The sequence below is a fragment of the Pseudomonas gessardii genome, assembly GCF_001983165.1.
Classification (GTDB): Bacteria; Pseudomonadota; Gammaproteobacteria; order Pseudomonadales; family Pseudomonadaceae; genus Aquipseudomonas; species Aquipseudomonas gessardii.
The window spans coordinates 1-54,524 of record NZ_MNPU01000027.1; the positions used below are offsets into that span (position 1 = coordinate 1).

The following is a 54,524-nucleotide window of genomic DNA, read 5'->3' on the forward strand; positions in this document are numbered from 1 at the left end:
CTCGGGCTGGTCTCGATACTGGATACGATAAACCGACTTAACCGTATAACCTGAACCGCCGTATACGGAACCGTACGTACGGTGGTGTGAGAGGACGGCGGATGTGAATCCGCCTCCTACTCGATCGGTGTAAAAGACCGCTTCAGCAGCCTTTAAGGCATGCGATCAGCTTAGCAGTGCCAATCGTTCCACTGTATCCGGAAATTTTGATACCAGCCGAATCAGTGTGGCAGCCTGGGCATTGGGTCGTGCTCGGCCTTGCTCCCAGTTTTCCAGGGTGCGTGTATTGGTGCGTAGATACATGGCAAATACAGCACGGGAAAGATTGAGCTGTTGTCGTACTGCAATGACGTCTTCAGCGGTGAGAAGGGCCAGTTTGTTTTGCTGCACGGTATGAGTCCGGAGTGTGACCTTGCCTTGGCGCTCGTTGGCCAATGCATCGAAGCCTTCGACCAGTTCGGAAAAAATGTCACGTTTCATGTGAATCCTCTCGCTTTGATTTCCCTGTCCAGCATGTGCTTGAGGGCGTGTTTGTGTTGTGGGCTCAAGTCGCTCTGCTCGTGCTTGCCGTACAGCGTGAACAGCCAAAATTGAGTGCCGCCCGACCACCAGTAATAGATGACTCGTAATCCACCCCGCTTGCCTTTGTTTCGTCGTTCATCGACGAAGCGCAGCTTGCGTAACCCACCGGTCCCTTCCATCACGGCCCCCGCTTCGGGGTTCTTCATGAGTTCTTGCTGAAAGCCGTGAAACAGTTCGTCAGTCAGGTAGTCCTTGCGGTACCGCTCAAAGGGCGGCAGTTCAATAAATAGAGCATCCATGTTCTGTACGTAGCCTGCGTATAGTTTGGTGGCCCCTCTGCCAAGGGTCAAGTGACCATGACGTGGGATTCTTCCTAAAGCGCATACACCATACGAGTGGCTCAGGCAGATAGATGCCAGACACAGAGGCATTTTCGTAAGGAACATTCCTTGAGCCGGGCAGGGAACTTTAACCTTTGCCAGAAACGCAAAACGGCACCCGAAGGTGCCGTTCTGTTTACTGCTGGCTGCTAGGTAATCAACCCGCCATCACCGCATGCTGCACCAGGGTGAGCAACGGTTGTGGGTAGACACCCAGGAAGAACGCCAGCAGGGCAATGGCCAGCAGCATCACGCCACCGGCTTTCTGTTCCCAGTGCAGCTCGGCGTCCACACGGCGCAGGTTTGGCTCGATCAGGTACAAGGTAACCATCACGCGCAGGTAGTAGAACACGCCGATGGCGCTGCCCAGTACCAGGGAGGCCACCAGCCACCATTCGTGGGCTTCGACACCGGTCGCGACGATGTAGAACTTGCCGATAAAACCTGCGGTCAGCGGGATACCAGCCAGGGACAGCATCATCACGGTCAGTACGGCGGTCAGGTACGGACGGCGCCAGAACAGGCCGCGGTATTCGTACAGGGCGTCGGCGTCACGGCCTTTGTAAGGCGAGGACATCAGGGTGATCACGCCGAACGCGCCGAGGCTGGTGATCACGTAGGTGACCAGGTACACGCCAATCGCTTCCACGGCCAGGCCCTTGCTCGCCACCAGGGCGATCAGCAGGTAGCCGAAGTGTGCGATGGACGAGTAACCCAGCAGACGCTTGAGGTTGTTCTGGGTCAGGGCCAGCAGGTTGCCGAACAGGATCGACGCAATGGCGATCACGGTCAGTACGTCGCTCAGCACACCGGTGTTGGCGGCGGGGGAGATCTGGAACAGACGCACCATCACCGCAAACACTGCAACCTTCGACGCAGTAGCCAGGAATGCGGCTACCGGCGCCGGGGCGCCTTCGTACACGTCTGGGGTCCACAGGTGGAAGGGGACCAGCGACAGCTTGAACGCCAGGCCGATCAGCATCATGGCCAGGCCCAGTTGGGCGATTGGCGCAGGCATGCTGGTGGCGGCCAGGGCGTGACCGATACCGCTGAAGCTCAGGCTGCCGGCTTCGGCGTAGAGCAGGGCCATACCGAACAACAGGAACGCGGAACCTGCAGCCGACAGCACCATGTACTTGATGCCGGCTTCCAGGGAGCGCTTGTTGAAGAAGGCGTAGGCCACCAGGCCGTAGGTCGGGATCGACAGCAGTTCCAGGCCGATGAACAAGCCGGCCAGGTGCTGCGCGCTGACCAGCACGATACCGCCGGCCGCCGCCAGTAGGATCAGCAGGTACAGCTCTTCGCGGTTGCCCGGGTAGCCGGTGCCGCCTTCGCCGAGGTAGGCATGGGCGAGGGTGACGCAGGCCAGTGTCGCAACCAGGATCAACGCGGTGTACAGCAGCGCGAAGTCATCGATCATGACCAGCGGGGTCACCGCCAGCGGGGCAACCTTGAGTGCCGGGATAATCGACAGCAGGGCCAGGTTCAGGCCTGCGGTAGACAGCAGGAACGTCTGTGAGTGATTGCGGCGCCAGGCGATTGCCAGCATCACCACCACAATGGTGAGGCTGGTAATCAGCAGCGGCGCAAGCGCGATAAAGTGTTGGATCGTGAATTCCATAGCGCTCTTACCGGGCCGAAGCGAGTTGAGTGAAGGCGGTGCTCAACCACTGCTGCACGCCATGCATCGTGGCGGCAGAGGTGTCGAGGAACGGTTGCGGATACACGCCGATATACACCAGCAATGCCGCAAGGCCGAGCACCATGATCAGTTCGCGAGCATCCATCCCTTTGAGGACGGCGTCCGACTTGGTCGGGCCGAAGTAGGCGCGGTGGATCATGATCAGCGAGTAGACCGAACCGAACACCAGGCCGGAGGTGGCAATCGCGGTGATCCATGGCGCACTGACGAAGCTGCCCATCAGGATCAGGAACTCACCGACGAAGTTGCCGGTACCCGGCAAGCCCAGGGACGCAGCGGCAAAGAACAGGCTGATTGCCGGCAGGTAGGCGATACGCGACCAGATGCCGCCCATTTCACGCATGTCACGGGTGTGCAGGCGCTCGTACAGTTGGCCACTGAGGATAAACAGCGCGGCGGCTGAAACACCGTGAGCCAGCATCTGGATCACCGCGCCTTGCAACGCCAGCTGGCTGCCGGAGTAGATGCCGATCAGTACGAAACCCATGTGGGAAACGGACGAGAAGGCAATCAGACGCTTAATGTCGGTTTGCGCGAAGGCCAGGAACGCACCGTAGAAGATCCCGATCAGGCCCAGGGTCATGGCAATCGGCGCAAACTCGGCCGAAGCATTCGGGAACAGCGGCAGGGCGAAACGCAGCAGGCCGTAGGCCGCCGTCTTCAACAGGATACCGGCCAGGTCCACGGAACCTGCGGTGGGCGCCTGGGCGTGAGCGTCAGGCAACCAGGAGTGGAACGGCACCACCGGCAGTTTCACCGCGAAGGCGATGAAGAAACCGAGCATGAGGATGTACTCGGTGGTCATCGACATCTTGGTTTTCAACAGGTCGGCGTAGTTGAAGGTAATCACGCCGGTGTTGTTGAAGTTGACCAGGACCAGGCCCAGGATCGCCACCAACATGATCAGGCCGGAAGCCTGGGTGAAGATGAAGAACTTGGTCGCCGCGTAGATCCGGGTTTTCTTGCCGTCCGAAGAACTGTGACCCCAGAGCGCGATGAGGAAGTACATCGGCACCAGCATCATTTCCCAGAAGAAGAAGAACATGAACAGGTCGAGGGCGAGGAACACGCCGACCACGCCGCCCAGGATCCACATCAGGTTCAGGTGGAAGAAACCCACGTGACGCTCGATTTCTTTCCAGGAGCAGAGTACCGAGAGGATACCCAGCAGGCCGGTCAGCAGGATCATCAACAGCGACAGGCCATCGAGGGCCAGGTGCACGTTGATGCCGAAGCGTTCGATCCAGACGTGCTTGAATTCAAGCGCGAAGGTTGGATCGACACCCGGTGCCGGAGCAAATGAATAGTCGCCATGGGCCCACAGCCAGAGGCCGAGTGCGAGTTCCAGGGACATGGTCAGCAACGCAATCCAGCGGGGCAGGGTAGCGCCGAAGCGCTCGCCCATCCAGCAGAGCAGGCCGCCGATAAAGGGGATCAGGATTAGCCAGGGCAGAATCATGACGGGCTCGTTTCCTTTCGCAAGTTCGCAAAGTTCATATCAGACCGCTACCACTACGATGGCGCCGATCACCAACACGGCACCGGCCGCCATGGAAGCTGCATACCAACGCAATTGGCCGGTCTCGGTGCGGCTCAGGGCGGTGTGACCGGCCTTGGCGGCACGCGGGATCAAACCGATGGTCTGGTCGAGCGGGTCTTTGCGCAGTACATGGCTGATCGCAAGGTAAGGCTTGACGAACAGTTTGTCGTAGATCCAGTCGAAGCCCCAGGCGGCGAACCACCAGGCCGAAAGGAATCGGCCAATGCCACTGTTGGCCACGGCGGTGACCAAGCGACGCTTGCCGAGGAACAACAGGGCCGCCAGCAGGATCCCGGCGATGGCGATGGCGCCCGAGGCGATTTCCAGGCTGTGCTTGGCGTCGCCGCCGGCATGCCCGACGCTTTGTGGCAGTACGCCGGCCAGTGGCGGAGTGATCATGGCGCCGACGAAGGTCGACAGGATGATCAGCACCGACAGCGGCAGCCAGTGGGAAATGCCGTGGCCTGCGTGGGCTTCGGTCTTGGCTTCACCGTGGAACGTGATGAAGATCAGGCGGAAGGTGTACAGCGAGGTCATGAACGCGCCAACCAGACCGGCGTACAGCAGGCCCTGGTTACCGCTGGCAAAGGCTTCCCAGAGGATTTCGTCTTTGGAGTAGAAACCTGCGGTCACCAGTGGCAGGGCTGCCAGCGCGGCACCACCGACGATGAAGCTGGCGTAGGCCAACGGCAGTTTCTTCCACAGGCCGCCCATCTTGAAGATGTTCTGCTCGTGGTGGCAGGCAACGATCACCGCACCGGACGCCAGGAACAGCAGGGCCTTGAAGAAGGCGTGGGTCATCAGGTGGAAGATTGCGCCGTCCCAGGCACCGACGCCCAGGGCCAGGAACATGTAGCCGATCTGGCTCATGGTCGAGTAGGCGAGGATGCGCTTGATGTCGGTCTGCACCAGCGCGGCAAAGCCGGCCAGCACCAGGGTCACGCCGCCCACCAGGCCCACCAGGTGCAGGATTTCCGGCGCCAGGGTGAACAGGCCGTGGGTACGGGCGATCAGGTAGACACCGGCGGTCACCATGGTGGCGGCGTGGATCAGTGCCGACACCGGGGTAGGACCGGCCATGGCGTCTGCCAGCCAGGTTTGCAGTGGCAGTTGTGCTGATTTACCGACAGCGCCGCCCAGCAGCATCAGGGTCGCCAGGGTGATCCAGAAGTCGCCGACCTGGAACTTCTGCGGTGCCAGCACCAGCAGTTCCTGGATATTCAGCGTGCCCACCTGTTGGAACAGGATGAACAGGCCGATGGCCATGAACACGTCGCCGATCCGGGTCACGACAAAGGCCTTGAGGGCCGCGTTACCGTTGTTGCGGTTGCTGTAGTAGAAACCGATCAACAGGTACGAGCACAGGCCCACGCCTTCCCAGCCGAAGTACAGGAACAACAGGTTATCGCCCAGCACCAGGAACAGCATGCTGGCGATAAACAGGTTGGTGTAGGCAAAGAAGCGCGAGTAACCGGCCTCGCCACGCATGTACCAGGACGCGAACAGGTGGATCAGGAAACCCACGCCCACCACCACGCCGAGCATGGTGATCGACAGGCCGTCGACGTAGAGGGCGAAGTCAGGCTTGAAGCCCTCGACCGCCATCCATTGCCACAGCACCAGGGTGTAGTGACCGGCTTCGGGCGGCGCCACGTTGAACTGCCAGATGACGTAGGCGGCGACAATCGCCGACAGGCCAATGGAACCCACGCCGACCAGGGCCGAGAGGTTTTCCGACCAGCGTCCACGGGAGAACGACAGCAGCAGGAAACCGATCAGGGGAAATACGAAAGTCAGAAAGATCATGTTCATCCGCGCATCTCACTGGCAGCGTCGATATCAAGCGTGTGGAAGCGACGATACAGTTGCAACAGGATCGCCAGGCCAATACTGGCCTCGGCAGCTGCCAGGCTGATCACCAGGATGAACATTACTTGCCCATCCGGCTGGCCCCAACGCGCACCCGCCACGATGAAGGCCAGTGCAGCAGCGTTCATCATGATTTCCAGGCTCATCAACACGAACAGAATGTTACGGCGAACCATCAGGCCGACCAGGCCAAGGCAGAACAGGATGCCGGCGACCGCCAGACCATGCTCCAAAGGGATAGCAGGCATCGTCATTGCTCCTTGGCTTCGTTGCGGCCCAAGTGGAAGGCCGTGATGGCTGCGGCGAGCAGCAGCATCGAAGCCAGTTCGACCACCAGCAGGTACGGGCCGAACAGGCTGATGCCCACGGCCTTGGCGTCTACGGTGGTGTGGCCGATGGCCTGGCCGCTCTGGTGAGCGAACAGCACATACAGCAGTTCACCCAGCAGCAGCGCTGCCAGGATCACTGGGCCAAGCCAGATGCCGGGCTTGAGCCAGACGCGCTCCTGGGCGACCGAAGCCGGCCCCAGGTTGAGCATCATCACCACAAACACGAACAGCACCATGATGGCGCCAGCGTAGGCGATCACTTCCAGTACACCGGCAAACGGTGCGCCGAGGCTGAAAAAGGTCATGGCCACGGCGATCAGCGAAATGATCAGGTAGAGCAGGGCGTGCACAGGGTTGGTGTTGGTGATCACGCGAAGCGTGGACACAACCGCGATACCCGATGCGAAATAGAAAGCGAATTCCATCTTTCTTCCTTAAGGCAGCAAGCTCTTCACGTTGATCGGCTCGGCTTCGTTTTGTGCGGCGCCTTTCGGCTTACCGGCAACGGCCATACCTGCAACACGATAGAAGTTGTAATCAGGGTTTTTACCGGTACCTGCGATCAAAAGATCTTCTTTCTCGTACACCAGGTCCTGACGTTTGAACTCGGCCATCTCGAAATCCGGTGTCAGCTGGATCGCGGTGGTCGGGCAAGCTTCCTCGCAGAGGCCGCAGAAAATGCAGCGCGAGAAGTTGATGCGGAAGAAGTCCGGGTACCAGCGACCGTCTTCGGTTTCAGCTTTCTGCAGGGAGATGCAACCCACCGGGCACGCCACGGCGCACAGGTTGCAGGCTACGCAACGCTCTTCGCCGTCGGGGTCGCGGGTCAGTACGATGCGGCCGCGATAGCGCGGCGGCAGGTACACCGCTTCTTCCGGGTATTGCAGGGTGTCGCGTTTGCGAAAGCCGTGACCGAACACCATCACCAGGCTTCGCAACTGGGTACCGGTACCCTTAACGATGTCGCCAATATATTTGAACATGGGTCAAATCCTCACTGAACCGCGCCCGCTGGCGTGTTCAACAACACAACGGCAGCAGTCACCAGCAAATTGATCAGGGTCAGCGGCAGGCAGAAGCGCCAGCTGAAATCCATCACCTGGTCGTATCGTGGACGCGGAATGGAAGCGCGCAGCAGGATAAACAACATGATGAAGAACGCGGTCTTGAGGAAGAACCAGAAGAACGCCAACTGCGGCAGGATACCGAACGGACCGTGCCAGCCGCCGAAGAACAGCGTGACCAGCAGGGCCGAGATCAAGATGATGCCGATGTACTCACCCACGAAGAACATGCCCCATTTCATGCCGGCGTATTCAATGTGGTAACCGTCGGCCAGTTCCTGCTCCGCTTCCGGCTGGTCGAAGGGGTGACGGTGAGTCACGGCCACGCCAGCAATGAAGAAGGTACAGAAGCCGAAGAACTGCGGAATGATGAACCACAGGTTCTGCGCCTGGTACTCGACGATGTCGCGCATGTTGAACGAGCCCACCTGCACCACGATGCCCATCAGCGCCAGGCCCATGAACACTTCGTAGGACACAGTCTGGGCCGAGGCCCGCAAGCTGCCCAGCAGGGCGAACTTGTTGTTACTGGCCCAGCCGGCGAACAGCACCGCGTAGACCGACAAACCGGCCATGGCGAAGAAGAACAGCAAGCCGATGTTCAGGTCCGCCACGCCCCAGGTCGGGGTGATCGGGATGATCGCGAAGGCGATCAGCAAGGCGCTCATGGCCACGACCGGTGCCAGGGTGAAGATCACCTTGTCGGCAAACGGCGGGGTCCAGTCTTCCTTGAAGAACATTTTCAGCATGTCGGCAGCGATCTGGAACATACCAAATGGGCCAACGCGGTTCGGACCGTAACGGTCCTGCCACCAGCCCAGCAGGCGACGTTCGACGAAGCTGAGCAGGGCGCCCGCGACGACCACGGCCAACAGGATCACGATGGCCTTGACGACCGAGATGATCACGTCGATCACTTCAGGGGTGAACCAGGTCATTGCGCTGCCTCCTGCAGACCGTCAACGGTTTGGCCAAAGATCGCAGGAGGAATCCCGGCGAGGCCTTTTGGCAGTGCAACCAGGCCAGCACCCAGCTCGTCGTTGATGCGCAGCGGCAGACGCAGGGTCTGGCCGGCCACGTTCAGGCTGAGCAGGGCACCGTCGTTGACGCCCAGGCGATCGGCTTCGGACTTGGCCACGGATACGTAGGCGGCGGGAATGCGCTCTTGCACCGGTGCGGCTTTGGAAGAGGTCTCTTCGCTGCCGAACAGGTGGAAGAACGGCACAACCTGCCAGGTGCCCTGGGCCGGGTTGAACGGACGCGGTACGGCGGTGAACCAGTTCAGCGAATCACCGCTGCTTTCGATCAGGCGGGTGCCCGGGTCGCCAGCGCGGATATGCCCACCGACTTCGTCCTGGAACTTGTTCCAGGCCTGCGGCGAGTTCCAGCCCGGCGACCAGGCAAACGGCACCTGCTGACGCGGCTCGACCGAACCCGAGTAACCTTCCATGGAGAAGGCGAACGCGGTGTCGTTGTCTTGCGGGGTACGCGGTTCGTGCACGCTGATATCAGCGCGCATGGCGGTACGCCCGGAATAACGCAGCGGCTCACGGGCCAGTTTCATGCCCTTGATACGGAACGCGGCGGACGGTGCGGCATCGACGATACGCGCCAGTTGCGGGGCGCTCGCGGCGACGGCTGCGGTGACGTGGTCGAGCTGAGTCCAGTCGATCGGCTGGTTCAGCAGGGTTGCGCGCAGGGCATGCAGCCAGCGCCAGCCTTCGTGAACCAGGATGCTGGCGTCCATGTACTTCGGATCGAACACCTGGAAGAAGCGCTGGGCGCGGCCTTCCTGGCTGACCAGGGTCCCGTCGCCTTCGGCGAAGCTCGCGGCTGGCAAGACCAGATGGGCACGGTCGCTGGTCGCGGTCTTTTGGTGATCGGCGACGATCAGCACTTTGGCAGCACTCAGCGCGGCATCGACCTTGCCCGCATCGGTGCGGGTGTACAGGTCGTTTTCCAGCACCACGATGGCGTCGGCACTGCCGTCGATCACGGCTTGCAGGGCGCTGTCCAGGGACTCGCCACCGAGCATGGCCAGGCCAAGGCTGTTGGCTTCCGGCACGACCAGGCTGATGGAGCCGTTCTTCTCGCGCAGCTTCAGGGCCTTGGCGATGTTGGCGGCGGCCTCGATCAGCGCCTTGGAACCCAACGAGGTGCCGGCAATGATCAGTGGACGCTTGGCCGCCAGCAGGGCGTCGGCGATGCGTTGAGCCAGGGCTGCGGCTTCTGCGTCCAGGCCTTCGACGGCAGGGGCGCTGGCGTCGAGGGCGTGGGCCACGGCGAAACCGATGCGCGCCAGGTCGTCGGGCGCGGCGTGCACGCATTCTTCGGCGATATCATCGAGCTTGGTTTCAGCGAGGCTGGCGATAAACAGCGGGTTCAGCGCGTGCTGGCCGATGTTTTTCACCGCGGCGTCGAGCCAAGGCTGCACGCGCATGGCGTCGGCCATTTCTTCGGCCTTGCCTTTGACCGACTGGCGCAGCGACAGGGCGATACGCGCGGCGGTCTGGGTCAGGTCTTCACCGAGTACGAAGATTGCGTCGTGGTCTTCGATGTCGCGCATGTTTGGCACTGGCAGCGGGCTGTCGTTCAGCACCTGGAGGACCAGGCGGATGCGCTCCAGCTCAGCGGCTTCGATACCACTGTAGAAGTGCTCGGCACCGACCAGCTCGCGCAACGCGTAGTTGCTTTCGAGGCTGGCGCGTGGCGAACCGATACCGACGATGTTGCGCCCGCGCAGTAGGTCGGCGGCTTTATCCAGTGCCGCGTCCAGGCTCAGCTTGGCGCCATCGGCCAGCAATGGCTGGCGCGGACGGTCTTCGCGGTTGACGTAGCCATAGCCGAAGCGGCCACGGTCGCACAGGAAGTACTGGTTGACCGAACCGTTGAAGCGGTTTTCGATGCGACGCAGTTCGCCGTAGCGCTCGCCCGGGGAGATGTTGCACCCGCTGGAGCAGCCATGGCAGATGCTCGGCGAGAACTGCATGTCCCACTTGCGGTTGTAGCGCTCGGAGTGGGTCTTGTCGGTGAACACGCCGGTCGGGCAGACCTCGGTGAGGTTGCCGGAGAACTCGCTTTCCAGAACGCCGTCTTCAACGCGACCGAAGTACACGTTGTCGTGGGCGCCGAATACGCCCAGGTCGGTGCCGCCGGCGTAGTCTTTATAGAAACGTACGCAGCGATAGCAGGCGATGCAGCGGTTCATCTCGTGGGAAATGAACGGGCCCAGTTGCTGGTTCTGGTGGGTGCGCTTGGTGAAGCGATAACGGCGCTCGTTGTGGCCGGTCATCACCGTCATGTCTTGCAGGTGGCAGTGACCGCCTTCCTCACAGACCGGGCAGTCGTGGGGGTGGTTGGTCATCAGCCATTCGACAACGCTGGCGCGGAACGCCTTGGATTCATCATCGTCGATGGAAATCCAGGTGTTGTCGGTGGCCGGCGTCATGCAGGACATGACGATACGACCACGGGTGTCGTTTTCGTCGGTGTACTGCTTGACCGCACACTGGCGACAGGCACCGACGCTACCAAGCGCGGGGTGCCAGCAGAAATAAGGGATGTCGAGGCCTAGTGACAGACACGCCTGTAACAGGTTGTCTGCCCCATCGACTTCGAGCGCTTTGCCGTCTACGTGGATAGTGGCCATGGTTCAAAGTTCTTCGTTGGCCCGTTGTCAGCGGGCGTGGCTAATGGAATCTTGTTATGCATATGCCTCAACACAGCCTTCACGGCGTCAGCACATGACAAGGCGAAGGGCACGGACCCTTCGCCTATTGAAACGTTACGCGCCGACTACGATCGGCTTTGCCAGAGGCGGGACGGCGGCGCTTTTGGGCGCGATGCCGGCCTCGAACTCCGAGCGGAAGTACTTGATTGCGCTGCCCAATGGCTCCACGGCGCCCGGTGCGTGAGCACAGAAGGTCTTGCCCGGGCCGAGGAAACCCACCAGGCCCAGCAGGGTCTCGATATCCCCCGGCTGGCCTTCGCCGTTCTCGATCGCCATCAGGAGCTTGACGCTCCATGGCAGGCCATCGCGGCACGGGGTGCAGAAACCACAGGATTCGCGAGCGAAGAACTGCTCCATGTTGCGCAGCAGCGAGACCATGTTCACGGTGTTGTCCACCGCCATCGCCAGGCCGGTCCCCATCCGGGTGCCCACCTTGCCGATGCCGCCGGCATACATCTGTGCGTCGAGGTGCTCGGGCAGCAGGAAACCGGTGCCGGCGCCGCCTGGCTGCCAGGCCTTGAGGGTGTAGCCATCGCGCATGCCGCCGGCGTAGTCCTCGAACAGCTCGCGGGCGGTCACGCCGAAGGGCAGTTCCCACAGGCCAGGGTTCTTGACCTTGCCGGAGAAACCCATGAGTTTGGTGCCCATGTCTTCGCTGCCTTCGCGGGCCAGGGATTTGTACCAGTCCACGCCGTCGGCGATGATCGCCGGCACGTTGCACAGGGTCTCGACGTTGTTCACGCACGTCGGCTTGCCCCACACGCCAACGGCGGCAGGGAAGGGCGGCTTGGAGCGTGGGTTGGCGCGGCGGCCTTCGAGGGAGTTGATCAGGGCGGTTTCTTCACCGCAGATATAACGCCCGGCACCGGTGTGCACGAACAGCTCGAAGTCGAACCCCGAGCCGAGGATGTTCTTGCCCAACAGGCCGGCGGCCTTGGCTTCGGCCACGGCACGGTTCAGGTGCTTGGCGGCGGTGGTGTATTCGCCCCGCAGGAAGATGTAGCCACGGTAGGTTTTCAGTGCGCGGGCACTGATCAGCATGCCTTCGATCAGCAGATGGGGCAGTTGCTCCATCAGCATGCGGTCTTTCCAGGTGTTGGGCTCCATTTCATCCGCGTTGCACAGCAGGTAGCGGATGTTGATGGATTCGTCCTTGGGCATCAGGCCCCACTTCACCCCCGTGGGGAAGCCTGCACCACCGCGGCCTTTAAGGCCGGCGTCCTTCACGGTCTGGACGATATCGTCCTGGGCCATGTCGGCAAAGGCTTTGCGTGCGGCGGCGTAACCGTTCTTGGCCTGGTACTCGTCAAGCCATACCGCCTCGCCGTCGTCGCGCAGGCGCCAGGTCAGCGGGTGAGTCTCGGCCGAACGCTTGATCAGGTTGGCGGGACCAAAGGAAGTCAGGGTCATGGGTAGCCCTCGAGCAATTGGGTGACGCCAGAGGCCTGGACGTCGCCGAATGTGTCGTCGTCGATCATCAACGCCGGCGCCTTGTCGCAGTTGCCCAGGCAGCACACCGGCAGCAGCGTGAAGCGCCCGTCTGCCGTGGTTTGGCCCAGGCCGATGCCCAGCTTGCTCTGGATCGCATCGACCACCGACTCGTGGCCACCGATGTAGCAGACCATGCTGTCGCACACGCGAATGATGTGGCGGCCGACCGGCTGGCGGAAGATCTGGCTGTAGAACGTCGCCACGCCTTCCACATCGCTGGCCGGGATGCCGAGGATCTCGCCGATGGCGTAGAGGGCGCCGTCGGGCACCCAGCCACGTTCCTTCTGGACGATCTTCAAGGCTTCGATCGACGCCGCGCGCGGGTCTTCGTAGTGATGCAGCTCGTGCTCGATGGCCGAGCGCTCGGTTTCACTCAAGGTGAAACGGTCTGTCTGGATAAGCGTGCTGTTCATGCTCATGCTTAGCGGTCCACGTCGGCCATAACGAAATCGATACTACCCAGGTACGCAATCAAGTCCGCGACCATCTCGCCTTTGATCACCGAAGGGATCTGCTGCAAGTGCGCGAAGCTTGGGGTACGAATCCGGGTGCGGTAGCTCATGGTGCCGCCATCGCTCGTCAGGTAATAACTGTTGATACCCTTGGTCGCTTCGATCATCTGGAAGGACTCGTTGGCCGGCATCACCGGGCCCCACGAGACTTGCAGGAAGTGCGTGATCAGGGTTTCGATGTGCTGCAGGGTGCGCTCTTTAGGCGGCGGCGTGGTCAGCGGGTGATCCGCCTTGTACGGGCCTGCCGGCATGTTGCGCATGCACTGCTCGATGATCTTCAAGCTCTGGCGCATTTCTTCGACGCGCACGATGCAACGGTCGTAGGCATCGCCATTGGCCGCCAGCGGGACTTCAAACTCGAAGTTCTCGTAGCCGGAGTACGGGCGCGCCTTGCGCAGGTCGAAATCGCAACCAGTGGAACGCAGGCCGGCACCGGTGACGCCCCATTCCAGGGCTTCCTTGGTGTTGTACTGCGCGACGCCAATGGTCCGACCCTTGAGGATGCTGTTGTCCAGGGCGGCTTTCTGGTACTCGTCCAGACGCTTGGGCATCCAGTCGATGAATTCCTTGACCAGGCGCTCCCAGCCATTTGGCAGGTCGTGGGCCACGCCGCCGATGCGGTACCAGGCCGGGTGCAGGCGAAAGCCCGTGATGGCTTCGATGACCTTGTAGGCACGCTGACGGTCGGTGAAGGTGAAGAACACCGGGGTCATGGCGCCGACGTCCTGGATATAGGTACCCAGGAACAACAGGTGGCTGGTGATGCGGAAGAACTCGGCCATCATGATGCGGATGGTGTCGACGCGGTCCGGGACCTTGATGCCGGCCAGCTTCTCGACCGAGAGCACGTACGGCAGGTTGTTCATCACGCCGCCGAGGTAGTCGATACGGTCGGTGTACGGGATGAAGCTGTGCCAGGACTGGCGCTCGGCCATCTTCTCGGCACCACGGTGGTGGTAGCCGATGTCCGGTACGCAGTCGACGATTTCTTCGCCGTCCAGTTGCAGGATGATACGGAAGGCACCGTGGGCCGAAGGGTGGTTGGGGCCCAGGTTGAGGAACATGTAGTCCTCGTTGGTGCCGGAACGCTTCATGCCCCAGTCTTCCGGGCGGAAGCGCGCGGCTTCTTCTTCAAGCTGCTGCTTGGCCAGGTTGAGGCTGAACGGATCGAATTCGGTGGCGCGGGCAGGGAAGTCCTTGCGCAGCGGGTGACCTTCCCAGGTCGGCGGCATCATGATGCGCGTCAGGTGCGGGTGGCCCGGGAAGTCGATCCCGAACATGTCCCAGACTTCACGCTCGTACCAGCTGGCGTTCGGCCAGATACCAGTCACGGTCGGGATGCTCAGGTCGCTTTCCGAGAGGGCGACCTTGATCATCACGTCGCTGTTACGTTCCAGCGACATCAGGTGATAGAACACGGTGAAGTCGGCGCCGCTCGGCAGCCCCTGACGCTTGGTGCGCAGACGCTCGTCCACGCCATGCAGGTCATAGAGCATGACATACGGCTTGGGCAGGTTGCGCAGGAAGGTCAAGACCTCGACGAGCTTGGCGCGCGCCACCCACAGCACTGGCATACCGGTGCGTGTGGCCTGGGCGGTGAAGGCGTCAGGGCCAAAACGGTTATTGAGTTCGACGACCACATCCTGGTCGTCTGCCTTATAAGGCGGGATATACAGAGCACTGCCTGTAGTCATGGTTTTTTATCGCTTTCGGTCAACGTAAAGAATGAGGCCAGGTTTTCGTTCTATAGAAAGAAGCGTGCTGGATCAGACTTCGTCGGGGCTGCGCAGGTTGGTGACTGCGATTCGCTGTTCGCGGCGCTGTTCCTTTTGCGAAGGCATCTCGGCGCGGTACACGCCTTGATCGCCGACGACCCAGGACAGTGGGCGACGCTCCTTGCCAATCGACTCCTGCAGCAGCATCAAGCCTTGCAGGAATGCTTCTGGGCGGGGCGGGCAGCCAGGCACGTAGACGTCCACGGGCAGGAACTTGTCCACCCCCTGGACCACGGAGTAGATGTCGTACATGCCACCGGAGTTGGCGCACGAACCCATGGAGATAACCCACTTCGGCTCGAGCATTTGCTCGTAGAGACGCTGGATGATCGGCGCCATCTTGATAAAGCAGGTGCCGGCGATAACCATGAAATCCGCCTGGCGCGGCGATGCCCGGATAACCTCGGCGCCAAAGCGCGCGATGTCGTGGGGCGCCGTGAAGGCGGTGGTCATTTCCACGTAGCAGCACGAAAGGCCGAAGTTGTACGGCCACAGGGAATTCTTGCGCCCCCAGTTGACCGCGCCACTCAGCACGTCTTCCAGCTTGCCCATGTAGATGTTTTTGTGGACTTGGTCTTCTAACGGATCGGAGACGGTTTCCCGTTCGCCGATGGGGTACTGATCGTTAGGAGCATCCGGGTCGATCCTGGTGAGATTGTATTGCATCGCCAAAGCCTCATTGTTTCAGCTTCGCTTGCCGCTTGCGACGAGCTTCTGGAGCCCAGTCAAGGGCGCCTACTCGGAACAGGTAGACAAGACCTGCCAACAGAATTGCTATGAAAACGAGAGCTTCGACGAATCCGGTCCAGCCGCTTTCGCGGACGGACACAGACCAGGCAAAGAGAAAGAGGGCTTCGATATCGAAGATCACGAACAGCATCGCGACCAGATAGAATTTGGCTGAGAGCCGCAAGCGGGCGCCACCTGTAGGTAGCATGCCGGACTCGAACGGTTCGTTTTTGCTGCGGCCCCAGGCTTTTGACCCAAGGAGGCTGGAAACACCGAGCATGAAGGCGCAGAGGCCGACAACACCGAGGAGGAAAATGGCAAAGCCCCAGTTGTGGGCCATGAGTCCTGTCGCTTCGGTCATGCTGGAAATCCTTAACAGAGAGCAAAGGTCTCTGAGCTCGAAAAAGTAACGGCGCAGTGACGATATGTCGCAGCGCAATCAATCAGGGTGATTTTATGGCTAAACACCTAGCAAGTAAAATTCCCGTAGCTAAATTATTCGCTGAAATAAGGACATAGTGCACCTTTATGGGGCTGTAGCCCAGACGCTGCGGGCATTAGCTTGATTTTAATCAATTGTGTTTTGTTTAGGGTGTAACGAAGTTTTATTGCTCTAAATGATAATGAATATTGTTTGCGAGAGTTTTAAGCGGGTGTTGGGTGCGTCGCGGGGGAAGTTGTTGTTACTTGCCCGTTTGGCGCAAGTTGCCAGCGCGCAACTTTTAACGGATTTTTCCTAAGCGAATACCGCCCTGGATCAAGGTTTTGTGCAAAAACATCAGGCTGAGCGCATTTTCATTGTGGGAGCAAGCCCACTCCCACATTTTGATCTTCGCTGGGTCAGGAGAGATTTTTTCAGGATAAAAAACGCCCCGAACCAGTCGGGGCGTCAGATCGTGCGGCACTGCGGTTAGCTTTCTATCGGGCCCGCAATGGCCGTGTACTCAGTTGCTTAGTGAAACTGTTCTTCTTCGGTCGAGCCGGTCAGCGCGGTCACGGACGAGGTGCCGCCCTGGATCACGGTGGTCATGTCGTCGAAGTAGCCAGTGCCCACCTCCTGCTGGTGCGCCACAAAGGTGTAGCCTTTGGCGGCGTCAGCGAATTCCTGCTCCTGCAGCTTCACGTAGGCCGTCATGTCGTTGCGGGCGTAGTCGTGCGCCAGGTTGAACATGCTGTGCCACATGTTGTGAATGCCGGCCAGGGTGATGAACTGGTGCTTGTAGCCCATGGCGGACAGTTCGCGCTGGAACTTGGCGATAGTCGCGTCGTCCAGGTTTTTCTTCCAGTTGAAGGAAGGCGAGCAGTTGTAGGACAGCAGTTGGTCCGGGTATTCCTTCTTGATCGCCTCGGCGAAGCGACGGGCTTCGTCCAGGTCTGGCTTGGCGGTTTCGCACCAGATCAGGTCGGCGTACGGTGCGTAGGCCAGGCCACGGGCAATGGCTTGGTCCAGGCCTGCACGCACCTTGTAGAAACCTTCCTGGGTGCGCTCGCCAGTCACGAACGGCTGGTCGTACGGGTCGCAGTCCGAGGTCAGCAGGTCCGCGGCGTTGGCATCGGTACGGGCCAGGATGATGGTCGGCGTGCCGGCCACGTCAGCGGCCAGGCGGGCAGCGGTCAGCTTCTGTACGGCTTCCTGGGTCGGAACCAGTACCTTGCCGCCCATGTGGCCGCATTTTTTCACGGACGCCAGTTGGTCTTCAAAGTGCACGCCGGCAGCGCCTGCCTCGATCATGCTCTTCATCAGCTCGTAGGCGTTCAGGACGCCACCGAAACCGGCTTCGGCGTCAGCCACGATTGGCGCGAAGTAGTCGATGTAGCCTTCGTCGCCCGGACCTTTGCCGGCTTTCCACTGGATCTGGTCGGCGCGGCGGAACGAGTTGTTGATGCGCTTGACCACGGTTGGTACGGAGTCCACCGGGTACAGCGATTGGTCAGGGTACATGGACTCGGCGGAGTTGTTGTCCGCCGCCACTTGCCAGCCGGACAGGTAGATTGCCTGGATACCGGCCTTGACCTGTTGCACAGCCTGGCCGCCGGTCAGGGCGCCCATGCAGTTGACGAAATCTTTCTCGGGGCGGAAGGACGGCTTGGCGCCCTGGGTAACCAGCTTCCACAGCTTCTCGGCGCCCAGTTTTGCAAAGGTGTGCTCAGGTTGAACCGAGCCGCGCAGGCGGACGACGTCAGCAGCGGAGTAAGCGCGAGTCACGCCTTTCCAGCGTGGGTTTTCAGCCCAGTCTTTTTCAAGGGCTGCAATTTGCTGTTCGCGTGTCAGTGCCATGGGGAAAAACCTCGTCGCATAGGTCTGGGTGGAAAATTCCGTTTGCCAGCCACGTATTCAGTGCGTGGGATTGGCTGCTCGCTGACCAGAAGCTTAGGCGGTCAAGTTGGGCTTGGCGGGGAAGGCGACGGGATGAACGATGGGCTCAAGGGAGAAAGTGAGCAGGTAGAGGCGAACCGAGAACAGTCTTCGGGCGTCGTGGGCCTTGGTACGATCCATCAGTGTGTTGCCGGGTTACCTGGTTAGCTTCCGTCCCTCGGGACAACTTCGTTCCAGTCGCAACCTCGTCAAACACGCCTTGTGGGCGGTACAGACACGAATCGGCTCGGGTGGGTAGCTTGGAGCGACGATCCGAAGGCCCTTGCCAGGGCCCCTGGTTAGCGGGAGCGAGGCCATCATGCCCATGCTTTTTTGGATCGTCAAATGTTTTGTAGTGCTTTTTTTGTGGCACTACATCTTTGGTCTAATACGACTAATCAGTCAGTTTTTGGTGCTTGAGTTCAAGGTCTCGACTTTGACCCTCAGTGTCAGGTCATCCCGGCCCTGGGTCGAGTAGCTGCGGGTTGCGCCCTGTTTGTCGGCCTGGGTCTGGCGATTGATACCGGCCAGGGTGATCCACTCGCCCAGGCGCCCGCTGACGGTTGTGTCGGTACTTTGCACATTCACTACATCGGGACGTTCCTGGCTCATACGGTCACGATTGGTGCTGATGCTCAGGTGTACGGTCTCGCCGGTGACGCTGGCCGTGACGTAAAAGCCCTGGGTGACGTTGCGGTACTGGGTCTGGTTTTGCGGGCGACCATAGGCATCGGGCTGGGTGGTGGTCAATGGCACGCTCTGGCCGACCTGGATCAGCGCAGGCACGCCTTCGCTGGCCTGGATCTGCTGGATCCCGCCGTCTCGGCTTTCGGTGCTGTAGGTGATGATGTGGCTATTGGTTTGCTGGTTGTTCTCGTTGGTGTCGACGGTGATCAGCAAGCGTTTGGAGGGGGTGTCCAGCTGTGCGAGCAGGGCGCGCAAGCCCTGGATTTTGTCCGGCTCGGCATTGACGATCAATTGATTGCCGTAGGCGCTGACCGTGCCGTCCTTGCCAATGAAATTCTGCGCCACGGGTAGCAGGTCGGCGCTGGTGCGGTTGTTCAGGGGGACGACTTCGGTGGCCGCCATTGCCGAAAAGCTGACGGTCATGAGCAGGCTGGCGACTAGGGTGCGTAGGGACATGTCCGTGATCTCTGCAAGTCATTTGGGCTTGATGGTGCCAGTTTATCGGCCTGGCGGGGCGCAAGTTGAATCGTAGACGGCAAAAGGCCCTGGCATCGGGGGATGGCAGGGCCTTTTGGGGTGTTGCTGATATGGTCATCGCAGGCAAGCCAGCTCCCACACCGACCGCGTTGCTCAAGACATATGTGGTCAAATATGGGCGCTGGCTTGCCTGCGATGGCCGCGCCACGGTCTTAAATCAACCCTCGCGCTCCATATCAACATGGGGAATCCCGACTTCCAGGAATTCTCCGCTGACGATCTTGAAGCCCAGTCGCTCATAAAACGGCGCGGCATACACCTGCGCGCTGAGGAACTGCCGGGTCTGGCCGCGTTTCTCGGCCTCGCCAATCACCGCTTCCATCAGCTTGTCGCCGACTTTCAGCCCGCGCCAGTCCTTGAGGACCGACACGCGACCGATCTCGCCGCTGGGCAGCAAGCGAGCGGTGCCAATGGGAAAGTCGCCTTCAAACGCGAGGAAATGCATGGCCCCGGCGTCGTCTGCGTCCCATTCCAGCTCAGGCGGGACCGATTGTTCAGCGATAAACACCGCTTCACGAATGCGCCGAATCTCGGCGATATCCTTATGCCAGTCCGCGACACTTACGTGAATTTTATTCATCGGCAAACCCCAGGCTTCCTTGCTTGACCAGTTCGCACAGCAGGTCGCGGCCATCTTCATCGGCCAGCCACGGACCCAGGTTGTCCACGTGCAGGGCATCGGCAGCGCAGATCATCTTCAGCAGTTCGCGCAGTTTGCCCGGCAGGTAACGGCTCTGGCCGCTGGCGAACAGCAGTACGTCGTCGTCCACTTCCGACCAGGCCAGGCGCGCGCTTGGGTTGCGGATCAGTACTGCACCGTCTTCCAGGCTGCTGATGACTTCATCCTGCGCCAATTCTTCGGGGCCGGCGACCAGTTCCGGGTAGCGCGGCTCGGTCATGAACTGGCCGAACCAGGTCAGCAGCATGCGCTCGTCGCTCATGTGCTCGGCCAGCAGGCTTTTCAGGCGGTCGAGGGCGTCGCTCTGGATCTGGTGCGGGTCGCTGACGGGCTGGGCGTCGGCGTCGGTGTAGCGCTCTTCATCCGTCAGGTACTGGCTGAGGAAGTCGGTGAAGTGGGTCAGCACTTCGGCAGCGCTTGGTGCGCGGAAGCCAACCGAGTAGGTCATGCAGTCATCTTCAGCGATGCCGAAGTGCGCCAGGCGCGGCGGCAGGTAGAGCATGTCGCCCGGCTCCAGGACCCATTCGGCGCTCTCCTCGAATTCGGCGAGGATGCGCAGGTCAGCGTGTTGCAGCAGCGGGCTCTCTGAGCTGCACATCTGGCCGATCTTCCAGTTGCGCTTGCCCTGGGCTTGCAGCAGGAACACGTCGTAGTTATCGAAGTGCGGACCTACGCTGCCGCCGGGGGCGGCAAAGCTGATCATCACGTCGTCGATGCGCCAGCTTGGCAGGAAGCGGAACTGCTCCAGCAGCTCGGCCACTTCCGGTACGAACTGGTCGACCGCCTGCACCAACAGGGTCCACTCGCGCTCGGGCAGGGTGCTGAAGGCGTCTTCGGCAAACGGGCCGCGGCGCAGTTCCCATGGGCGCTCGCCGTGCTCGATCACCAGGCGCGACTCGACTTCTTCTTCCAGCGCCAGGCCGGCCAGTTCGTCGGCATCGATCGGGCTTTCGAAATCAGGGATGGCTTGGCGGATCAGCAGCGGTTTTTTCTGCCAGTAGTCGCGCAGGAATTCCCGTGCCGTGATGCCGCCCAGAAGTTGAAGAGGAATATCAGGATTCATGTGTAACCTATTGAAAAAAAGCACTTTTCAGACGGGAATAAAAACGCCCGGCGCTGCCGGGCGTCTCAAGGGGTCAAGCCGCAATCAGATGCGTTTGGCTTGGTCTACAGCGTTGCCGATGTAGTTGGCCGGGGTCAGCAGTTTCAGCTCGGCCTTGGCCGCGGCTGGCATGTCCAGGCCGTCGATGAAAGTTTGCAGCGCCTCGGGGCTGATGCCCTTGCCGCGTGTCAACTCTTTCAGCTTTTCGTACGGGTTTTCGATGTTGTAGCGACGCATCACCGTCTGGATCGGCTCGGCCAGGACTTCCCAGCAAGCGTCCAGGTCAGCGGCGATTTTCTGCGCGTTGAGTTCCAGTTTGCTGATGCCTTTGAGGCTGGCTTCGTACGCGATCACGCTATGGGCAAAGCCCACGCCGAGGTTGCGCAGTACGGTGGAGTCGGTCAGGTCGCGCTGCCAGCGGGAGATCGGCAACTTGCTGGCCAGGTGCTGGAACAAGGCGTTGGCGATGCCCAGGTTGCCTTCGGAGTTTTCAAAGTCGATCGGGTTGACTTTGTGCGGCATGGTCGACGAGCCGATTTCGCCCGCGATGGTGCGCTGTTTGAAGTAGCCCAGGGAGATGTAGCCCCAGATATCGCGATCGAAGTCGATCAGGATGGTGTTGAAGCGCGCAATGGCGTCGAACAGCTCGGCGATGTAGTCGTGGGGTTCGATCTGCGTGGTGTACGGGTTGAAGCCCAGGCCCAGCTCGTCTTCGATGAAGGCGCGGGCGTTGGCTTCCCAGTCGATCTCGGGGTAGGCCGACAGGTGGGCGTTGTAGTTGCCCACGGCGCCGTTGATCTTGCCCAGCAATGGCACGGCGGCCACTTGCGCGATCTGGCGCTCCAGGCGGTACACCACGTTGGCCAGTTCTTTGCCCAGGGTGGTCGGCGAGGCCGGCTGGCCGTGGGTGCGCGACAGCATCGGCACGTCGGCGAAGCGGATGGCCAGTTCGCGGATAGCGTTGGCGGTCTGGCGCATCAGGGGCAGCATCACGTCATCACGGCCTTCGCGCAGCATCAGGGCGTGGGACAGGTTGTTGATGTCCTCGCTGGTGCAGGCAAAGTGGATGAACTCGCTGACCTGGGCCAGTTCCGGCAGCTTGGCCGCTTGTTCTTTGAGCAGGTACTCGATGGCCTTGACGTCGTGGTTGGTGGTGCGCTCGATCTCTTTCACACGCTCGGCGTGCTCCAGGGAGAAGTTTTCCGCCAGGGTGTTCAGTACAACGTTAGCCTCGGCGGAGAACGCCGGCACTTCGCTGATGGCGGGGTGAGCGGCCAGGCGCTGGAGCCAGCGCACTTCAACCAGTACACGAGCACGGATCAGGCCGTATTCGCTGAAAATAGGGCGCAGGGCCTGGGTTTTGCCGGCGTAGCGGCCGTCAACAGGGGAAACCGCAGTGAGCGAAGAGAGCTGCATGGGGTGTTCTCGGACAGTCGGGCAACGAAATGGGGCGCGTATCATACATGAAAAAATCCGCCGGTCCGTTGCCAACTGACCGGCGTATTACGCGTAACGGCTTGAAAATGGCCCGTGGCTGCGACTTATTCGTTGCGCATCAACGGGTAAAGCTCTTTGAGCAATTTGCGACGGCTGATGACCAACTGCCAACGATGACCGCCCAACTGCCGCCACAACCGCGCCGAACGAATACCGGCCAGCAGCAGGGCGCGGATTTTCGAGGCGTTGTTGGGCTGTTGCAGGTTGCGCATGTCGCCGTGGACCTGGATCCGCTGGCGCAAGGTGCTCAAGGTGTCCTGGTACAAAGCGCCACAGGCGGCGATCACGTTCTCGTGGGCCGGGCCGAAGTGCTCGACCTGGGACTGGATCTGCGGCAGGCGCTTGCCGATGGTTTCCAGCAGATCGTCGCGCTTGGCCAGTTGCCGCTCAAGACCGAGCATCGACAAGGCATAGCGCAGTGGCTCGCGCTGCAGGGTGCTCGGGTCGCGCTCCAGGGCGCCGATCAGGGCGCGATAACCTTCGCGCAGGCTCAGGTCATCGCCGCCGTACACGTCCAGGGTGTCCTTCGGGTCGACCACCAGCAGGCTGCCGAGCATGCAGGTCATGCCGGCCTCGGTCACCTGGCCGGTCTTGGCGATCTTGTCCACCAGCACGGCGGCGAGAAATACACCGCCCAGTGCCGTCAATTGCTCCTGGGTCGGGCTCATGCCGGGGTGCTCCAGGGTTCGGCGACTTCAATCACGCCGCCCCCCAGGCAGATCTCACCGTCGTAGAACACCACGGACTGGCCGGGCGTGACCGCGCGTTGCGGGTCATCGAACGTGGCGCGGTAGCCATTGGCGGTTTTTTCCAGGGTGCAGGGCTGGTCGCTCTGGCGGTAGCGCACCTTGGCGGTCAGACGGCGCGGGCTGCTCAGGTCGATCGGGTTGACCCAATAGATCTCCGAGGCCAGCAGCGCACCGGAGAACAACAGCGGATGCTCGTTGCCCTGGCCGACGATCAGCACGTTATTTGCCAGGTCTTTGACCAGCACGTACCACGGCTCGTCACCGGCGTCTTTCAGGCCGCCGATGCCCAGGCCCTGGCGCTGGCCGATGGTGTGGTACATCAGGCCGTGGTGACGGCCGATGACTTCGCCTTCGGTGGTCTTGATCTCGCCCGGCTGTGCCGGCAGGTACTGCTTGAGAAAGTCACTGAAGCGGCGCTCGCCAATAAAGCAGATCCCCGTGGAGTCCTTTTTCTTGGCGGTGGCCAGGCCGTGTTTCTCGGCGATCTTGCGCACTTCGGGTTTTTCCAGCTCACCCACCGGGAACAGGGTCTTGGCGATCTGTTCACCGCCCACGGCGTGCAGGAAGTAGCTCTGGTCCTTGTTCGGGTCCAGGCCCTTGAGCAATTCGGTGCGGCCATCGATATCGCGACGGCGCACATAGTGGCCAGTGGCAATCAGGTCGGCGCCGAGGATCATGGCGTAATCGAGGAACGCCTTGAACTTGATTTCGCGGTTGCACAGGATGTCCGGGTTCGGCGTGCGGCCGGCCTTGTATTCGGCCAGGAAGTGCTCGAACACATTGTCCCAGTACTCGGCGGCGAAGTTGGCGGTGTGCAGCTTGATGCCAATCTTGTCGCACACGGCCTGGGCGTCGGCCAGGTCGTCCATGGCGGTGCAGTATTCCGTTCCATCGTCTTCCTCCCAGTTCTTCATGAACAGGCCTTCCACCTCATAACCCTGCTCCATGAGCAGAACGGCGGAAACGGAAGAATCCACGCCGCCGGACATACCGACGATGACGCGCTTCTTTTGTGTGTCAGAAGGGGCTGGATCACGCATAGGATTTCAACGGGTGTCTTGAAAAAGGACGCGATTCTAGCAGGCCCGAGCCCGCAAGGCTAAAGAGAAGGGCGGATCAGTTCGAGACTGTGGCAGTGACCGGCCAGATAATCATCGATACAGCGGATGATCAGCTCGCTGCGCCAGTCGTCGCGCAGGGCCATCAGCTCGTCACGGCTCAGCCAGCGGGCGCGCACGATACCTTCGTCGAGCTGATAGTCCGGGTGGTGTTGCAGGGCCTTGGCAATGAAGCAGACCCGCTGGTAGGTCACGCCATTGCTGGGGGCGGTATATAGGTAGAGGCCGACGACACCGGTGGCTTCGACGTCCCAGCCGGTTTCTTCAAGGGTTTCGCGCACGGCGGCTTCGGTCAGGGTTTCGTGCGGGTCGAGATGGCCGGCAGGCTGGTTGAGCACGGCGCGGCCGCCCTTGAGCTCTTCGACCATGAGGAAGCGGCCATTGTCTTCGACGATGGTGGCGACGGTGATGTGGGGTTGCCAGGTCATGGAAAGCCTCAGTTTAAAGTGCGACGCGGTCTTTAGGCTGGAATGCAGTCTGTGTGGGAGCGGGCTTGCTCGCGATGGCGCTGTATCAGTCGCCGAATATGTTGGCTGAACTACCGCTATCGCGAGCAAGCCCGCTCCCACATTTTGATGCGGTTTATTCAGTGAGATTGTGCTGCATAAGCAATCTGCATGGTGTGCCTGACATTATGTGATTTTACCGGAGCCAGGCGGGAGCGCAGCTTACTTCTCCAGAACAGTCGTTATTGGAGAGTGTCATGAATCAGATTGCCCACAAAGGCTACGAAGTGCGTCTTACGTCGCCGCTGCCCATTGCCTTCATCCTGCTGTGGAGTTCTGGTTATATCGGCGGAGCATTTGGTGTGCGTTATGGCGAGCCCTTCACCATGACGTTCTACCGTTTTGCTTTGGCGGCTTTGGTTTTTCTGGGGGTGGCGCTCGCTATCAAGGCGCAATGGCCAAAACGGCCAGCACCTTACCTTCATGCAGCAGCAGTGGGCGTCCTCCTGCAAGCTCTGCAGTTCGGTGGCCTTTACACCGGAATCAGTCAGGGGGTTCCTGCGGGGCAGGCGGCATTGATTGTCGGGCTGATGCCAGTTTTCGTCGTAATCGGTGCCTATTTCTGCCTGGGTGAGCAATTAAGTTGGCGTGACCTGCCGGGCTCGATCCTGGGCGTTGGCGGTGTCGCCATTGTTGTGGCCAACAGTTTTTTTGGCTCCGAGGCATCAATTGGCGGTTATGGCGCAGTAGGTCTGGCTCTGGTGGGAATTACGCTCGGCACGCTCTATCAAAAGCGCTTTCTCGGTGTGGTCAACCTGTGGGTGGGGTGCTTCATTCAGATGGTCACCGCGTCGTTGGTAATGCTGGTGTTGGCCTACACCACAGAAACCATGCAAGTCACCGAATGGGCACCCTTCGCCGCTTCGGTGGCCTGGATCACCCTGATGAACTCGGTAGGTGCACTGACGCTGTTGTATCTGATGATTCGTCGCGGTGAAGCGAGCAAGGCTACCAATCTGTTCCATGTGATTCCTGCGGTCACGCAGATCATGGCCTCTATGACCCTGGGTGAAGTCCCTGGTGCACTGGCGATTGCAGGTTTTGTGGTGTCCGGGGTTGGCGTTTACATGATGAATCATGCGCGTGCCCGTTAGGGGCTAGCGTTCTTGACAGACAGGGGCGCAGCCTTGCACTAATGCTCGGGCGCATTTACTCACTCGCTTCGGTGTGCCATGAGAATCAATCTTGATATTCAGTCCCTGCGCAGCTTCCTCAAGGTTGCGCAGCTGGGCAGTTTTACCCGGGCCGCCGAGGCGCTGAGCCTGACGCAACCTGCTATCAGCCAACAGATCCGGCGGTTGGAGGAGTTGCTGAGTGTCGGTCTTTTTGTTCGCGATAACCGCCAGGTGTTGCTGACCCTGGAAGGTGAGCGGCTGATCGGTTATGCCCAGCAGATCCTGGAGGTCAACGATAAGGTCGGGAGGTTGTTTGATGTCAGTCGCACCCAGGAGTCGGTGGCGCTCGGTATCCCTGAATATTTTTGCGAGGAGATTCTGCAGCGTGTTATTGCAGCGGTGGCCGTTGAATTGCCGTCGGTGTGAATCGGGGTCAAGGTGGCGCGCTCCCTGGTGCTTGCGCAAGCGTTCAATGAGGGCGCAATTGATATTGGCCTGATGATTGATGAGCTGCCAAAGGTCGCCGGGGAGCCTTTACATACGCTTTCGCTGAAATGGCTGGGTGGCAAGCAGGCCGCCGTGCCTGCCGAGGGGCAGGAAGTTTTGCTGGCCTTGTTCAAGGCGCCTTGCATATTCAGGAGTCTGGCGATCCGGCGCCTAGAGGAGAGCGGTATCAGATGGCGCTGTGTGTATGAATCCGAGGACCTGGTGTCGTTGCGTTCGGCGGTCCAGGCTGGGGTTGGTGTAACGTTGTTGCCCGGGTTTGCCCAGGTGCAGGGCTTGAAAAGCCTGGAAGCGCTTTCGCATCTGCCGGCGCTACCCAGGTTTGGTGTCGGGCTCAAACAGAGGCCGGGTTGGGAGCCTTGGTATCGGTCGCAGTTACTGGCGATTATTGAAAACGCCTGGCGTGCGGAGTACGGCGCGGTTTTAAAGGGCTGAAAACACAAACCCCGGCACATGGCCGGGGTGTGTGATGTCGCCCTTACAGCATTACTTCAACGCAGCAATCGCAGCATTGAGCGTAGCACTCGGGCGCATAGCCTTGCTGGTTAGCTCAGGATTCGGTGCGTAGTAGCCGCCGATGTCCACTGGCTTGCCCTGTACGGCGTTGAGTTCGGCAACGATGGTTGCTTCGTTCTCGGCCAGGGTTTTTGCCAGTTGAGCGAATTGCCCTTGCAGCGCGGTATCTTCAGTCTGGGCGGCCAGGGCCTGGGCCCAGTACAGTGCCAGGTAGAAGTGGCTGCCGCGGTTGTCGATGTTGCCGACTTTGCGCGATGGCGATTTGTTGTTGTCGAGGAACTGGCCGGTGGCCTGGTCCAGGGTCTTGGACAGTACCAGGGCTTTCGGGTTGTTGTAGTTCACACCCAAATGCTCAAGGGAGGCTGCCAGGGCCAGGAATTCGCCCAGGGAGTCCCAGCGCAGGAAGTTTTCTTCCAGCAGTTGCTGCACGTGCTTTGGCGCCGAACCGCCAGCGCCGGTTTCAAACAGGCCGCCACCGTTCATCAGCGGTACGATCGACAGCATCTTGGCGCTGGTGCCCAGTTCCATGATCGGGAACAGGTCAGTCAGGTAGTCGCGCAGTACGTTGCCGGTCACCGAGATGGTGTCCAGGCCCTTGCGGGTGCGTTCCAGGGTGAACTTCATCGCGTCGACCGGCGACATGATGCGGATGTCCAGGCCTTCGGTGTTGTGGTCTTTCAGGTAGGCCTGGACTTTCTCGACCACGACGCCGTCGTGGGCGCGCAGTGGGTCCAGCCAGAAAATGGCCGGGGTGTTGCTGGCGCGGGCGCGGTTGACGGCCAGTTTGACCCAGTCTTGGATCGGCGCGTCTTTGGTCTGGCACATGCGGAAGATATCGCCGGCTTCAACCGACTGTTCCATCAGCAGCTTGCCCTTGCTGTCGGTGACGCGGACGACGCCGTCAGCCTTGATCTGGAACGTCTTGTCGTGGGAGCCATACTCTTCGGCCTTCTTCGCCATCAGGCCAACGTTTGGCACGCTGCCCATGGTGGTAGGGTCGAAGGCGCCATGGGCCTTGCAGTCTTCGATGACCGCCTGGTAGATGGTGGCGTAGCAGCGATCCGGGATCACGGCCTTGGTGTCGTGCAACTGACCGTCAGTGCCCCACATCTTGCCGGAGTCACGGATCATGGCGGGCATCGAGGCGTCGACGATCACGTCGCTCGGCACGTGCAGGTTGGTGATGCCTTTGTCGGAGTTGACCATCGCAAGCGATGGGCGAGCGGCGTAGACCGCCTGGATGTCGGCTTCGATCTGCGCTTGCTGGTCGGCCGGCAGGGCCTTGATGCGGGCGTACAGGTCGCCGATGCCGTTGTTCAGGTTGAAGCCGATCTCTTCCAGCACGGTCGCGTGCTTGGCCAGGGCGTCTTTATAGAACTCGGCAACGATCTGGCCGAACATGATCGGGTCGGAGACCTTCATCATGGTGGCTTTGAGGTGAACCGACAGCAGCACGCCCTGTTGCTTGGCGTCTTCGATTTCGGCGGCAATGAACGCGCGCAGGGCGTTCTTGCTCAGCACGGCGCTGTCGAGGATTTCGCCGGCCAGTGCGCTGGTCTTTTCTTTCAGGACGGTGGTGCTGCCATCCTTGCCGACCAGCTCGATTTTGACAGCATCGGCCGCTTCGATCTGTACGGCTTTTTCGCTGCCGTAGAAGTCGCCGTTGCTCATGTGAGCCACGTGGGACTTGGAGTCAGCGGCCCAGGCGCCCATTTTGTGCGGGTGCTTGCGTGCGTAGTTCTTGACCGACAGGGGCGCGCGGCGGTCGGAGTTGCCTTCGCGCAGGACCGGGTTCACGGCGCTGCCCTTGACCTTGTCGTAACGTGCACGGGTTTCTTTTTCCGCGTCGGTGGTTACGGTTTCCGGGTAGTCCGGCAGGGCGTAGCCCTGGGCCTGCAGTTCCTTGATCGCGGCTTGCAGCTGCGGGGTCGAGGCGCTGATGTTGGGCAGCTTGATGATATTGGCTTCAGGGGTTACGGCCAGGGCGCCCAGTTCGGCGAGGTGGTCCGCAACGGCCTTGGTGCCCAGTTGCTCGGGGAAGCTTGCGAGGATGCGCCCTGCGAGGGAGATATCGCGGGTTTCCACTTCAATATCAGCGGAAGCAGTGAAGGCCTCTACGATAGGCAGCAGTGAATAGGTGGCGAGGGCTGGGGCTTCGTCGGTGAAGGTATAGATGATCTTCGAGCGGGTGGGCATATTCGGATTAACTCTCTTCTTTGCTAAAAGCGTGCGCGGAAACTCGAGATGCGCCGGGTAAAGCGCGTTCGTTCAAAGTCATCCATGAGCCGAATGTCGATGTTTCTTCGCGGTGATGTTGGGTTGCATCAGTCGAGCGTCAAGCGGGTGGGCTACGGTGGCAGCCCGGCTTTTTCAGGCGCAGGTGCTCGATATAGAGCGGTCGGCCATCGTGACTCTTTGGTCAGCGGCGGCATTATACATAGGTCGCTATGCTTACGCCGAGCCTTCATACAAAAGGTGGGTCGTCCATTGGTCTAAAGGTCGCAGGGACCGGATTGCGCCTAAAGTCGCACGTAGTGCTCAAGTTTGGCGTTTTTCCCTTTTTTTTCAAGGTTGTAGACCACTAAATCTAGGTTTTTCGCAGCAAATGTGCCGGGCGCAAGGTTCCAGTCCACATTCAACTGGAGTAGGCTCGGGCACAGCCAGATGTTCAATCCACAAACGGAGTTCAGCATGGGATACAAGAAGATTCAGGTTCCGGCAGTCGGCGACAAAATCACCGTCAACGCAGACCATTCTCTCAATGTTCCTGACAACCCGATCATCCCTTTCATCGAAGGTGACGGTATTGGCGTCGACATCAGCCCGGTGATGATCAAGGTGGTCGATGCAGCTGTTAACAAGGCCTACGGCGGCAAGCGCAAAATCTCCTGGATGGAGGTGTATGCCGGCGAGAAGGCCACTCAGGTTTACGACCAGGACACCTGGCTGCCCCAGGAAACCCTGGACGCGGTCAAGGATTACGTGGTTTCCATCAAGGGCCCGCTGACCACGCCGGTCGGGGGCGGTATCCGCTCGCTGAACGTGGCCCTGCGCCAGCAGCTGGATCTGTATGTCTGCCTGCGCCCGGTGCGTTGGTTTGAAGGTGTGCCAAGCCCGGTCAAGAAGCCCGGCGATGTGGACATGACCATCTTCCGTGAGAACTCCGAGGATATTTACGCCGGCATCGAGTGGAAGGCCGGTTCGCCGGAAGCCATCAAGGTCATCAAGTTCCTCAAAGAGGAAATGGGCGTCACCAAGATCCGTTTCGACCAGGATTGCGGGATTGGCGTCAAGCCGGTTTCCAAGGAGGGCACCAAGCGCCTGGCGCGCAAGGCCCTGCAATATGTGGTGGATAACGACCGTGAGTCGCTGACCATCGTGCACAAAGGCAACATCATGAAGTTCACCGAAGGTGCCTTCAAGGAGTGGGCCTACGAAGTGGCGGCCGAAGAGTTCGGTGCGACCCTGCTCGATGGCGGGCCGTGGATGCAGTTCAAGAACCCGCGCACCGGCCGCAATGTGGTGGTCAAGGATGCGATTGCCGACGCCATGCTCCAGCAGATCCTGCTGCGTCCGGCCGAATACGATGTGATCGCCACCCTGAACCTCAACGGCGACTACCTGTCCGACGCCCTGGCGGCAGAAGTGGGGGGCATCGGTATTGCACCGGGCGCCAACCTGTCTGACACCGTGGCCATGTTTGAAGCCACCCACGGCACGGCACCAAAATATGCCGGCAAGGACCAGGTCAACCCGGGCTCACTGATCCTATCGGCGGAAATGATGCTGCGCCATATGGGCTGGACCGAAGCGGCTGACCTGATCATCAAGGGCACCAACGGGGCGATTTCGGCCAAGACCGTGACCTATGACTTCGAGCGCTTGATGGAGGGCGCCAAGCTAGTGTCGTCGTCGGGCTTCGGCGATGCGTTGATTTCGCATATGTAAATCCAAAGCTATAAAAAACGGCCATCCTGATTGCTCGGGATGGCCGTTTTTTTTGCAGGGTTGCTACTCAGTGGCTGATCAGGCCGTTTGCTTCTTTTTGGAATGAGCGCAGTTGTCTGCCTTGTCGTGCTTGTCTTCGTGGGATTTTCCAGGCGGAGCCGTTGCTGCACAAATTTCGACAGCATGCAGGCCCTTGGGGCCCTGGATGACTTCAAAGGTCACCAGTTGGCCTGCTTTCAGCGTTTTGTAACCCTCCATGGTGATCGCCGAGTAATGCGCAAAAAGGTCTTCTTCCTTGCCGTCTTCATTAATGAAGCCGTAGCCCTTGGCATTATTGAACCATTTGACCTTGCCACTGATCTTGACGCCAGACATACCCATATCCCTCTGCACCAGACTCCATCACTGGAGTATCATCCAGTTTATCCGTCCTAACCCGAATAAATAAGGTTGACTGCGCGGACCTTTTTTACCCACTGTGGGTTCTATTGGTTGTAACACCGTTTTGCCGATAGTCAAGGTGACCAGTCGGTCGGAGTTGAATTTCTGACAGGTCGCCCCCATCACTGTAAATGCACAACTGACGAACCTTTCTTTCCATGCATGCATTCAGCCAGATTCGACTAACATTCAATCAGGATCGCCCGGATCATCTAGAAGACGATGACGGTTCTGCAGGCATCGCTGTTCAGGAGGCCAAGCCTGCTTTACAGGCACCACCGATGTACAAGGTGGTTTTGTTCAATGATGACTACACGCCGATGGATTTCGTCGTCGAAGTACTCGAGGTGTTTTTTAATCTGAACCGCGAGTTGGCGACCAAGGTAATGCTGGCCGTTCATACAGAAGGACGGGCAGTATGTGGAGTGTTTACCCGTGACATCGCCGAGACAAAGGCCATGCAGGTCAACCAGTACGCCAGGGAAAGCCAGCATCCGCTACTCTGTGAAATCGAGAAGGACGGTTAACGCCGACCACTTGGGTATGAGGTGAAGCTATGTTAAACCGCGAGCTCGAAGTCACCCTCAATCTTGCCTTCAAGGAGGCCCGCTCGAAGCGTCATGAATTCATGACCGTCGAGCACCTGCTGCTGGCACTTTTGGATAACGAAGCTGCCGCCACGGTTCTGCGTGCGTGTGGCGCCAACCTCGACAAGCTCAAGCATGACCTGCAGGAGTTCATCGACTCCACCACGCCACTGATCCCCGTGCATGACGAGGACCGTGAGACCCAGCCAACCCTGGGCTTCCAGCGGGTGTTGCAGCGCGCCGTGTTCCATGTGCAGAGCTCCGGCAAACGTGAAGTGACCGGCGCCAATGTATTGGTTGCCATCTTCAGCGAGCAGGAAAGCCAGGCAGTGTTCCTGCTCAAGCAGCAGAGCGTGGCGCGTATCGATGTCGTCAACTACATCGCCCATGGCATCTCGAAAGTGCCAGGGCATGGCGATCACTCCGAGGGTGAGCAGGATATGCAGGACGACGAGGGCGGTGAGTCTTCTTCTTCAAGCAACCCGCTGGATGCCTACGCCAGCAATCTCAACGAACTGGCGCGCCAGGGGCGGATCGACCCGCTGGTGGGGCGCGAGATGGAAGTTGAGCGTGTTGCGCAGATCCTCGCGCGCCGTCGCAAGAACAACCCGCTGCTGGTGGGCGAGGCAGGCGTGGGCAAGACCGCGATTGCCGAAGGCCTGGCCAAGCGCATTGTTGATAACCAGGTGCCTGACCTGCTGGCCAATAGCGTTGTGTACTCCCTTGACCTGGGCGCGTTGCTCGCCGGGACCAAGTACCGTGGCGACTTTGAAAAGCGTTTCAAGGCATTGCTTGGCGAGCTGAAAAAGCGTCCGCAGGCGATTTTGTTCATTGATGAGATCCACACGATCATTGGCGCCGGTGCGGCTTCCGGTGGGGTGATGGATGCGTCCAACCTGCTCAAGCCGCTGCTGTCTTCGGGGGATATCCGCTGCATCGGCTCGACCACGTTCCAGGAGTTTCGCGGGATCTTCGAGAAAGACCGTGCCCTGGCGCGTCGCTTCCAGAAAGTCGATGTGTCCGAGCCGTCGGTCGAAGACACCATTGGTATCCTGCGTGGGCTCAAAGGGCGTTTCGAGGCGCACCACGGCATCGAGTACAGCGATGAGGCGTTGCGTGCGGCCGCTGAGCTGGCGTCGCGCTACATCAATGACCGGCATATGCCGGACAAGGCCATCGATGTGATCGACGAAGCGGGGGCTTACCAGCGCCTGCAGCCGGTCGAGAAGCGGGTGAAGCGCATTGAAGTGGCGCAGGTCGAGGATATCGTGGCGAAAATTGCGCGAATCCCGCCAAAACACGTCACCAGTTCCGACAAGGAGCTGCTGCGTAACCTGGAGCGCGACCTCAAGCTGACGGTGTTTGGCCAGGATGCGGCGATTGATTCGCTGTCGACGGCGATCAAGCTGTCCCGGGCCGGCCTCAAGTCGCCGGATAAACCGGTGGGTTCGTTCCTGTTCGCCGGCCCTACCGGCGTCGGCAAGACCGAAGCGGCGCGGCAGTTGGCCAAGGCCATGGGCATTGAGCTGGTGCGGTTCGACATGTCCGAATACATGGAGCGGCATACCGTGTCGCGCCTGATCGGTGCGCCTCCGGGCTATGTCGGGTTCGACCAGGGCGGCCTGTTGACCGAGGCGATCACCAAGCAGCCGCATTGCGTACTGCTGCTCGATGAAATCGAAAAGGCCCACCCGGAAGTCTTCAACCTGCTGCTGCAGGTCATGGACCACGGGACCCTGACCGACAACAACGGGCGCAAGGCGGACTTCCGCAACGTCATCGTGATCATGACCACCAACGCCGGTGCCGAGACGGCCGCGCGGGCTTCCATTGGCTTTACTCATCAGGATCACTCTTCCGATGCGATGGAAGTGATCAAGAAGAGCTTCACGCCGGAATTCCGTAACCGCCTGGACACCATTATCCAGTTTGGTCGCCTCAGCCATGAGGTGATCAAGAGCGTGGTGGACAAGTTCCTTACCGAGCTGCAGGCGCAGTTGGAAGACAAGCGTGTGCAGTTGGAGGTGACGGAAGCGGCACGCAGCTGGATCGCCGAGGGCGGCTACGACGCGGCAATGGGCGCCCGCCCAATGGCGCGCCTGATCCAGGACAAGATCAAGCGGCCACTGGCCGAAGAGATCCTGTTCGGCGAGCTTTCCGACCATGGTGGCGTGGTGCATATCGACTTGAAGGACGGCGAGCTGACCTTCGAGTTCGAGACCACGGCCGAAATGGCCTGATGTTTGACAGCAATAGAAAAGGCGCCGAAAGGCGCCTTTTTGCTGCCCGCCAAATCCCAGTCAATGAAGATCAAATGTGGGAGCTGGCTTGCCTGCGATAGCGGAGTGTCAGTCACAGGCCTGTTGGCTGACACTCCGCTATCGCAGGCAAGCCAGCTCCCACACTCATTCTGCGGTGCTGGTTAAATCCCACACACAAAAACGCCCGGCATAACCGGGCGTCTTGTATTGACTTGTTTAGCGAGCGCGGTAAGTGATGCGCCCTTTGCTCAAGTCATAGGGCGTCAGCTCGACGCGCACTTTGTCACCGGTAAGAATACGAATGTAGTTCTTGCGCATCTTGCCGGAGATATGCGCGGTTACGACGTGCCCATTTTCCAACTCCACGCGAAACATGGTGTTGGGCAGGGTGTCGACGACAGTGCCTTCCATTTCGAAGCTGTCTTCTTTCGACATGCAGTAAAGCCCTCGGTATCCAGTGAATGGCCCGGTGCAACTGCGCCAGGCAAAAGCGGCGTGCATTGTGCCCGAAAAAGGGTGTTCAAGCCAAGGGGTTCTAGTTAAGCGTGACCCATCTTTGATTAATCAGCAGCTCAATGGGCCGATATTGGGTCTTGTAGTTCATCTTTTTGCAGTTTTTGATCCAGTATCCAAGGTACACCGCGTCCAGTTTTTGCCGGGCGGCTTCACCGATCTGCCACAAAATGGCAAAGCGCCCGAGGCTGCGGCGTTCTTCGGCGGGCTCGTAAAAGGTGTAGACCGCCGACAAGCCATTGGGCAGCAGGTCCGTGACCGCGACCGCCAACAGTTTGCTTTCTAGGCGGAACTCGTAGAAGCGCGAGAATGGCAGGTCACGCACCAAAAACGTGGAAAACTGGTCGCGGCTGGGGGGGAACATGTCGCCGTCGGCGTGGCGTTGTTCAATGTAGCGCTGGTAGAGATCGAAGTACTCTTCGCTGAAGCCGGGCTTGGCGGGGGTCACGGTCAGGTCGGCATTACGCTTGAGGATGCGTTTTTGATTACGGTCCGCCAAGAATTGCCCCACGGGGATACGCGCCGGCACACAGGCGTTGCAGTTTTGGCAGTGCGGCCGGTACAGGTGGTCGCCGCTGCGCCGAAAGCCCATCTCTGACAGATCGGCATACACATGCACGTCCATCGGCTGGCTGGGGTCGAGGAACAGCGTAGTGGCCTGTTCTTCGGGCAGGTAGCTGCAAGAGTGGGGTTGAGTGGCATAAAACTTCAAGCGCGCCAACTCGGTCATGATCAACCCTCGGATAAGCGTTGAAATAAGTGTAAGCCAGGTGTGCGCATGTCGCCTAAGAAACCCATGGCCCGCTGCTGGCTTGATCAAGGTGGTCGCTCAGGTAGCCGGCAAAGTCGCTGCGGGGGATGGCGCGGGCGCCGAGGCTGTGCAGGTGGTCGGTGGGCATCTGGCAGTCAATCAGCACAAAGCCCCAGGCCTGCAGTTGTCTGACGAGGGTGGCGAAGCCGTATTTCGAGGCATTGTCTGCGCGGCTGAACATCGATTCGCCAAAAAACAGCCGGCCCATGGCCAGGCCATACAGGCCGCCGACCAGTTCGCCCTGGTCCCATACCTCGACGGAATGGGCATAACCCCGCTGGTGCAGTTGCAGGTAGGCGTTTTGCATGGCCTTGGTGATCCAGGTGCCGTCTGCATAGCTGCGAGGGGCAGCGCAGGCCTGGATGACGGCGGCAAAGTCCTGGTCGAAGGTCACCTCATAGCGTTGCTGGCGCAGCAGCTTGGCGAGGCTGCGGGACACGTGCAGCTCGGCGGGGAACAGCACCGTGCGCGGGTCTGGCGACCACCACAGGATCGGCTGGCCCTCCGAGAACCAGGGGAAGCAGCCATGGCGATAGGCCTGGACCAGGCGGTCGGCGGACAGGTCGCCGCCGGCTGCCAGCAGGCCGTTGGGTTCACGCATGGCCTTGGCCAGCGGTGGAAACGTCAGGGTGTTGCGTTGCAACCAGGTGAGCATGGTAGTCGGGCTTACGGAAGGGGAGGGCGGTGACAGGCCGGAGCCCGCCGCGTAGGCAGTGATTATTGTCGACCCGGCGCCACTCGGCCAGCCCGATCACGTAATCCGTACCCTGATGCATGAGCGGGTGTTTCTGCAACTCTACAGCGGTGATGCGGTCGTAATCGCGTCATCTCGCCATCCGTTGGGCGGGAATGCGGGGCAAAGCTTGTCCAGTCTGCTAAAAACAGCTCATAAGCCTTTGTCAGTAAAGACAATGCATGCTCAAATTGAGGCGTATGGCCAATGCGCTTGCCTAGGTTTCCTGAGCGAGGCCGGCAGCGTGGCAACGGGCACACAAACCCGTACAATGGCGACACGATGTCCTTGTGGGCTGGCGTTAACGCCCGTTCATGATTCAGTCTCGGAGTGTTAAAGGACGCTTGACGACGCTCGTTCACTTTTCATCTGCCCGGATTGGGCAGTATTTTTATCGTCATTCAACTGTTGGACGCGCTTAAGGCGCAGGAAAAGACCCGTTTTGAAGAAATCCGCCGCAGCACCCAAAACAGCAGTGGTACCGGCCTGGCGCCAGCACTTGCACTATCGGCTCAAGGAAGGCGCGCTGATTGCCATCGGTGCTTTATGCCTGTTCCTGATGATGGCCTTGTTGACCTATGGCAAGGATGATCCGGGCTGGAGCCATAACAGCAAGATCGACGATGTGCAGAACTTCGGCGGGCCTGTGGGTTCCTACAGCGCCGATATCCTGTTCATGATCCTCGGCTATTTCGCCTATATCTTCCCGTTGTTGCTGGCGATCAAGACCTGGCAGATCTTCCGCCAGCGCCATGAGCCGTGGCAGTGGAGCGGTTGGCTGTTTTCCTGGCGCCTGATCGGCCTGGTGTTCCTGGTGTTGTCGGGCGCGGCGCTGGCGCATATCCACTTCCATGCCCCGACCGGCCTGCCGGCGGGTGCGGGTGGGGCCCTGGGCGAAAGCCTCGGTGACCTGGCCCGCAAGACCCTGAATATCCAGGGCAGCACGCTGATGTTCATTGCCCTGTTCCTGTTTGGCCTGACGGTATTTACCGACTTGTCGTGGTTCAAGGTCATGGATGTGACCGGCAAGATCACCCTCGACCTGTTCGAGCTGTTCCAGGGCGCCGCCAACCGCTGGTGGGCCGCCCGTGTGGACCGCAAGCGTATGGTGGCGCAGTTGCGTGAAGTCGACACTCGGGTCAATGAAGTGGTGGCCCCGAGTACGCCGGACCGCCGTGAGCAGGCCAAGGTCAAGGAACGCCTGATCGAACGCGAGCAGGCCCTGACCAAGCACATGTCCGACCGCGAGAAGCAAGTGCCGCCGGTTATCGCTCCCGCGCCGGTCAAGGCGCCCGAGCCCAGCCATCGGGTGCAGAAGGAAAAACAGGCGCCGCTGTTTATCGACAGCGCCGTCGAAGGCACCTTGCCGCCGATCTCGATCCTCGACCCGGCCGAAAAGAAACAGCTCAACTATTCCCCGGAATCCCTGGCGGCCGTCGGCCATCTGCTGGAAATCAAACTCAAGGAGTTTGGCGTCGAGGTGTCGGTGGACTCGATCCACCCTGGCCCGGTGATTACCCGTTACGAAATCCAGCCGGCCGCTGGGGTCAAGGTCAGCCGTATTGCCAACCTGGCCAAGGACCTGGCGCGTTCCCTGGCCGTGACCAGCGTGCGTGTGGTGGAAGTGATCCCCGGCAAGACCACCGTGGGCATCGAGATTCCCAACGAAGACCGGCAGATCGTGCGCTTCTCCGAAGTGCTGTCGACCCCGGAATACGACAACTTCAAGTCGCCGGTCACCCTGGCCCTGGGGCACGATATCGGCGGCAAGCCGGTCATCACGGACCTGGCGAAAATGCCCCACCTGCTGGTTGCCGGTACCACCGGTTCCGGTAAGTCGGTGGGGGTGAACGCAATGATCCTGTCGATCCTGTTCAAGTCCGGCCCGGAAGACGCCAAGCTGATCATGATCGACCCGAAGATGCTCGAACTGTCGATCTACGAAGGCATCCCGCACCTGCTGTGCCCGGTGGTGACCGACATGAAGGACGCTGCCAACGCCCTGCGCTGGAGCGTGGCCGAGATGGAGCGGCGCTACAAGCTGATGGCGAAGATGGGCGTGCGTAACCTGTCCGGCTTCAATGCCAAGGTCAAGGAAGCCCAGGACGCCGGCACGCCCTTGACCGACCCGCTGTACAAGCGCGAAAGCATTCACGATGAAGCGCCGCTGCTGACCAAGCTGCCGACCATTGTCGTGGTGGTCGACGAATTCGCCGATATGATGATGATCGTCGGCAAGAAGGTCGAAGAGCTGATCGCCCGTATCGCACAAAAGGCCCGTGCTGCGGGGATCCACTTGATCCTCGCGACCCAGCGGCCGTCGGTGGACGTGATCACCGGCCTGATCAAGGCCAACATCCCGACCCGCATGGCGTTCCAGGTATCGAGCAAGATCGACTCGCGGACCATCATCGACCAGGGTGGCGCCGAGCAACTGCTGGGTCATGGTGACATGCTCTATATGCCGCCCGGCACCAGCCTGCCGATCCGCGTTCATGGCGCCTTCGTTTCCGATGACGAAGTGCATCGTGTGGTCGAGGCGTGGAAACTGCGCGGCGCGCCGGAATACAACGACGATATCCTGGCGGGTGTCGAGGAGGCCGGCAGCGGCTTCGACGGTGGCAGCGGTGGCGGCGACGATGATGCCGAGACCGACGCGCTGTACGACGAAGCGGTGGCGTTCGTGCTGGAAAGCCGTCGCGCCTCGATCTCGGCGGTGCAGCGTAAACTGAAGATCGGCTACAACCGTGCCGCGCGTATGATCGAATCCATGGAAATGGCCGGCGTCGTCACGGCCATGAACACCAACGGCTCGCGCGAAGTGATCGCGCCCGGGCCGATGCGCGACTGACCTCGCGCCGCGTGGCAGCACGCGGCGCGCCTTTCACATCATTCTATGAGGACTCCCATGCGTCTTATCCGCATGCTGTTGTTGCCGGCATTGGCCCTGACCGCGTTTTCGGCCCACGCCGACCAGGCATCTGTCGCGAGCCTGACCAACCTGCTGGACAAATCCAAGACCCTGACTGCGCGCTTCTCCCAGTTGACCCTGGACGGTGGCGGCACGCAGTTGCAGGAAACGGCCGGTGAAATGGCCGTGCAGCGTCCAGGCCTGTTCTTCTGGAAAACCGACGCGCCCAACGAGCAGACCATCGTTTCCGATGGCAAGAAAGTCACGCTGTGGGACCCGGACCTGGAGCAGGCGACCATCAAGACCCTCGACCCGCGCCTGAGCCAGACCCCGGCTTTGCTGCTGTCGGGTGATGTGTCGCAGATCAGCGAGAGTTTCGAGATCACGTCCAAGCAACAAAGCAACGTGATCGACTTCACCCTCAAGCCCAAGTCCAAGGACACGCTGTTCGACAGCCTGCGCCTGTCGTTTCGCAACGGCGTGATCAATGATATGCAACTGGTTGACAGTGTCGGCCAGCGCACCAATATCCTGTTCACCGGGGTCAAGGCCAATGAGCCGGTTCCGGCCTCCACGTTCAAGTTCGACATCCCCAAGGGTGCCGATGTGATCCAGGAGTAAAACGCAGCCCATGGACCTGTTTCGCAGTGACCCGATTGCCCAGCCTTTGGCCGCGCGCCTGCGCTCGACCAACCTGGATGAGTATGTCGGGCAGGAGCACTTGCTGGCTCGCGGCAAGCCCCTGCGCGAAGCCCTGGAGCAGGGTGCCCTGCACTCGATGATCTTCTGGGGGCCGCCGGGCGTGGGCAAGACCACCCTGGCGCGGCTGCTGGCGAAAGTCTCGGATGCACACTTTGAAACGGTCTCGGCGGTATTGGCCGGGGTCAAGGAAATCCGCCAGGCGGTGGAAGTCGCCAAGCAACAGGCCGGGCAGTACGGCCGGCGCACCATCCTGTTTGTGGACGAAGTGCATCGCTTCAACAAGTCGCAGCAGGATGCGTTCCTGCCTTATGTGGAAGACGGCACGCTGATTTTTATTGGCGCCACCACGGAAAACCCCTCGTTTGAATTGAACAACGCCTTGCTCTCGCGGGCGCGGGTGTATGTGCTCAAGAGTCTCGACGAAGCGGCGATGCAGAAGCTGCTGCAGCGGGCGCTGAGCGAAGACAAGGGCCTGGGCAAGCGCCACTTGAGCCTGGGGGACGAGGGTTTCAAGATTTTGCTGGCAGCGGCTGACGGCGATGGCCGGCGGTTTCTCAACCTGCTGGAAAACGCCTCGGACCTGGCCGAAGACAATAGCGAGATTGGCGTCGACCTGCTGCAAAGCCTGCTGGGCGATACCCGGCGGCGCTTCGACAAGGGCGGCGAGACCTTCTACGACCAGATTTCCGCGCTGCACAAATCCGTGCGCGGCTCCAACCCGGACGGCGCGCTGTATTGGTTTGCGCGCATGATCGATGGCGGCTGCGACCCGCTGTACCTGGCCCGGCGCGTGGTGCGCATGGCCAGCGAAGACATCGGCAATGCCGACCCGCGGGCCCTGAGCCTGTGCCTGGCGGCCTGGGAAGTCCAGGAGCGCCTGGGCAGCCCGGAAGGCGAGTTGGCGGTGGCGCAGGCCATCACCTACCTGGCTTGCGCACCGAAAAGCAATGCGGTGTACATGGGCTTCAAGTCGGCCTTGCGGGCGGCGGCCGAGCACGGCTCGCTAGAGGTCCCGCTGCACCTGCGCAATGCACCGACCAAGCTGATGAAACAACTGGGTTATGGCGACGAATACCGCTATGCCCACGATGAGCCGGATGCCTATGCCGCCGGTGAAGACTACTTTCCCGACGACCTTGCGCCACAGCCGTTCTACCAGCCGGTGCCCCGTGGCCTGGAGCTGAAGATCGGGGAAAAGCTCAATCACCTGGCGCAACTTGACCGCTTGAGCCCCAAACAGCGGAGAAAACCATGATTGCCTTGGTGGCCGCAGTCTCCGTTGGCGGTGTAGCCGGTACGTTATTGCGCTTTGTCACTGGCAATTGGATCAGCGCCAATTGGCCGAAACACTTCTATACCGCGACGCTGGCCGTTAATATCGTGGGCTGCCTGCTGATCGGCGTGTTATACGGCCTGTTTCTGTTACGCCCGGAGGTGCCTGTTGAAGTGCGCGCCGGGTTGATGGTGGGCTTCCTTGGCGGCCTGACCACCTTTTCATCCTTTTCACTGGATACCGTGCGCCTGCTGGAAAGTGGGCAAGTGCCGCTGGCAATAGGCTATGCGGCCATCAGTGTATTCGGCGGGCTGCTTGCCACCTGGGCCGGCCTGTCCTTGACCAAACTTTGATAAACGAGAGACCGACATGCTCGATTCCAAACTGTTACGTAGCAACCTTCAGGACGTAGCGGACCGCCTGGCATCCCGTGGCTTTGCCTTGGATGTTGCGCGCATCGAAGCGCTGGAAGAACAGCGCAAGACCGTCCAGACCCGCACCGAAGCACTGCAGGCTGAACGCAATGCGCGCTCCAAATCCATCGGTCAGGCCAAGCAGCGTGGCGAAGACATCGCGCCGTTGATGGCGGACGTCGAGCGCATGGGCAGCGAGCTGTCCGACGGTAAAGTTGAGCTGGACAAGATTCAGTCCGAGCTGGATTCGATCCTGCTGGGCATTCCCAACCTGCCGCACGAGTCGGTGCCGGTCGGTGAAGATGAAGACGGCAACGTCGAAGTGCGCCGCTGGGGCACGCCAAAAACCTTTGATTTCGAGATCAAGGACCACGTCGCCCTGGGCGAATTGACCGGCGGCCTGGATTTTGAAACCGCCGCCAAAATGTCCGGTGCGCGCTTTGCCTTGCTGCGCGGCCCGATCGCGCGCATGCATCGGGCCCTGGCGCAGTTCATGCTCAACCTGCACACCGGCGAGCACGGTTACGAAGAGGCTTACACCCCGTACCTGGTGCAGGCCCCGGCGCTGATGGGCACCAGCCAGCTGCCGAAGTTCGAGGAAGACCTGTTCAAGATCAGCCGCGATGGCGAAGCCGATCTGTACCTGATCCCGACCGCCGAAGTGTCGCTGACCAACATCGTGGCCGGCGAGATCCTCGACGCCAAGCAGTTGCCGATCAAGTTTGTCGCCCACAGCCCGTGCTTTCGCAGTGAGGCCGGTGCCTCGGGGCGTGACACCCGTGGCATGATCCGCCAGCACCAGTTCGACAAGGTCGAGATGGTGCAGGTGGTCGAGCCCTCGACCTCCATGGAGGCCCTGGAAGGCCTGACGGCCAACGCCGAGCGCGTCCTGCAACTGCTGGAGCTGCCGTACCGCGTATTGGCGCTGTGCACTGGCGACATGGGGTTCAGCGCGGTGAAGACCTATGACCTGGAAGTGTGGGTGCCGAGCCAGGACAAATACCGCGAGATTTCCTCGTGCTCCAACTGCGGTGATTTCCAGGCCCGGCGCATGCAGGCGCGTTTCCGCAACCCGGAAACCGGCAAGCCGGAATTGGTCCACACCCTCAACGGCTCGGGCCTGGCCGTAGGCCGTACCCTGGTCGCGGTGCTGGAAAACTACCAGCAGGCCGACGGTTCGATCCGCGTACCTGAAGTGCTCAAGCCGTACATGGCGGGCGTTGAGGTCATCGGCTAAATGGAATTTCTGCCACTGTTCCATAACCTGCGCGGTAGCCGTGTGTTGGTCGTCGGTGGCGGGGAGATTGCCTTGCGCAAATCCCGGCTGCTGGCCGATGCCGGCGCGTTGTTGCGGGTAGTTGCTCCCCTGATTGAAGACCCGTTGCGTGAACTGGTACAGGGCAGTGGCGGTGAACTGATTGTGCGTGGTTACCAGGCGGCAGACCTTGATGGCTGCACCCTGGTCATCGCGGCAACCGACGACGAGCCGCTGAATGCGCAAGTATCCAGCGAGGCCCGGCGCCGGTGTGTACCGGTCAATGTGGTGGACGCGCCGGCCTTGTGCAGCGTGATCTTCCCGGCGATTGTCGACCGCTCGCCCTTGGTGATTGCGGTGTCCAGTGGCGGCGATGCGCCGGTGCTGGCACGCTTGATCCGCGCCAAGCTGGAAACCTGGATTCCTTCCACTTACGGGCAATTGGCCGGCCTGGCCGCGCGCTTTCGGGCGCAGGTCAAAGGTTTGTATCCTGATGTGCAGCAACGCCGGGCCTTCTGGGAAGAGGTTTTCCAGGGGCCGATTGCCGATCGGCAACTGGCCGGGCAGGGCGATGAAGCCGAGCGTTTGCTGGTGGCGAAAGTCAACGGCAAGCCGCCCCACGCGCCGGGTGAAGTGTATCTGGTGGGCGCAGGCCCCGGTGACCCGGACCTCCTGACCTTCCGCGCCCTGCGCTTGATGCAGCAAGCCGATGTGGTGCTGTATGACCGCCTGGTGGCGCCCGCGATTCTTGAGCTGTGCCGGCGTGATGCCGAGCGCGTGTATGTCGGCAAGCGCCGCGCCGATCACGCCGTGCCGCAAGACCAGATCAACCAGCAACTGGTGAACCTGGCCAGGCAGGGCAAGCGGGTGCTGCGCCTCAAGGGCGGCGACCCGTTTATTTTTGGGCGTGGCGGCGAAGAAATCGAGGAACTGGCGGCCCATGGCATCCCGTTCCAGGTGGTGCCGGGGATTACTGCGGCCAGTGGTTGTGCGGCTTACGCTGGCATCCCCCTGACCCATCGCGATTATGCGCAATCAGTACGCTTTATCACCGGGCACCTGAAAGACGGCACCTCGGATCTGCCCTGGAATGACCTGGTGGGACCGTCGCAGACCCTGGTGTTCTACATGGGCTTGATCGGCTTGCCGATTATCTGCGAACAATTGATCCGCCATGGTCGTGCGGCGGACACTCCGGCTGCGCTGATCCAGCAGGGCACTACATCCAACCAGCGTGTGTTTACCGGCACCCTGGCTGACCTGCCGCGCCTGGTGGCGGAGCATGAAGTGCATGCGCCGACGCTGGTGATCGTAGGAGAAGTGGTGGTGTTGCGTGAGAAGCTGAAGTGGTTCGAGGGCGCCCAGTCCCAGGTCTAACCTGTTCGCCCGGCTACACACAGGTCAACTGTGGGAGCCGGGCTTGCCCGCGATGGGGCCAGTGCATTCAACGCAAGACTTGAATCAGCGCCAGATCCCTTTACCGCTCAGTCTGTCTCGATCATGTTCGCAGGCAAACGCCTGCAACGGCCCCTTCGGCACAATCCCTGTAGGATTGATCGTGCGGTGGCTGGCATAGTAATGCCCCTTGATATGGGCAAAATCCACAGTCTCGGCCACGCCCGGCCATTGATACAGCTCTCGTAGCCAATTCGACAGATTCGGATAGTCCGCAATCCGCCGTAGGTTGCATTTGAAGTGGCTGTAATACACCGCGTCAAACCGGATCAGGGTAGTGAACAAACGTACATCGGCTTCGGTCAGGTATTCGCCCGCCAGGTAGCGATGCTCGCTCAGGTGCTGTTCCAGGTGATCCAGTTCGGCAAACACCTCATCAAAGGCACTGTCGTACGCCTGCTGTGAAGTGGCAAAACCTGCGCGATACACGCCATTGTTCACGGCGGGATAGATCCGCCCGTTCAGCGCGTCGATGGTCGGGCGCAGCGCCTCAGGGTAGAAGTCCAGAGTGTTGCCGGTCAGCCCGTTGAACGCGCTGTTGAACATGCGGATGATCTCCGCCGATTCATTGCTGACGATGCGGTTCAGCTTCTTGTCCCACAGCACCGGCACCGTAACGCGCCCGGTGTAGTTGGCGGTGTCGGCGGTATAGCGCTGGTGCATGTAGGTAAAGTCGTCGAGCTTGTCACCAGTAGCGCCATGGGCCTTGTCGAAGGTCCAGCCATTTTCCAGCATCAACCAACTGACCACCGACACGTCGATCAGGCTTTCCAGGCCCTTGAGCTTGCGCAGGATCAGGGTCCGGTGCGCCCACGGGCAGGCGAGGGAGACATACAAGTGGTAGCGGCCGGCTTCGGCCTTGAAGCCGCCATCACCACTCGGGCCAGGTTGGCCATCGGCCGTGACCCAGTTGCGGCGTTGCGCCTGCTCCCGTTGGAAGGTGCCATCTGCGCTACTTTCGTACCACTGGTCATGCCAGCGTCCTTCAATCAACAAACCCATGACTGACTCCTTGGCGATTAAGCGTTGGCATGCAGTTTAATCGTCTGGATCCGAAGAAATAGCGCAAAGGCTCGGGGTTAATGATCGATTAAATCGATTTATCCCGCGCGTCCCAATACTGTTGGGCCAGGGCGAAGGCCTGTTCCCGTGGATGCCCCAGGCCGCGCAGGGCCAGGGCCATGGTGGCGATCAGCGCCAGTTGCGGGTAGCTGTCTTGCACCGTACCGCGCCACAGAGCCTTCAAATGCTCAGGGTCGAGGCTGGCCGGCTTGACGTGGCGCTGGGCGGAGAGGGCCGGCCACTCCTCATCCCAGCTTGCGCCGCCGGTAGTGCCGTACAAGTGGCTGGTGGTGTCGGGATTGATCTCGATCTCGCCGCCATCGCCCTTGATCACAAGGGTGTTGTCACCCAGCAAGCCACTGGCATCGCGGTGTACACCCTGGTAGCCGGGGTGGAAGATGCTTTGCAGGCCGCAACGTGCACCCAGCGGGTTGAGGATGCGCGCCAGGGAATGGATCGGCGAGCGCAGGCCGAGGATGTTGCGCAGGTCAATCATGCGTTGCAACTGCGGGGCCCAGTCACCCAGTGGCATAAATGCCAGGTTGCCTTGCGCCAGGGCGGTCTCGACCTGCTGCCAGTTGCGGCACAGTGGGATCTGCAGCTCGCCCAGCAATTGTTCGGTGTACAACCGACCGGCCGTGTGCGCGCCGCCGCCGTGCATGAAAATCCGCACGCCGTTCTGCGCCAGGCACTTGGCGGCCAGCAGGTACCACGGCAGGTGGCGTTTTTTCCCGGCATAGGTCGGCCAATCGACATCGACTTGCAATGAGGGCGGGTTGAGGCGCGCGCGCAGGGCCTCGGTGAAACCGGCGAGTTCCTCCGGGCTTTCTTCCTTATGGCGCAGCAGCATCAGGAACGCGCCGAGCTGGGAGTCCTCGACCTTGTCGTCGAGCAGCATGCCCATGGCTTCCCGGGCTTCTTCGCGCGTCAGGCTGCGGGCGCCGCGCTTGCCTTTGCCGAGGATCCGTACAAACGGCGCAAAGGGGTGTTCGGCGGGAGTTTCGGTGGTCAGCGGGGCAAAGTCGGTCATAAGCAATTCGTCGGCCTGGGCAGGCCCGCCAGCTTGGCGGCTAGTTTGGCGGGAGTGCCTTTGAACAGTCGGTTGAGGTGCAGGCTGTTGCCCTTTTCCGGGCCCAGCTTCAGGGCGGTGTATTTGATCAGCGGGCGGGTGGCCGGGGACAACTGGAATTCCTGGTAAAAACCCCTGAGCAGCTCAAGGATTTCCCAGTGTTCGTCGGTCAGTTCCAGCGCTTCGGCGCTGGCCAGGGCGTCGGCCACCTCGGTCGACCAGGCATTCAGGTCAACCAGGTAGCCGTCCTTGTCCAGCTCAAGGGTGCGCGCGCCTACGGTCAGGGTGTTCATAGCCAGGTGTTGACCTTGTCGTGTTCGATCGACAACTGCACAAAACCTGGGTAGTCGACACGTTGAGCCCACTCCGGCAACGCCAGGCCACGGGCCTGGGCATCCTCAGCTAGCACGAAGACATTCAGGGCCTTGGCGTGCAAGGCCTGGAAGGGGGCGCTGCCGGCTTGCAGGGCATAGGTTGCATCGCCGCACAACAGGATCGCATCCTGCGCGCCACACAGGCGTAGGCAACTGCCCAGGCGGCTGTCGGTAAAAGGGGAGTGGGACAACATATGCAAGGTCGACATCAGAGGGTCATCACCTGATCGTAACGGTCAATCATCTGGGAAATCTGTGCGCTGCTCAGTGGCTGCGCACTATCAGGGGCGGTCAACCCGCGCTCGGCCAGGCTGTGGCTGCAGGCGAACACATCATCGATGCCAAACAGCGAGAGTGCCTGCAGGTTGGCCGTCACGTCCTTTTGCTGCACGGCCTTGGCATCCTGCGCAGTGGCCAGTTGAAATACCCCGTCATCGAGAAACAGCAGCCCAATCGGCAAGTCGAATGCGCCACCGGCCAGCACCACATCCAGCGCTTCCCGTGCACTGGGGCCGGACCACGGCGCCTGACGGCTGATTACCAACAAGGATCTGGACATTTTATGGCCCTCCAAAGCAGATCAGGCGGTCGGCGTCCTGGATGGCATCGTGCAACTGCCCAAGGCCCGACAGCGCCCACGGCGCATCCAGATTCACCGCACTGCGCTGGTAGCGCACGGCTTCCTCGGCATTCAGCACCCCGCGCCGTAACGCCGCCGCGATACAGACCACGCCATCAAGCTGATGCTCGCTGACGAAGGCGCGCCATTGTTGGGCGATATCCGGCTCATCCTGGGGCGTGACCACCGAGTTGGCGGCGCTGTAGACGCCATCCTGATAGAAAAACAGCCGCACAATCTCATGCCCGCCGGCCAGCGCCGCCTGGGCAAACTGCAGGGCGCGGCGCGAGGAGGGCGCATGGGCGGCGGAAAAAAGCGCAATCGCGAACTTCATGGAACACTCTGTCGGCAAACCTTGGCCAATGATAAAGCCGCAGGCAACAAAAAGCCCGCCGAAGCGGGCTTTTTGATCAGGCTGGGATCAGTCGTCGCGGCTCATGATGCCGAAGATCTGCAACAGGCTGACAAACAGGTTGTAGATCGATACATACAGGCTGATGGTCGCCATGATGTAGTTGCGCTCGCCGCCATGAATGATGGCGCTGGTCTGGAACAGAATGCAGACCGAGGAAAACAGCACGAAACCGGCGCTGATCGCCAATTGCAGGCCGCTGATCTGGAAGAACATGCTCGCCAGCACCGCCGCCAGCAACACGAAGAAGCCAGCCGTGATGAAACCGCCGAGGAAGCTCATGTCCTTGCGGGTGATCAGCACATAGGCCGACAGGCCACCAAACACCAGGGCCGTCATGGCAAACGCCGAGCTGACCACTTCCGCGCCGCCCTGCATGCCCAGGTAACGGTTAAGGATAGGGCCCAGCAGGAACCCCATGAAACCGGTCAGGGCAAACGCCGACACCAGGCCCCAGGCCGAGTCGCGCAGCTTGTTGGTGAGGAAAAACAGGCCGTAGAAGCCGATCAATACCACGAAAATATTCGGGTAGCCGACACGCATCTGCTGCGCCACATACGCCATCACGCCGCTAAATGCGAGGGTGAGGGCGAGCAGGCCGTATGTATTGCGCAGGACGCGGCTAACCTCTAGCTGCTCAGCCTGCACGTTGCTATTAACTGCGTAATCCTGTTCGCGCATGGCGACACTCCTTCAGTTTTGAAACGTTCAGTCGCAAAGATCATAACAGACGCTCTGTAACAAGCTATGCAGAGAGTTTGACAGTGTGTTTCATTCGGGTATTATGGCGCCCGCTGAGGCAGGATAGGCTAGTATAATCCTGTGTTGCACAAGGGAAATTGGCAGAGTGGTTGAATGCACCGGTCTTGAAAACCGGCGAACGTTAATAGCGTTCCCAGGGTTCGAATCCCTGGTTTCCCGCCAAGATTCAAACAAAAGCCCCGCTTATGCGGGGCTTTTTTGTTTCTGGGAGTTGGCTGGGGAGTGCCAGGGTTAGCGAGGCGTCCAGGTCGGCCGCGCTGGCGGTGGGTTTGTGTCGACAATTGTATTGGGGTTACAGTTTGATAGATGCTCAGTAAGCGACGGCTATGAGTTATCTCACTGATAATCGGTTGTCCTCGCGCGCATGACGCACGTCAGATCGAGCGGCGTCAGGTGCTCAGGCGGTTAGTTTTTATTGCCTGAGTGCAGCGATTGCTTAACTCCAGATTATTCGTCGATTAACTCAGATGGGGAGGTGCTGGAAGTGTTTAAGAGATACGGCGCGGTATTGTTGGCCTTGCTCATATCAACCCAGGCCGTGTCAGATGAGTTGCCACAAAGCCCGTTACTCCAGCGTTTTGGCGAGGCCATCCATGAGCTGCCGAAACCCGCATCGCCACCAGAGGCGAAGCCGAAGCCCATCCCCCGAGAACTCCATATCGAGGGGCAAGAGGCGTTAAACCACCCAGGCACACCCGTTAGGCCGGAGTTTGAAAAAACCGGCAATCCAAGCATCGACAATATGCAGGCCCGCGATAGAGACATGTGCCGTAGGGTTCAAGCGGCGGCCTTATGGAAGGGAGAGAGTCTAGGCTTGGGTTGCGAATAGGAGGGCGACTTCTGGGGGCATGGCCGCGCGCCTGCGAACCGATGCCGGCGACCAAGCGCCGTGAGCGATGGCTTGACTCTAATGTTACTTCAGGGTTTTTAATCCTGAAACACATTTAATTGGAGATGCGCTCATGAGTTTTTTTAAGCAGATATTAGGTGGGCACCACAATCGCGGGCATGGTGGTTCACACGGTGGACGCTACAAAGAACAAGGCGAAGGCCAGCCGATCGGCACACTTTGCCTCAGTTGCCGGACAACTAATGCGGGTGGTGCGCGGTTTTGTCGACAGTGTGGTGAGTCATTGGTGTCGGCCAACTGCGGGCAGTGCAATACGGTGATGGCGACTGGGGCAAAATTCTGTTCTCAGTGTGGGAGTGCCCAAGGGTAAGCAGGGTGTGCTCCATCCACGGAGCCCCCATTACCTGGAGTTTTGAAAGGTAATCCCGTTGTAGATATGCGCCAGGGATGGCTCGCTCGGGTGCACAGCATTACCTCGGTTTTTTCCTTCGACATGATTGGGGTCAGTCATTTCGAGTGATTACTCCGGTGTCATGAGGACCGCCAAGGTTAACTTGATAAAATCTTCGTTCCGGTCGAGCGTGTGCAGAGCTCCCCGCACGTTTTCGGCGACGGCCGTACCGCCTTGTTGTTCAACCCAATTCGTAAGCTCCATGACGGCTGCTTCAAGGACGAGTTGGTTTTCGTTGATTTTGGACAGCAGGGAAGGGAGCAGGTCAGAGTTCGGCATTTGCACTTGATCCTATGTTGAATTAGGCAGGCTCTCGATTCTGCCGAGCCAGTACGGCCCGCCTGCGCGATATCGCCCAAGTGGTGAATGGCGACAAACACACGAAGTAGTCGTCATAAGCACGATCTGAAACTAGTTGATGTACCAAGTAGAATGCAATCCTCTGCCCACATATTTTATACAAGGACGACTCTGGCCCATGGCACGTCTAGGTTTGGTACTGACCCCCGGTTTTGCCGATTGGGAATATGCTTTTATCGCAGGCACCGCAGCACCGTTCTATGGCATCGACGTCCGCTTTTTCGCCCCGGCGCCGGGGTCGTTCTGCTCCCAGGGCGGGTTGGCTGTAACGGTGGAGGGCAGCTTGCAGCAATGCCAGGAGTGGAAACCAGACGTTGTCGTCGTCGTCGGGGGAATGGTCTGGGAGCGTGCAGATGCGCCGGATATGGCAGACTTTCTGCAAACCAGCCGTCTGGGTGGTGCAACCCTCGCGGGGATATGCGGCGGTACACTCGCACTGGCCAGGGCCGGCCTGCTCAATACAATTGCCCACACGTCCAACAGCGTTGATTTTCTGAAGCAGAACGCCGCCAATTATACGGGAGAGGCGCTTTATCAAGGCTGCCCAGGCGCGATGGTGGCCGACCGGATCATCAGTGCGCCTGGCCCTGCACCCGTGAGCTTCACCTGTGCCGTCTTCGAGGCTGCGGGGTTATCGTCAGAGACTGTTTTACAGTTCAAAACGATGTTGGCCGCTGAACATAAATGACGGATGCCGCGAGTCGCACAGTGGTCATTTGGAGGTCAATGGCTTATTGCCCATGCCCCGCGCCGGACGGGTCTCAACCTCCATTTCTGCGCAGACGAGCCTTGCCGGCTTTTCTCTTCAGGCTCCCCGCCTGCACGGCACTGAGGACTTTCTGGAAGTTCGCGCATTCAATATGCCGCGCAGCAGGGCACGCCGCAGCACGTCGCAGTCCATCGCGTATGGCGCTGAGCTGCTTGATGGTGCGGTCCAGTTCATCAGCCTTTTCGGCCAGCCGCTGGTGATCGATGGCCGGTTGGCCATCCGCGCCCAGCATGGCGGCGATATCGTCCAGGGAAAATGCCGCAGACTGGCCGAGCGTGATCAAGGACAGGCGCTCAAGCACATCCGCAGCAAATACCCGGCTCAGGCCACGGCGACCTATGGAGCGGATAAGGCCCTTTTCTTCGTAGTACCGCAGGGTTGAAGGCGGCAGGCCGCAGCGGCGTGCCACTTCACCGATACCCATCTCTTTCATGCTTGACCTCAAGGCGGCTTGAACTTGCAGACTGCCGGGATCAAACCGGCCGAAGGCAAGAGGAAATAACATGGAAACAACCGAGAGTGTACTGCGTATGGTGCTGGTTGGGCTGGGGGCCACGCTGATCATGGACCTGTCCGCGTTGATGCAGGCACGGGTATTTGGCTTGGCATCCCTGGACTACAGGCTTGTCGGCCGTTGGCTGGGCCACATGCCCAAAGGGCAGTTTCGCCATGCCTCGATTGTGGCGGCGCCGCGTATCTGGAATGAAAGCCTGATGGGCTGGGTGTTCCATTACCTCACGGGCGGTGTCTTCGCGCTGGTGCTCCTGGGGTTCCAGGGGCCGGGCTGGCTCTGCAACCCAGCGCTGATGCCCGCGTTGCTGACGGGCTTGATCAGCGTGCTTGCACCTTTTTGTATCATGCAGCCCGCCTTTGGTTTCGGCTTCGCCGCCGCCAAGACGCCGGCACCGAACCGGGCCAGGCGCCGAAGCCTTATTGCACACCTCACGTTTGGCGTCGGGCTGTTTGTAGCGGGCTGGCTACTGATCCAACTCTTTCCCGCGCCGGTGTGCCTGGGGCAGGGATGACCTCGTCCGCGTCCACTGATCCGCCACGTCCCCCAGGGTCAAGGGCTCGCCACTCTTGATCCAGGCCATGAACGCCCGATCGAACTTGAACGACTCCCCGCACTCGCCAATCAGGAACTGGCGCACCTTCTGCGTATTCCTGTAGTGCTTGTCCAGCGGGGTGGTACGGGTGATGGGGCCGGAGTGCCAGTTGAAGGTCATTGCCATTCCTTGAGTGATGTGGGTTTCTAACTCAGCAGTTCAATACCGGCGCATAGCGCTCTTCGCGTTTCTTGAAGTGAATCGGTGCCATCGGCACTTTTTCACCGTTCACGAATATAGCCGGGAAGGTGAGGGTGAAGTCATCCATATCGCCTTTGCCCAGGGCCGTGCCCTTGCGGCTGCTGCTGGATTGTTCCTTGGGGTCAAAGCCGGTTTTCAGTTGCTCGATACTGACTTGATAGGTCTGGCCTGTCGCCAGCGTTACAGTGACCAATGGTGAATCGGCGCTGACCCACAGCGCCGGGTCGGTCTGTTTATAGGCCGCCCGGCGTTGATCCGGGGTATTCAGGTTGCGCAGGCGCGGGGGGATGTACAGCCGGCCAAACAGGCGCAGTTCGGTATCGGTCGAGCGCAGGTTGCCCGGCCAGCTGGATGTCCCGGGCGGTGCTACATAGACCAGTACATGAACCCAATCGAGTTCTTGCGAGCGTGGAGCAAAGCTTATCGCAGCTTTCGGGCCGGGGCAGGTACGTTCGAGTAACGCATTTGTGCCGACTGCCGATTGCGGATGCAGATACGGCCCGCTGCTGCATCCAGCGAGCAGCGCCAAGAGGGGATAGAGGATGTAGTGTTTCATAGGGGATCAACTCCATTTGCTGTGCGGGCGACTATGGCATCTCTGCGGTTGATTCTCATCAGCTCTGTGCCGCATTATTCCTGGTTTTTTCAGGACAGACGGGCGCAAGTGAGCGGATGCCGTCACCCTTATCCAGGGATAAACCGATGAAGTACCTTGCCACCTTGAATGCCGCAATCGAACGCTTTCTGTGCCGTTTTACCCGTACCCAGTTCCTGTGCGCCGCCATTGCGCTGACCGTGCTCAACTTCGTATTGGACTACACCGTGGCGTCATACACCTCTATCTACCTGTCCATGCTCAGCGGTTGGCTGTTTGCCATGGGCTTGCTGAGGTTCCGGTCCCAGTGATGAGGCTGTTTGAACCATACCTGAAGCGATGGGACCTGACCGTCGATGGCGATGCATTCGCCTCGCGCAATGGTGATCTACTGCCCGTTCGCCAGCGGGGCATGCCGGCCATGCTCAAAATCTCCCAGGTGGCCGAGGAACAAGCTGGCAGTGTGTTGATGGCCTGGTGGGACGGCGAAGGTGCCGCGCCGGTGCTGGCCCGTGATACCGAGGCCTTGCTGATGGCGCGTGCGCTGGGCTCGGCTTCGCTTATACAGAGGGTCAGTGACGGTCGGGATGACGATGCCACGCGCATCCTCTGCGCCGTCGCCGCGCGTCTGCATGCGCCACGGGCCAGGCCAATTCCCGCCCTGGTCCCCCTGGCGCAGTGGTTCGAGGCGCTATGGCCAGGCGCGGCGAGGTACGGCGGCATCCTTGCACAGTGCGCCAGCACGGCACAGGAACTGCTGGCGGCCCCCCAGGATGTCGCGGTACTGCATGGCGATATCCACCATGGCAATGTGCTGGATTTTGGCGCGTCCGGTTGGCTGGCCATCGACCCCAAGGGGCTGTACGGCGAGCGGGGCTTTGATTATGCGAACCTCTTCTGCAATCCCGATGAACGCGCCCTGGCCCCCGAGTGCTTTGCGCGGCGGGTCGAGATCGTTGCCAGTGCCTCGGGTATCGAGCGCCGTCGGCTCCTGCAATGGGTGCTCGCCTGGGCAGGGTTGTCGTTGACCTGGATGCGCGAAGACGGCGATGAGCCGGGAGTTAACCTCGGGGTGGCGCAACTGGCGGCGGCGGCGCTTGCTCGGTGATTAGCGTCATTTAGTTGCGGATAACAGAAAGGTAATTTTCAAGCTACCTTGCCGACAGGGTCGGTTAGTTACTCTCAAGGCTGGAAAAGTAACTTGAGAGATAAAACCGATGAACCTGTTGAAACTAAGTATTGCTGCATTGGCGTTGTCATTGTCCACCGTTGCGCTTGCCACGAGCGGCAGTGATCGTGGGTTTGAGAAGTTGATGAGCGATAACCAGAAAGCCATGGAGGCCTATGCGTTAAAAAAAGGCAAGGACATACCCCAGGTCCAGGACTATCGCTACGGCATGAAACTGGACATCGCCAAGGTGGTCAGCGTGACCCCGACGATCCGCTCCTGCGACATCGTACCCTCGCGCATGACCTTTGAGGATTCGAGCGGCAAGCTCAATACCATCGAATACCAAGTCATGGGGCAGTGCCGTAATAATGGTCGCTGAAAGGTTGCCTTATGACTGTGCAGGCACCGTTG

The 54,524-nt window shown here is 60.2% G+C and carries 59 protein-coding genes and 1 tRNA gene (1 of these 60 running past the window's edge); 20 read left to right on the plus strand and 40 right to left on the minus strand.

Translation table 11 applies throughout. The features are described from left to right. Positions 1–165 precede the first annotated feature (165 nt). The 23 genes from BLL38_RS18275 to BLL38_RS18385 form a co-directional block, all read right to left on the minus strand. The gene (locus tag BLL38_RS18275; RefSeq protein ID WP_076963806.1) at positions 166–480 is read right to left on the minus strand and encodes a helix-turn-helix domain-containing protein; all 315 of its coding nucleotides are present in this window, start codon (positions 478–480) and stop codon (positions 166–168) included. Beyond that, complete coding sequence (locus BLL38_RS18280; RefSeq protein WP_076963860.1) at positions 477–821, minus strand: type II toxin-antitoxin system RelE/ParE family toxin; 345 nt, start codon at positions 819–821, stop codon at positions 477–479. Before BLL38_RS18280 ends, BLL38_RS18275 begins: the two co-directional genes overlap by 4 nt. Before the next feature lie 238 nt (positions 822–1,059). Continuing rightward, positions 1,060–2,523 (minus strand): NADH-quinone oxidoreductase subunit NuoN, encoded by a 1,464-nt coding sequence (gene nuoN, locus BLL38_RS18285; protein ID WP_065944419.1) that lies wholly within the window; start codon positions 2,521–2,523, stop codon positions 1,060–1,062. A gap of 7 nt (positions 2,524–2,530) precedes the next feature. Further along, on the minus strand, positions 2,531–4,063 hold the full coding sequence (nuoM, locus tag BLL38_RS18290; RefSeq protein WP_057445263.1) for an NADH-quinone oxidoreductase subunit M: 1,533 nt from the start codon (positions 4,061–4,063) through the stop codon (positions 2,531–2,533). Positions 4,064–4,102: 39 nt separating this feature from the next. Next, the gene (nuoL, locus tag BLL38_RS18295) at positions 4,103–5,956 is read right to left on the minus strand and encodes an NADH-quinone oxidoreductase subunit L (RefSeq protein ID WP_076963807.1); all 1,854 of its coding nucleotides are present in this window, start codon (positions 5,954–5,956) and stop codon (positions 4,103–4,105) included. Continuing rightward, entirely contained in the window at positions 5,953–6,261 is a 309-nt protein-coding gene (nuoK, locus tag BLL38_RS18300) for an NADH-quinone oxidoreductase subunit NuoK (RefSeq protein ID WP_003174727.1), read from the minus strand. Before nuoK ends, nuoL begins: the two co-directional genes overlap by 4 nt. Before the next feature lie 2 nt (positions 6,262–6,263). Then, on the minus strand, positions 6,264–6,767 hold the full coding sequence (gene nuoJ / locus BLL38_RS18305) for an NADH-quinone oxidoreductase subunit J (protein WP_003219561.1): 504 nt from the start codon (positions 6,765–6,767) through the stop codon (positions 6,264–6,266). Positions 6,768–6,776: 9 nt separating this feature from the next. Then, complete coding sequence (nuoI, locus tag BLL38_RS18310) at positions 6,777–7,325, minus strand: NADH-quinone oxidoreductase subunit NuoI (protein WP_014718911.1); 549 nt, start codon at positions 7,323–7,325, stop codon at positions 6,777–6,779. Between the two features lie 11 nt (positions 7,326–7,336). Continuing rightward, complete coding sequence (gene nuoH / locus BLL38_RS18315) at positions 7,337–8,344, minus strand: NADH-quinone oxidoreductase subunit NuoH (RefSeq protein WP_017737147.1); 1,008 nt, start codon at positions 8,342–8,344, stop codon at positions 7,337–7,339. Then, a complete protein-coding gene (gene nuoG / locus BLL38_RS18320) occupies positions 8,341–11,055 on the minus strand; it encodes an NADH-quinone oxidoreductase subunit NuoG (RefSeq protein ID WP_076963808.1) in 2,715 nt (904 codons plus the stop codon). The genes nuoH and nuoG overlap by 4 nt, the downstream gene beginning before the upstream one ends. A gap of 135 nt (positions 11,056–11,190) precedes the next feature. Continuing rightward, positions 11,191–12,546 (minus strand): NADH-quinone oxidoreductase subunit NuoF, encoded by a 1,356-nt coding sequence (nuoF, locus tag BLL38_RS18325; protein ID WP_076963809.1) that lies wholly within the window; start codon positions 12,544–12,546, stop codon positions 11,191–11,193. Continuing rightward, complete coding sequence (gene nuoE, locus BLL38_RS18330; protein ID WP_029293358.1) at positions 12,543–13,040, minus strand: NADH-quinone oxidoreductase subunit NuoE; 498 nt, start codon at positions 13,038–13,040, stop codon at positions 12,543–12,545. The genes nuoF and nuoE overlap by 4 nt, the downstream gene beginning before the upstream one ends. Positions 13,041–13,048: 8 nt before the next feature. Next, complete coding sequence (gene nuoC / locus BLL38_RS18335; protein WP_033896875.1) at positions 13,049–14,833, minus strand: NADH-quinone oxidoreductase subunit C/D; 1,785 nt, start codon at positions 14,831–14,833, stop codon at positions 13,049–13,051. Positions 14,834–14,905: 72 nt separating this feature from the next. Continuing rightward, positions 14,906–15,580 carry a NuoB/complex I 20 kDa subunit family protein gene (locus BLL38_RS18340; RefSeq protein WP_012724951.1) on the minus strand — a complete coding sequence of 225 codons (675 nt, stop codon included), beginning with the start codon at positions 15,578–15,580 and terminating at the stop codon, positions 14,906–14,908. Between the two features lie 10 nt (positions 15,581–15,590). Beyond that, on the minus strand, positions 15,591–16,004 hold the full coding sequence (locus BLL38_RS18345) for an NADH-quinone oxidoreductase subunit A (protein WP_003219575.1): 414 nt from the start codon (positions 16,002–16,004) through the stop codon (positions 15,591–15,593). Positions 16,005–16,595: 591 nt separating this feature from the next. After that, positions 16,596–17,921, minus strand: coding sequence for an isocitrate lyase (gene aceA, locus BLL38_RS18350; protein WP_003219577.1), 1,326 nt, complete (start codon positions 17,919–17,921; stop codon positions 16,596–16,598). 480 nt (positions 17,922–18,401) lie between these two features. Continuing rightward, on the minus strand, positions 18,402–19,142 hold the full coding sequence (locus tag BLL38_RS18355; RefSeq protein WP_076963810.1) for a secretin N-terminal domain-containing protein: 741 nt from the start codon (positions 19,140–19,142) through the stop codon (positions 18,402–18,404). Positions 19,143–19,380: 238 nt separating this feature from the next. Then, positions 19,381–19,803: a GNAT family N-acetyltransferase gene (locus BLL38_RS18360; RefSeq protein ID WP_076963811.1), complete on the minus strand. Its 423-nt coding sequence runs from the start codon at positions 19,801–19,803 to the stop codon at positions 19,381–19,383. Continuing rightward, positions 19,796–20,965 (minus strand): ribosomal protein uL16 3-hydroxylase, encoded by a 1,170-nt coding sequence (locus BLL38_RS18365; RefSeq protein ID WP_076963812.1) that lies wholly within the window; start codon positions 20,963–20,965, stop codon positions 19,796–19,798. The genes BLL38_RS18360 and BLL38_RS18365 overlap by 8 nt, the downstream gene beginning before the upstream one ends. Before the next feature lie 84 nt (positions 20,966–21,049). Continuing rightward, positions 21,050–22,420 carry an adenylosuccinate lyase gene (purB, locus tag BLL38_RS18370; RefSeq protein ID WP_076963813.1) on the minus strand — a complete coding sequence of 457 codons (1,371 nt, stop codon included), beginning with the start codon at positions 22,418–22,420 and terminating at the stop codon, positions 21,050–21,052. 125 nt (positions 22,421–22,545) lie between these two features. Beyond that, the gene (hflD, locus tag BLL38_RS18375; RefSeq protein ID WP_076963814.1) at positions 22,546–23,169 is read right to left on the minus strand and encodes a high frequency lysogenization protein HflD; all 624 of its coding nucleotides are present in this window, start codon (positions 23,167–23,169) and stop codon (positions 22,546–22,548) included. Next, positions 23,166–24,290, minus strand: coding sequence for a tRNA 2-thiouridine(34) synthase MnmA (gene mnmA, locus BLL38_RS18380; protein WP_076963815.1), 1,125 nt, complete (start codon positions 24,288–24,290; stop codon positions 23,166–23,168). The genes hflD and mnmA overlap by 4 nt, the downstream gene beginning before the upstream one ends. 59 nt (positions 24,291–24,349) lie before the next feature. After that, entirely contained in the window at positions 24,350–24,796 is a 447-nt protein-coding gene (locus BLL38_RS18385; protein WP_076963816.1) for an NUDIX hydrolase, read from the minus strand. 275 nt (positions 24,797–25,071) lie between these two features. Between BLL38_RS18385 and BLL38_RS18390 the strand changes: the two genes are divergently transcribed. The 3 genes from BLL38_RS18390 to BLL38_RS18400 all read left to right on the plus strand — a co-directional run bounded on the left by BLL38_RS18390 (position 25,072) and on the right by BLL38_RS18400 (position 26,928). Continuing rightward, positions 25,072–25,968: a DMT family transporter gene (locus BLL38_RS18390; protein WP_076963817.1), complete on the plus strand. Its 897-nt coding sequence runs from the start codon at positions 25,072–25,074 to the stop codon at positions 25,966–25,968. A gap of 78 nt (positions 25,969–26,046) precedes the next feature. Beyond that, the gene (locus BLL38_RS18395; protein WP_076963818.1) at positions 26,047–26,415 is read left to right on the plus strand and encodes a LysR family transcriptional regulator; all 369 of its coding nucleotides are present in this window, start codon (positions 26,047–26,049) and stop codon (positions 26,413–26,415) included. Positions 26,416–26,427: 12 nt separating this feature from the next. After that, positions 26,428–26,928, plus strand: coding sequence for a LysR substrate-binding domain-containing protein (locus BLL38_RS18400; protein WP_076963819.1), 501 nt, complete (start codon positions 26,428–26,430; stop codon positions 26,926–26,928). Between the two features lie 51 nt (positions 26,929–26,979). Here the strand turns inward: BLL38_RS18400 and BLL38_RS18405 are convergent, their stop codons facing one another. Beyond that, positions 26,980–29,205 carry an NADP-dependent isocitrate dehydrogenase gene (locus BLL38_RS18405; protein WP_076963820.1) on the minus strand — a complete coding sequence of 742 codons (2,226 nt, stop codon included), beginning with the start codon at positions 29,203–29,205 and terminating at the stop codon, positions 26,980–26,982. Positions 29,206–29,700: 495 nt separating this feature from the next. On the opposite strand from BLL38_RS18405, the gene icd reads away from it, so the two are divergent. After that, the gene (gene icd, locus BLL38_RS18410; RefSeq protein WP_076963861.1) at positions 29,701–30,957 is read left to right on the plus strand and encodes an NADP-dependent isocitrate dehydrogenase; all 1,257 of its coding nucleotides are present in this window, start codon (positions 29,701–29,703) and stop codon (positions 30,955–30,957) included. A 78-nt stretch (positions 30,958–31,035) separates the two neighbouring features. Here icd and cspD read toward each other — a convergent pair whose 3' ends face one another. Then, the gene (gene cspD / locus BLL38_RS18415) at positions 31,036–31,332 is read right to left on the minus strand and encodes a cold shock domain-containing protein CspD (RefSeq protein WP_076963821.1); all 297 of its coding nucleotides are present in this window, start codon (positions 31,330–31,332) and stop codon (positions 31,036–31,038) included. Between the two features lie 224 nt (positions 31,333–31,556). Here cspD and clpS point away from each other — a divergent pair, with 224 nt between their 5' ends. Together clpS and clpA are read left to right on the plus strand one after the other, a co-directional pair. Further along, positions 31,557–31,925 carry an ATP-dependent Clp protease adapter ClpS gene (gene clpS / locus BLL38_RS18420; protein WP_029293391.1) on the plus strand — a complete coding sequence of 123 codons (369 nt, stop codon included), beginning with the start codon at positions 31,557–31,559 and terminating at the stop codon, positions 31,923–31,925. Positions 31,926–31,954: 29 nt separating this feature from the next. Beyond that, on the plus strand, positions 31,955–34,225 hold the full coding sequence (clpA, locus tag BLL38_RS18425) for an ATP-dependent Clp protease ATP-binding subunit ClpA (RefSeq protein WP_070995983.1): 2,271 nt from the start codon (positions 31,955–31,957) through the stop codon (positions 34,223–34,225). A 237-nt stretch (positions 34,226–34,462) separates the two neighbouring features. On the opposite strand, the gene infA is transcribed toward clpA, so the two are convergent. The 3 genes from infA to aat form a co-directional block, all read right to left on the minus strand. Continuing rightward, entirely contained in the window at positions 34,463–34,681 is a 219-nt protein-coding gene (gene infA, locus BLL38_RS18430; RefSeq protein WP_002553999.1) for a translation initiation factor IF-1, read from the minus strand. A gap of 100 nt (positions 34,682–34,781) precedes the next feature. Beyond that, on the minus strand, positions 34,782–35,489 hold the full coding sequence (locus BLL38_RS18435; protein WP_076963822.1) for an arginyltransferase: 708 nt from the start codon (positions 35,487–35,489) through the stop codon (positions 34,782–34,784). A 55-nt stretch (positions 35,490–35,544) separates the two neighbouring features. Next, a complete protein-coding gene (aat, locus tag BLL38_RS18440; protein ID WP_076963823.1) occupies positions 35,545–36,225 on the minus strand; it encodes a leucyl/phenylalanyl-tRNA--protein transferase in 681 nt (226 codons plus the stop codon). Positions 36,226–36,745: 520 nt separating this feature from the next. Between aat and BLL38_RS18445 the strand changes: the two genes are divergently transcribed. Genes BLL38_RS18445 through cysG form a run of 6 tightly spaced genes read left to right on the plus strand, consistent with a single transcriptional unit; the run spans position 36,746 to position 44,234 of the window. Next, entirely contained in the window at positions 36,746–39,154 is a 2,409-nt protein-coding gene (locus BLL38_RS18445) for a DNA translocase FtsK (protein ID WP_029293562.1), read from the plus strand. 57 nt (positions 39,155–39,211) lie between these two features. Then, positions 39,212–39,835, plus strand: coding sequence for an outer membrane lipoprotein periplasmic chaperone LolA (lolA, locus tag BLL38_RS18450; RefSeq protein WP_029293564.1), 624 nt, complete (start codon positions 39,212–39,214; stop codon positions 39,833–39,835). Positions 39,836–39,845: 10 nt separating this feature from the next. After that, positions 39,846–41,171 (plus strand): replication-associated recombination protein A, encoded by a 1,326-nt coding sequence (locus tag BLL38_RS18455; protein WP_076963824.1) that lies wholly within the window; start codon positions 39,846–39,848, stop codon positions 41,169–41,171. Beyond that, entirely contained in the window at positions 41,168–41,542 is a 375-nt protein-coding gene (gene crcB / locus BLL38_RS18460; protein ID WP_076963825.1) for a fluoride efflux transporter CrcB, read from the plus strand. Before BLL38_RS18455 ends, crcB begins: the two co-directional genes overlap by 4 nt. Positions 41,543–41,558: 16 nt before the next feature. Further along, a complete protein-coding gene (gene serS / locus BLL38_RS18465) occupies positions 41,559–42,839 on the plus strand; it encodes a serine--tRNA ligase (protein ID WP_076963826.1) in 1,281 nt (426 codons plus the stop codon). After that, entirely contained in the window at positions 42,840–44,234 is a 1,395-nt protein-coding gene (gene cysG, locus BLL38_RS18470) for a siroheme synthase CysG (protein WP_076963827.1), read from the plus strand. 84 nt (positions 44,235–44,318) lie between these two features. Here the strand turns inward: cysG and BLL38_RS18475 are convergent, their stop codons facing one another. From BLL38_RS18475 to BLL38_RS18505, 7 genes are all read right to left on the minus strand, one after another. Next, positions 44,319–45,314: a glutathione S-transferase family protein gene (locus BLL38_RS18475; RefSeq protein WP_076963828.1), complete on the minus strand. Its 996-nt coding sequence runs from the start codon at positions 45,312–45,314 to the stop codon at positions 44,319–44,321. A gap of 88 nt (positions 45,315–45,402) precedes the next feature. Next, positions 45,403–46,404 carry a glycosyl transferase family protein gene (locus BLL38_RS18480; protein ID WP_076963829.1) on the minus strand — a complete coding sequence of 334 codons (1,002 nt, stop codon included), beginning with the start codon at positions 46,402–46,404 and terminating at the stop codon, positions 45,403–45,405. Next, the gene (locus tag BLL38_RS18485) at positions 46,401–46,736 is read right to left on the minus strand and encodes a TusE/DsrC/DsvC family sulfur relay protein (RefSeq protein WP_076963830.1); all 336 of its coding nucleotides are present in this window, start codon (positions 46,734–46,736) and stop codon (positions 46,401–46,403) included. Before BLL38_RS18485 ends, BLL38_RS18480 begins: the two co-directional genes overlap by 4 nt. Beyond that, the gene (gene tusB / locus BLL38_RS18490; protein WP_076963831.1) at positions 46,733–47,026 is read right to left on the minus strand and encodes a sulfurtransferase complex subunit TusB; all 294 of its coding nucleotides are present in this window, start codon (positions 47,024–47,026) and stop codon (positions 46,733–46,735) included. Before tusB ends, BLL38_RS18485 begins: the two co-directional genes overlap by 4 nt. After that, on the minus strand, positions 47,026–47,376 hold the full coding sequence (gene tusC, locus BLL38_RS18495; protein ID WP_076963832.1) for a sulfurtransferase complex subunit TusC: 351 nt from the start codon (positions 47,374–47,376) through the stop codon (positions 47,026–47,028). The genes tusB and tusC overlap by 1 nt, the downstream gene beginning before the upstream one ends. A gap of 1 nt (position 47,377) precedes the next feature. Continuing rightward, on the minus strand, positions 47,378–47,770 hold the full coding sequence (gene tusD, locus BLL38_RS18500; protein ID WP_076963833.1) for a sulfurtransferase complex subunit TusD: 393 nt from the start codon (positions 47,768–47,770) through the stop codon (positions 47,378–47,380). 87 nt (positions 47,771–47,857) lie between these two features. Next, positions 47,858–48,529, minus strand: a complete 672-nt coding sequence (locus tag BLL38_RS18505) for a Bax inhibitor-1/YccA family protein (protein ID WP_029293588.1) — start codon at positions 48,527–48,529, stop codon at positions 47,858–47,860. Positions 48,530–48,681: 152 nt separating this feature from the next. On the opposite strand from BLL38_RS18505, the gene BLL38_RS18510 reads away from it, so the two are divergent. Further along, a tRNA-Ser gene (locus tag BLL38_RS18510) sits at positions 48,682–48,772 on the plus strand. Positions 48,773–49,057: 285 nt separating this feature from the next. Here the strand turns inward: BLL38_RS18510 and BLL38_RS30650 are convergent. Continuing rightward, positions 49,058–49,252, minus strand: a complete 195-nt coding sequence (locus BLL38_RS30650) for a hypothetical protein (protein ID WP_130898239.1) — start codon at positions 49,250–49,252, stop codon at positions 49,058–49,060. A gap of 320 nt (positions 49,253–49,572) precedes the next feature. Here BLL38_RS30650 and BLL38_RS18520 point away from each other — a divergent pair, with 320 nt between their 5' ends. Continuing rightward, a complete protein-coding gene (locus tag BLL38_RS18520; RefSeq protein ID WP_076963834.1) occupies positions 49,573–49,830 on the plus strand; it encodes a double zinc ribbon domain-containing protein in 258 nt (85 codons plus the stop codon). A gap of 150 nt (positions 49,831–49,980) precedes the next feature. On the opposite strand, the gene BLL38_RS18525 is transcribed toward BLL38_RS18520, so the two are convergent. Further along, positions 49,981–50,190: a hypothetical protein gene (locus tag BLL38_RS18525; protein ID WP_076963835.1), complete on the minus strand. Its 210-nt coding sequence runs from the start codon at positions 50,188–50,190 to the stop codon at positions 49,981–49,983. Between the two features lie 199 nt (positions 50,191–50,389). Between BLL38_RS18525 and BLL38_RS18530 the strand changes: the two genes are divergently transcribed. Continuing rightward, positions 50,390–50,959, plus strand: coding sequence for a DJ-1/PfpI family protein (locus BLL38_RS18530; protein ID WP_076963836.1), 570 nt, complete (start codon positions 50,390–50,392; stop codon positions 50,957–50,959). A gap of 73 nt (positions 50,960–51,032) precedes the next feature. Here the strand turns inward: BLL38_RS18530 and BLL38_RS18535 are convergent, their stop codons facing one another. Further along, positions 51,033–51,473, minus strand: coding sequence for a helix-turn-helix domain-containing protein (locus BLL38_RS18535; RefSeq protein ID WP_076963837.1), 441 nt, complete (start codon positions 51,471–51,473; stop codon positions 51,033–51,035). Positions 51,474–51,543: 70 nt separating this feature from the next. On the opposite strand from BLL38_RS18535, the gene BLL38_RS18540 reads away from it, so the two are divergent. After that, a complete protein-coding gene (locus BLL38_RS18540) occupies positions 51,544–52,065 on the plus strand; it encodes a DUF2938 domain-containing protein (RefSeq protein WP_076963838.1) in 522 nt (173 codons plus the stop codon). On the opposite strand, the gene BLL38_RS18545 is transcribed toward BLL38_RS18540, so the two are convergent. Further along, complete coding sequence (locus BLL38_RS18545) at positions 52,018–52,266, minus strand: DUF6434 domain-containing protein (protein ID WP_076963839.1); 249 nt, start codon at positions 52,264–52,266, stop codon at positions 52,018–52,020. The genes BLL38_RS18540 and BLL38_RS18545 overlap by 48 nt on opposite strands. Before the next feature lie 31 nt (positions 52,267–52,297). After that, positions 52,298–52,903 carry a hypothetical protein gene (locus BLL38_RS18550; protein WP_076963840.1) on the minus strand — a complete coding sequence of 202 codons (606 nt, stop codon included), beginning with the start codon at positions 52,901–52,903 and terminating at the stop codon, positions 52,298–52,300. Positions 52,904–53,049: 146 nt separating this feature from the next. Between BLL38_RS18550 and BLL38_RS18555 the strand changes: the two genes are divergently transcribed. The 4 genes from BLL38_RS18555 to BLL38_RS18570 form a co-directional block, all read left to right on the plus strand. Then, on the plus strand, positions 53,050–53,253 hold the full coding sequence (locus BLL38_RS18555) for a hypothetical protein (protein WP_076963841.1): 204 nt from the start codon (positions 53,050–53,052) through the stop codon (positions 53,251–53,253). Next, complete coding sequence (locus tag BLL38_RS18560) at positions 53,253–54,050, plus strand: aminoglycoside phosphotransferase family protein (RefSeq protein ID WP_076963842.1); 798 nt, start codon at positions 53,253–53,255, stop codon at positions 54,048–54,050. Before BLL38_RS18555 ends, BLL38_RS18560 begins: the two co-directional genes overlap by 1 nt. Before the next feature lie 109 nt (positions 54,051–54,159). Further along, entirely contained in the window at positions 54,160–54,492 is a 333-nt protein-coding gene (locus BLL38_RS18565) for a DUF2790 domain-containing protein (protein WP_076963843.1), read from the plus strand. Between the two features lie 11 nt (positions 54,493–54,503). Further along, positions 54,504–54,524 carry the start of a LysR family transcriptional regulator gene (locus BLL38_RS18570; RefSeq protein WP_076963844.1) on the plus strand. Its footprint extends 891 nt past the window's final position, so only the first 21 of its 912 coding nucleotides appear in the window; it begins with the start codon at positions 54,504–54,506; its stop codon lies beyond the right edge, outside the window.

Bases quoted from the DNA above. Each gene is read 5' to 3' on its own strand.
- crcB (WP_076963825.1), top strand. From the start codon at position 41,168: ATGATTGCCTTGGTGGCCGCAGTCTCCGTTGGCGGTGTAGCCGGTACG.
- BLL38_RS18555 (WP_076963841.1), top strand. From the start codon at position 53,050: ATGAAGTACCTTGCCACCTTGAATGCCGCAATCGAACGCTTTCTGTGC.
- BLL38_RS18525 (WP_076963835.1), bottom strand. From the start codon at position 50,190: ATGCCGAACTCTGACCTGCTCCCTTCCCTGCTGTCCAAAATCAACGAA.
- nuoM (WP_057445263.1), bottom strand. From the start codon at position 4,063: ATGATTCTGCCCTGGCTAATCCTGATCCCCTTTATCGGCGGCCTGCTC.
- BLL38_RS18485 (WP_076963830.1), bottom strand. From the start codon at position 46,736: ATGAACACCCTGACCGTAGGCGCGCGCACCCTTGAGCTGGACAAGGAC.
- BLL38_RS18565 (WP_076963843.1), top strand. From the start codon at position 54,160: ATGAACCTGTTGAAACTAAGTATTGCTGCATTGGCGTTGTCATTGTCC.
- BLL38_RS18280 (WP_076963860.1), bottom strand. From the start codon at position 821: ATGGATGCTCTATTTATTGAACTGCCGCCCTTTGAGCGGTACCGCAAG.
- cspD (WP_076963821.1), bottom strand. From the start codon at position 31,332: ATGTCTGGCGTCAAGATCAGTGGCAAGGTCAAATGGTTCAATAATGCC.
- nuoF (WP_076963809.1), bottom strand. From the start codon at position 12,546: ATGACCCTGACTTCCTTTGGTCCCGCCAACCTGATCAAGCGTTCGGCC.
- tusD (WP_076963833.1), bottom strand. From the start codon at position 47,770: ATGAAGTTCGCGATTGCGCTTTTTTCCGCCGCCCATGCGCCCTCCTCG.
- BLL38_RS18395 (WP_076963818.1), top strand. From the start codon at position 26,047: ATGAGAATCAATCTTGATATTCAGTCCCTGCGCAGCTTCCTCAAGGTT.
- BLL38_RS18505 (WP_029293588.1), bottom strand. From the start codon at position 48,529: ATGCGCGAACAGGATTACGCAGTTAATAGCAACGTGCAGGCTGAGCAG.
- clpA (WP_070995983.1), top strand. From the start codon at position 31,955: ATGTTAAACCGCGAGCTCGAAGTCACCCTCAATCTTGCCTTCAAGGAG.
- infA (WP_002553999.1), bottom strand. From the start codon at position 34,681: ATGTCGAAAGAAGACAGCTTCGAAATGGAAGGCACTGTCGTCGACACC.
- serS (WP_076963826.1), top strand. From the start codon at position 41,559: ATGCTCGATTCCAAACTGTTACGTAGCAACCTTCAGGACGTAGCGGAC.
- nuoE (WP_029293358.1), bottom strand. From the start codon at position 13,040: ATGAACAGCACGCTTATCCAGACAGACCGTTTCACCTTGAGTGAAACC.
- nuoJ (WP_003219561.1), bottom strand. From the start codon at position 6,767: ATGGAATTCGCTTTCTATTTCGCATCGGGTATCGCGGTTGTGTCCACG.
- aat (WP_076963823.1), bottom strand. From the start codon at position 36,225: ATGCTCACCTGGTTGCAACGCAACACCCTGACGTTTCCACCGCTGGCC.
- icd (WP_076963861.1), top strand. From the start codon at position 29,701: ATGGGATACAAGAAGATTCAGGTTCCGGCAGTCGGCGACAAAATCACC.
- BLL38_RS18530 (WP_076963836.1), top strand. From the start codon at position 50,390: ATGGCACGTCTAGGTTTGGTACTGACCCCCGGTTTTGCCGATTGGGAA.
- BLL38_RS18475 (WP_076963828.1), bottom strand. From the start codon at position 45,314: ATGGGTTTGTTGATTGAAGGACGCTGGCATGACCAGTGGTACGAAAGT.
- clpS (WP_029293391.1), top strand. From the start codon at position 31,557: ATGCATGCATTCAGCCAGATTCGACTAACATTCAATCAGGATCGCCCG.
- nuoK (WP_003174727.1), bottom strand. From the start codon at position 6,261: ATGCCTGCTATCCCTTTGGAGCATGGTCTGGCGGTCGCCGGCATCCTG.
- BLL38_RS18385 (WP_076963816.1), bottom strand. From the start codon at position 24,796: ATGACCTGGCAACCCCACATCACCGTCGCCACCATCGTCGAAGACAAT.
- BLL38_RS18345 (WP_003219575.1), bottom strand. From the start codon at position 16,004: ATGACCGAAGCGACAGGACTCATGGCCCACAACTGGGGCTTTGCCATT.
- BLL38_RS18560 (WP_076963842.1), top strand. From the start codon at position 53,253: ATGAGGCTGTTTGAACCATACCTGAAGCGATGGGACCTGACCGTCGAT.
- BLL38_RS18540 (WP_076963838.1), top strand. From the start codon at position 51,544: ATGGAAACAACCGAGAGTGTACTGCGTATGGTGCTGGTTGGGCTGGGG.
- lolA (WP_029293564.1), top strand. From the start codon at position 39,212: ATGCGTCTTATCCGCATGCTGTTGTTGCCGGCATTGGCCCTGACCGCG.
- nuoH (WP_017737147.1), bottom strand. From the start codon at position 8,344: ATGACCTGGTTCACCCCTGAAGTGATCGACGTGATCATCTCGGTCGTC.
- BLL38_RS18405 (WP_076963820.1), bottom strand. From the start codon at position 29,205: ATGCCCACCCGCTCGAAGATCATCTATACCTTCACCGACGAAGCCCCA.
- BLL38_RS18365 (WP_076963812.1), bottom strand. From the start codon at position 20,965: ATGAATCCTGATATTCCTCTTCAACTTCTGGGCGGCATCACGGCACGG.
- tusC (WP_076963832.1), bottom strand. From the start codon at position 47,376: ATGTCCAGATCCTTGTTGGTAATCAGCCGTCAGGCGCCGTGGTCCGGC.
- BLL38_RS18435 (WP_076963822.1), bottom strand. From the start codon at position 35,489: ATGACCGAGTTGGCGCGCTTGAAGTTTTATGCCACTCAACCCCACTCT.
- BLL38_RS18355 (WP_076963810.1), bottom strand. From the start codon at position 19,142: ATGTCCCTACGCACCCTAGTCGCCAGCCTGCTCATGACCGTCAGCTTT.
- BLL38_RS18535 (WP_076963837.1), bottom strand. From the start codon at position 51,473: ATGAAAGAGATGGGTATCGGTGAAGTGGCACGCCGCTGCGGCCTGCCG.
- BLL38_RS18340 (WP_012724951.1), bottom strand. From the start codon at position 15,580: ATGCAATACAATCTCACCAGGATCGACCCGGATGCTCCTAACGATCAG.
- BLL38_RS18455 (WP_076963824.1), top strand. From the start codon at position 39,846: ATGGACCTGTTTCGCAGTGACCCGATTGCCCAGCCTTTGGCCGCGCGC.
- aceA (WP_003219577.1), bottom strand. From the start codon at position 17,921: ATGGCACTGACACGCGAACAGCAAATTGCAGCCCTTGAAAAAGACTGG.
- BLL38_RS18390 (WP_076963817.1), top strand. From the start codon at position 25,072: ATGAATCAGATTGCCCACAAAGGCTACGAAGTGCGTCTTACGTCGCCG.
- hflD (WP_076963814.1), bottom strand. From the start codon at position 23,169: ATGAGCCCGACCCAGGAGCAATTGACGGCACTGGGCGGTGTATTTCTC.
- BLL38_RS18275 (WP_076963806.1), bottom strand. From the start codon at position 480: ATGAAACGTGACATTTTTTCCGAACTGGTCGAAGGCTTCGATGCATTG.
- nuoN (WP_065944419.1), bottom strand. From the start codon at position 2,523: ATGGAATTCACGATCCAACACTTTATCGCGCTTGCGCCGCTGCTGATT.
- nuoL (WP_076963807.1), bottom strand. From the start codon at position 5,956: ATGAACATGATCTTTCTGACTTTCGTATTTCCCCTGATCGGTTTCCTG.
- BLL38_RS18480 (WP_076963829.1), bottom strand. From the start codon at position 46,404: ATGACCGACTTTGCCCCGCTGACCACCGAAACTCCCGCCGAACACCCC.
- BLL38_RS18520 (WP_076963834.1), top strand. From the start codon at position 49,573: ATGAGTTTTTTTAAGCAGATATTAGGTGGGCACCACAATCGCGGGCAT.
- BLL38_RS18545 (WP_076963839.1), bottom strand. From the start codon at position 52,266: ATGACCTTCAACTGGCACTCCGGCCCCATCACCCGTACCACCCCGCTG.
- nuoG (WP_076963808.1), bottom strand. From the start codon at position 11,055: ATGGCCACTATCCACGTAGACGGCAAAGCGCTCGAAGTCGATGGGGCA.
- mnmA (WP_076963815.1), bottom strand. From the start codon at position 24,290: ATGCGTGATCCAGCCCCTTCTGACACACAAAAGAAGCGCGTCATCGTC.
- cysG (WP_076963827.1), top strand. From the start codon at position 42,840: ATGGAATTTCTGCCACTGTTCCATAACCTGCGCGGTAGCCGTGTGTTG.
- purB (WP_076963813.1), bottom strand. From the start codon at position 22,420: ATGCAGCTCTCTTCGCTCACTGCGGTTTCCCCTGTTGACGGCCGCTAC.
- nuoC (WP_033896875.1), bottom strand. From the start codon at position 14,833: ATGACTACAGGCAGTGCTCTGTATATCCCGCCTTATAAGGCAGACGAC.
- BLL38_RS18550 (WP_076963840.1), bottom strand. From the start codon at position 52,903: ATGAAACACTACATCCTCTATCCCCTCTTGGCGCTGCTCGCTGGATGC.
- nuoI (WP_014718911.1), bottom strand. From the start codon at position 7,325: ATGTTCAAATATATTGGCGACATCGTTAAGGGTACCGGTACCCAGTTG.
- BLL38_RS18360 (WP_076963811.1), bottom strand. From the start codon at position 19,803: ATGAATAAAATTCACGTAAGTGTCGCGGACTGGCATAAGGATATCGCC.
- tusB (WP_076963831.1), bottom strand. From the start codon at position 47,026: ATGTCGACCTTGCATATGTTGTCCCACTCCCCTTTTACCGACAGCCGC.
- BLL38_RS30650 (WP_130898239.1), bottom strand. From the start codon at position 49,252: ATGGGCTTCGGCTTCGCCTCTGGTGGCGATGCGGGTTTCGGCAGCTCA.